51 protein-coding genes, 1 tRNA gene, 1 pseudogene and 1 riboswitch (2 of these 54 cut by a window edge) are annotated in these 56,358 nt (G+C 62.6%); of the genes and pseudogenes, 32 read left to right on the forward strand and 21 right to left on the reverse strand.

The annotated features are described in order from the left end of the window. Window positions 1–200, forward strand: partial view of a lipoprotein-releasing ABC transporter permease subunit gene (locus ACWTU8_RS06040; RefSeq protein WP_455847408.1) — the final stretch only. It extends 1,087 nt beyond the left edge of the window; only the last 200 of its 1,287 coding nucleotides appear in the window; the start codon falls outside the window, past its left edge; it ends in the stop codon at window positions 198–200. Further along, the gene (locus ACWTU8_RS06045) at window positions 197–880 is read left to right on the forward strand and encodes an ABC transporter ATP-binding protein (RefSeq protein ID WP_174654574.1); all 684 of its coding nucleotides are present in this window, start codon (window positions 197–199) and stop codon (window positions 878–880) included. The genes ACWTU8_RS06040 and ACWTU8_RS06045 overlap by 4 nt, the downstream gene beginning before the upstream one ends. 495 nt (window positions 881–1,375) lie before the next feature. Here the strand turns inward: ACWTU8_RS06045 and lipB are convergent, their stop codons facing one another. After that, window positions 1,376–2,119 (reverse strand): lipoyl(octanoyl) transferase LipB, encoded by a 744-nt coding sequence (lipB, locus tag ACWTU8_RS06050; protein WP_455847409.1) that lies wholly within the window; start codon window positions 2,117–2,119, stop codon window positions 1,376–1,378. Window positions 2,120–2,299: 180 nt separating this feature from the next. On the opposite strand from lipB, the gene ACWTU8_RS06055 reads away from it, so the two are divergent. Next, a tRNA-Leu gene (locus tag ACWTU8_RS06055) sits at window positions 2,300–2,384 on the forward strand. A gap of 288 nt (window positions 2,385–2,672) precedes the next feature. Here the strand turns inward: ACWTU8_RS06055 and ACWTU8_RS06060 are convergent. Continuing rightward, window positions 2,673–3,602, reverse strand: a complete 930-nt coding sequence (locus tag ACWTU8_RS06060; RefSeq protein ID WP_455847410.1) for a dihydrodipicolinate synthase family protein — start codon at window positions 3,600–3,602, stop codon at window positions 2,673–2,675. Between the two features lie 217 nt (window positions 3,603–3,819). Here ACWTU8_RS06060 and ACWTU8_RS06065 point away from each other — a divergent pair, with 217 nt between their 5' ends. Both ACWTU8_RS06065 and ACWTU8_RS06070 read left to right on the forward strand, forming a co-directional pair. Next, window positions 3,820–4,788 carry a phosphatase PAP2 family protein gene (locus ACWTU8_RS06065; RefSeq protein ID WP_455847411.1) on the forward strand — a complete coding sequence of 323 codons (969 nt, stop codon included), beginning with the start codon at window positions 3,820–3,822 and terminating at the stop codon, window positions 4,786–4,788. A gap of 250 nt (window positions 4,789–5,038) precedes the next feature. Then, on the forward strand, window positions 5,039–6,760 hold the full coding sequence (locus tag ACWTU8_RS06070; RefSeq protein WP_455847412.1) for a GH32 C-terminal domain-containing protein: 1,722 nt from the start codon (window positions 5,039–5,041) through the stop codon (window positions 6,758–6,760). Between the two features lie 22 nt (window positions 6,761–6,782). Here ACWTU8_RS06070 and ACWTU8_RS06075 read toward each other — a convergent pair whose 3' ends face one another. Both ACWTU8_RS06075 and ACWTU8_RS06080 read right to left on the reverse strand, forming a co-directional pair. Next, a complete protein-coding gene (locus ACWTU8_RS06075; protein WP_095518564.1) occupies window positions 6,783–7,556 on the reverse strand; it encodes an HAD-IIB family hydrolase in 774 nt (257 codons plus the stop codon). After that, window positions 7,553–8,890, reverse strand: a complete 1,338-nt coding sequence (locus tag ACWTU8_RS06080; protein WP_455847413.1) for a glycosyltransferase family 4 protein — start codon at window positions 8,888–8,890, stop codon at window positions 7,553–7,555. Before ACWTU8_RS06080 ends, ACWTU8_RS06075 begins: the two co-directional genes overlap by 4 nt. A 203-nt stretch (window positions 8,891–9,093) precedes the next feature. Between ACWTU8_RS06080 and ACWTU8_RS06085 the strand changes: the two are divergent. From ACWTU8_RS06085 to ACWTU8_RS06095, 3 genes and pseudogenes are all read left to right on the forward strand, one after another. Further along, a pseudogene (locus tag ACWTU8_RS06085) lies at window positions 9,094–9,211 on the forward strand (IS6 family transposase); the annotation flags it as partial. A 232-nt stretch (window positions 9,212–9,443) separates the two neighbouring features. Further along, on the forward strand, window positions 9,444–10,862 hold the full coding sequence (mgtE, locus tag ACWTU8_RS06090) for a magnesium transporter (RefSeq protein WP_029352017.1): 1,419 nt from the start codon (window positions 9,444–9,446) through the stop codon (window positions 10,860–10,862). Window positions 10,863–11,011: 149 nt separating this feature from the next. Further along, the gene (locus ACWTU8_RS06095; RefSeq protein WP_023685221.1) at window positions 11,012–11,398 is read left to right on the forward strand and encodes a MerR family transcriptional regulator; all 387 of its coding nucleotides are present in this window, start codon (window positions 11,012–11,014) and stop codon (window positions 11,396–11,398) included. 46 nt (window positions 11,399–11,444) lie between these two features. On the opposite strand, the gene ACWTU8_RS06100 is transcribed toward ACWTU8_RS06095, so the two are convergent. Together ACWTU8_RS06100 and ACWTU8_RS06105 are read right to left on the reverse strand one after the other, a co-directional pair. Continuing rightward, window positions 11,445–11,936 carry a methyltransferase family protein gene (locus ACWTU8_RS06100; protein ID WP_065012285.1) on the reverse strand — a complete coding sequence of 164 codons (492 nt, stop codon included), beginning with the start codon at window positions 11,934–11,936 and terminating at the stop codon, window positions 11,445–11,447. Next, window positions 11,933–12,937: a heparan-alpha-glucosaminide N-acetyltransferase gene (locus ACWTU8_RS06105; protein WP_455847414.1), complete on the reverse strand. Its 1,005-nt coding sequence runs from the start codon at window positions 12,935–12,937 to the stop codon at window positions 11,933–11,935. The genes ACWTU8_RS06100 and ACWTU8_RS06105 overlap by 4 nt, the downstream gene beginning before the upstream one ends. Before the next feature lie 359 nt (window positions 12,938–13,296). Between ACWTU8_RS06105 and ACWTU8_RS06110 the strand changes: the two genes are divergently transcribed. Next, a complete protein-coding gene (locus ACWTU8_RS06110; RefSeq protein ID WP_455847415.1) occupies window positions 13,297–14,496 on the forward strand; it encodes an MFS transporter in 1,200 nt (399 codons plus the stop codon). A 65-nt stretch (window positions 14,497–14,561) separates the two neighbouring features. On the opposite strand, the gene ACWTU8_RS06115 is transcribed toward ACWTU8_RS06110, so the two are convergent. The 3 genes from ACWTU8_RS06115 to ACWTU8_RS06125 are packed head-to-tail and all read right to left on the reverse strand — an operon-like array spanning window position 14,562 to window position 15,680. After that, on the reverse strand, window positions 14,562–14,927 hold the full coding sequence (locus tag ACWTU8_RS06115; RefSeq protein WP_455848397.1) for an SRPBCC family protein: 366 nt from the start codon (window positions 14,925–14,927) through the stop codon (window positions 14,562–14,564). Then, window positions 14,861–15,310: an SRPBCC family protein gene (locus ACWTU8_RS06120; protein WP_455847416.1), complete on the reverse strand. Its 450-nt coding sequence runs from the start codon at window positions 15,308–15,310 to the stop codon at window positions 14,861–14,863. Before ACWTU8_RS06120 ends, ACWTU8_RS06115 begins: the two co-directional genes overlap by 67 nt. After that, complete coding sequence (locus ACWTU8_RS06125; RefSeq protein ID WP_455847417.1) at window positions 15,288–15,680, reverse strand: Rieske 2Fe-2S domain-containing protein; 393 nt, start codon at window positions 15,678–15,680, stop codon at window positions 15,288–15,290. Before ACWTU8_RS06125 ends, ACWTU8_RS06120 begins: the two co-directional genes overlap by 23 nt. A gap of 230 nt (window positions 15,681–15,910) precedes the next feature. After that, window positions 15,911–16,112, forward strand: a riboswitch (cobalamin riboswitch). A gap of 37 nt (window positions 16,113–16,149) precedes the next feature. On the opposite strand from ACWTU8_RS06125, the gene ACWTU8_RS06130 reads away from it, so the two are divergent. The 4 genes from ACWTU8_RS06130 to cobO are packed head-to-tail and all read left to right on the forward strand — an operon-like array spanning window position 16,150 to window position 18,254. Continuing rightward, entirely contained in the window at window positions 16,150–16,329 is a 180-nt protein-coding gene (locus tag ACWTU8_RS06130) for a CbtB domain-containing protein (RefSeq protein WP_029352005.1), read from the forward strand. A 15-nt stretch (window positions 16,330–16,344) separates the two neighbouring features. Further along, window positions 16,345–17,121, forward strand: a complete 777-nt coding sequence (locus ACWTU8_RS06135; RefSeq protein WP_095518558.1) for a CbtA family protein — start codon at window positions 16,345–16,347, stop codon at window positions 17,119–17,121. Continuing rightward, window positions 17,114–17,635, forward strand: a complete 522-nt coding sequence (gene cobU / locus ACWTU8_RS06140; protein ID WP_127209874.1) for a bifunctional adenosylcobinamide kinase/adenosylcobinamide-phosphate guanylyltransferase — start codon at window positions 17,114–17,116, stop codon at window positions 17,633–17,635. The genes ACWTU8_RS06135 and cobU overlap by 8 nt, the downstream gene beginning before the upstream one ends. Window position 17,636: 1 nt before the next feature. Next, window positions 17,637–18,254, forward strand: coding sequence for a cob(I)yrinic acid a,c-diamide adenosyltransferase (gene cobO / locus ACWTU8_RS06145; RefSeq protein ID WP_455847418.1), 618 nt, complete (start codon window positions 17,637–17,639; stop codon window positions 18,252–18,254). 342 nt (window positions 18,255–18,596) lie between these two features. On the opposite strand, the gene cbiB is transcribed toward cobO, so the two are convergent. After that, on the reverse strand, window positions 18,597–19,565 hold the full coding sequence (cbiB, locus tag ACWTU8_RS06150) for an adenosylcobinamide-phosphate synthase CbiB (protein ID WP_455847419.1): 969 nt from the start codon (window positions 19,563–19,565) through the stop codon (window positions 18,597–18,599). Here cbiB and cobD point away from each other — a divergent pair. Next, on the forward strand, window positions 19,564–20,619 hold the full coding sequence (cobD, locus tag ACWTU8_RS06155) for a threonine-phosphate decarboxylase CobD (RefSeq protein WP_455847420.1): 1,056 nt from the start codon (window positions 19,564–19,566) through the stop codon (window positions 20,617–20,619). The genes cbiB and cobD overlap by 2 nt on opposite strands. After that, complete coding sequence (locus ACWTU8_RS06160) at window positions 20,616–21,125, forward strand: tyrosine phosphatase family protein (protein ID WP_455847421.1); 510 nt, start codon at window positions 20,616–20,618, stop codon at window positions 21,123–21,125. The genes cobD and ACWTU8_RS06160 overlap by 4 nt, the downstream gene beginning before the upstream one ends. Before the next feature lie 181 nt (window positions 21,126–21,306). Here the strand turns inward: ACWTU8_RS06160 and ACWTU8_RS06165 are convergent, their stop codons facing one another. Together ACWTU8_RS06165 and ACWTU8_RS06170 are read right to left on the reverse strand one after the other, a co-directional pair. Beyond that, on the reverse strand, window positions 21,307–22,110 hold the full coding sequence (locus ACWTU8_RS06165) for a creatininase family protein (RefSeq protein ID WP_095518551.1): 804 nt from the start codon (window positions 22,108–22,110) through the stop codon (window positions 21,307–21,309). A gap of 105 nt (window positions 22,111–22,215) precedes the next feature. After that, window positions 22,216–22,599, reverse strand: coding sequence for a RidA family protein (locus ACWTU8_RS06170; protein WP_455847422.1), 384 nt, complete (start codon window positions 22,597–22,599; stop codon window positions 22,216–22,218). A gap of 251 nt (window positions 22,600–22,850) precedes the next feature. On the opposite strand from ACWTU8_RS06170, the gene ACWTU8_RS06175 reads away from it, so the two are divergent. The 7 genes from ACWTU8_RS06175 to ACWTU8_RS06205 are packed head-to-tail and all read left to right on the forward strand — an operon-like array spanning window position 22,851 to window position 29,407. Next, entirely contained in the window at window positions 22,851–23,855 is a 1,005-nt protein-coding gene (locus ACWTU8_RS06175) for an ABC transporter substrate-binding protein (RefSeq protein ID WP_455847423.1), read from the forward strand. 9 nt (window positions 23,856–23,864) lie between these two features. Next, on the forward strand, window positions 23,865–24,695 hold the full coding sequence (locus tag ACWTU8_RS06180; RefSeq protein ID WP_065012275.1) for an ABC transporter ATP-binding protein: 831 nt from the start codon (window positions 23,865–23,867) through the stop codon (window positions 24,693–24,695). Further along, the gene (locus ACWTU8_RS06185) at window positions 24,682–25,533 is read left to right on the forward strand and encodes an ABC transporter permease (RefSeq protein WP_455847424.1); all 852 of its coding nucleotides are present in this window, start codon (window positions 24,682–24,684) and stop codon (window positions 25,531–25,533) included. The genes ACWTU8_RS06180 and ACWTU8_RS06185 overlap by 14 nt, the downstream gene beginning before the upstream one ends. 1 nt (window position 25,534) lies before the next feature. Next, a complete protein-coding gene (locus ACWTU8_RS06190; RefSeq protein ID WP_455847425.1) occupies window positions 25,535–26,842 on the forward strand; it encodes a cytosine deaminase in 1,308 nt (435 codons plus the stop codon). Continuing rightward, window positions 26,839–28,239, forward strand: coding sequence for an FAD-binding oxidoreductase (locus ACWTU8_RS06195; protein ID WP_455847426.1), 1,401 nt, complete (start codon window positions 26,839–26,841; stop codon window positions 28,237–28,239). Before ACWTU8_RS06190 ends, ACWTU8_RS06195 begins: the two co-directional genes overlap by 4 nt. Continuing rightward, a complete protein-coding gene (locus tag ACWTU8_RS06200) occupies window positions 28,239–28,820 on the forward strand; it encodes an NAD(P)H-dependent oxidoreductase (protein ID WP_455847427.1) in 582 nt (193 codons plus the stop codon). The genes ACWTU8_RS06195 and ACWTU8_RS06200 overlap by 1 nt, the downstream gene beginning before the upstream one ends. Beyond that, window positions 28,820–29,407: an NAD(P)H-dependent oxidoreductase gene (locus ACWTU8_RS06205; RefSeq protein ID WP_455847428.1), complete on the forward strand. Its 588-nt coding sequence runs from the start codon at window positions 28,820–28,822 to the stop codon at window positions 29,405–29,407. The genes ACWTU8_RS06200 and ACWTU8_RS06205 overlap by 1 nt, the downstream gene beginning before the upstream one ends. Window position 29,408: 1 nt before the next feature. Here ACWTU8_RS06205 and ACWTU8_RS06210 read toward each other — a convergent pair whose 3' ends face one another. The 5 genes from ACWTU8_RS06210 to ACWTU8_RS06230 all read right to left on the reverse strand — a co-directional run bounded on the left by ACWTU8_RS06210 (window position 29,409) and on the right by ACWTU8_RS06230 (window position 37,102). Beyond that, window positions 29,409–31,883, reverse strand: a complete 2,475-nt coding sequence (locus ACWTU8_RS06210) for a GcvT family protein (protein WP_455847429.1) — start codon at window positions 31,881–31,883, stop codon at window positions 29,409–29,411. Further along, complete coding sequence (locus tag ACWTU8_RS06215) at window positions 31,880–33,061, reverse strand: pyridoxal phosphate-dependent aminotransferase (protein WP_455847430.1); 1,182 nt, start codon at window positions 33,059–33,061, stop codon at window positions 31,880–31,882. Before ACWTU8_RS06215 ends, ACWTU8_RS06210 begins: the two co-directional genes overlap by 4 nt. Beyond that, window positions 33,061–33,960: a homocysteine S-methyltransferase family protein gene (locus ACWTU8_RS06220; protein WP_455847431.1), complete on the reverse strand. Its 900-nt coding sequence runs from the start codon at window positions 33,958–33,960 to the stop codon at window positions 33,061–33,063. Before ACWTU8_RS06220 ends, ACWTU8_RS06215 begins: the two co-directional genes overlap by 1 nt. Continuing rightward, window positions 33,957–36,410 carry a GcvT family protein gene (locus ACWTU8_RS06225; protein WP_455847432.1) on the reverse strand — a complete coding sequence of 818 codons (2,454 nt, stop codon included), beginning with the start codon at window positions 36,408–36,410 and terminating at the stop codon, window positions 33,957–33,959. The genes ACWTU8_RS06220 and ACWTU8_RS06225 overlap by 4 nt, the downstream gene beginning before the upstream one ends. 98 nt (window positions 36,411–36,508) lie before the next feature. After that, on the reverse strand, window positions 36,509–37,102 hold the full coding sequence (locus ACWTU8_RS06230; RefSeq protein WP_287336010.1) for a helix-turn-helix domain-containing protein: 594 nt from the start codon (window positions 37,100–37,102) through the stop codon (window positions 36,509–36,511). A 303-nt stretch (window positions 37,103–37,405) separates the two neighbouring features. Here ACWTU8_RS06230 and ACWTU8_RS06235 point away from each other — a divergent pair, with 303 nt between their 5' ends. Next, window positions 37,406–38,110, forward strand: a complete 705-nt coding sequence (locus ACWTU8_RS06235) for a nitroreductase (RefSeq protein WP_455847433.1) — start codon at window positions 37,406–37,408, stop codon at window positions 38,108–38,110. A gap of 37 nt (window positions 38,111–38,147) precedes the next feature. Here ACWTU8_RS06235 and ACWTU8_RS06240 read toward each other — a convergent pair whose 3' ends face one another. From ACWTU8_RS06240 to ACWTU8_RS06255, 4 genes are read right to left on the reverse strand one after another with little or no spacing between them, the layout of a single operon-like run. After that, window positions 38,148–38,750 (reverse strand): sarcosine oxidase subunit gamma, encoded by a 603-nt coding sequence (locus tag ACWTU8_RS06240; RefSeq protein ID WP_287336011.1) that lies wholly within the window; start codon window positions 38,748–38,750, stop codon window positions 38,148–38,150. Further along, on the reverse strand, window positions 38,743–41,736 hold the full coding sequence (locus tag ACWTU8_RS06245) for a sarcosine oxidase subunit alpha (protein ID WP_455847434.1): 2,994 nt from the start codon (window positions 41,734–41,736) through the stop codon (window positions 38,743–38,745). The genes ACWTU8_RS06240 and ACWTU8_RS06245 overlap by 8 nt, the downstream gene beginning before the upstream one ends. Beyond that, the gene (locus ACWTU8_RS06250; RefSeq protein WP_095518537.1) at window positions 41,733–42,029 is read right to left on the reverse strand and encodes a sarcosine oxidase subunit delta; all 297 of its coding nucleotides are present in this window, start codon (window positions 42,027–42,029) and stop codon (window positions 41,733–41,735) included. Before ACWTU8_RS06250 ends, ACWTU8_RS06245 begins: the two co-directional genes overlap by 4 nt. Before the next feature lie 11 nt (window positions 42,030–42,040). Beyond that, the gene (locus ACWTU8_RS06255; protein WP_455847435.1) at window positions 42,041–43,300 is read right to left on the reverse strand and encodes a sarcosine oxidase subunit beta; all 1,260 of its coding nucleotides are present in this window, start codon (window positions 43,298–43,300) and stop codon (window positions 42,041–42,043) included. A 217-nt stretch (window positions 43,301–43,517) separates the two neighbouring features. On the opposite strand from ACWTU8_RS06255, the gene ACWTU8_RS06260 reads away from it, so the two are divergent. The 9 genes from ACWTU8_RS06260 to ACWTU8_RS06300 all read left to right on the forward strand — a co-directional run. After that, window positions 43,518–46,007: a mechanosensitive ion channel domain-containing protein gene (locus ACWTU8_RS06260; RefSeq protein ID WP_455847436.1), complete on the forward strand. Its 2,490-nt coding sequence runs from the start codon at window positions 43,518–43,520 to the stop codon at window positions 46,005–46,007. Between the two features lie 169 nt (window positions 46,008–46,176). Next, on the forward strand, window positions 46,177–46,440 hold the full coding sequence (locus tag ACWTU8_RS06265) for a hypothetical protein (RefSeq protein WP_029351968.1): 264 nt from the start codon (window positions 46,177–46,179) through the stop codon (window positions 46,438–46,440). Between the two features lie 262 nt (window positions 46,441–46,702). After that, window positions 46,703–48,136 carry a UbiA family prenyltransferase gene (locus ACWTU8_RS06270; protein WP_455847437.1) on the forward strand — a complete coding sequence of 478 codons (1,434 nt, stop codon included), beginning with the start codon at window positions 46,703–46,705 and terminating at the stop codon, window positions 48,134–48,136. A 2-nt stretch (window positions 48,137–48,138) separates the two neighbouring features. Beyond that, complete coding sequence (locus ACWTU8_RS06275) at window positions 48,139–49,491, forward strand: FAD-binding oxidoreductase (protein WP_455847438.1); 1,353 nt, start codon at window positions 48,139–48,141, stop codon at window positions 49,489–49,491. A 120-nt stretch (window positions 49,492–49,611) separates the two neighbouring features. Further along, entirely contained in the window at window positions 49,612–50,061 is a 450-nt protein-coding gene (locus tag ACWTU8_RS06280; protein ID WP_029351963.1) for an EamA family transporter, read from the forward strand. Beyond that, the gene (locus tag ACWTU8_RS06285) at window positions 50,058–51,065 is read left to right on the forward strand and encodes an NAD-dependent epimerase/dehydratase family protein (protein WP_455847439.1); all 1,008 of its coding nucleotides are present in this window, start codon (window positions 50,058–50,060) and stop codon (window positions 51,063–51,065) included. Before ACWTU8_RS06280 ends, ACWTU8_RS06285 begins: the two co-directional genes overlap by 4 nt. Window positions 51,066–51,087: 22 nt before the next feature. After that, window positions 51,088–52,560, forward strand: coding sequence for an aspartate aminotransferase family protein (locus ACWTU8_RS06290; protein ID WP_455847440.1), 1,473 nt, complete (start codon window positions 51,088–51,090; stop codon window positions 52,558–52,560). 21 nt (window positions 52,561–52,581) lie between these two features. Further along, window positions 52,582–53,811, forward strand: coding sequence for a hypothetical protein (locus tag ACWTU8_RS06295; protein WP_455847441.1), 1,230 nt, complete (start codon window positions 52,582–52,584; stop codon window positions 53,809–53,811). 275 nt (window positions 53,812–54,086) lie between these two features. After that, on the forward strand, window positions 54,087–56,358 hold the 5' portion of the coding sequence (locus tag ACWTU8_RS06300) for a GcvT family protein (RefSeq protein WP_455847442.1). 290 nt of this gene lie beyond the right edge of the window; 2,272 of the gene's 2,562 nt are visible here — the first part of the coding sequence; its start codon is at window positions 54,087–54,089; its stop codon lies beyond the right edge, outside the window.

Raw genomic sequence — 56,358 nt, forward strand, 5'->3', positions numbered from 1 at the left:
GCCAGTTCTTCTCCTGGCTGGCCGGCGAGAGGCTGTTCAATCCCGAGCTCTATTTCCTGAGCCAGCTGCCTGCCCGCATGGACGCCAGCGAGACGATCTCGGTGATCCTGATGGCTCTGGTGCTGTCTTTCCTGGCGACGCTGTTTCCGGCATGGCGCGCGGCCAGGCTCGATCCGGTCGAAGCGCTGAGGTACGAATGATGGCCGAGGCCATTATCGAGCTGAAGAGCGTCGAGCGGCACTATGTCCAGGGGCCGCGCAAGCTGACCATCCTCAACGGCGCCGATTTTTCGCTGAAGCGCGGCGAGATCGTGGCGCTGGTGGCGCCGTCGGGAACCGGCAAATCGACGCTGTTGCACACCGCCGGACTGCTGGAGCGGCCCGACGCCGGCGACGTGATTCTGGCAGGCCGCGCCTGCGGGCGGCTTTCCGACGACGAGCGCACGGCGATCCGCCGCAACGATGTCGGCTTCGTCTATCAGTTCCATCACCTGCTGCCGGAGTTCACGGCGCTGGAAAACATCATGATGCCGCAGCTGATAAAAGGGCTGACGCGCAAGGAGGCTGCCGAGCGTTCGGCGCAACTGCTCGACTATATGCAGATCGGCAAGCGGGCGCAGCACCGGCCGTCCGAACTGTCCGGCGGCGAGCAGCAGCGCGTCGCCATCGCGCGCGCCGTCGCCAATGCGCCGCTGGTGCTGCTTGCCGACGAGCCGACCGGCAACCTCGACCCAGTCACCGCCTCCTATGTGTTCGAGGCATTGGGAGCGCTGGTCCGGCAATCGGGGCTGGCGGCGCTGATCGCCACCCACAATCACGAGCTTGCCTCGCGCATGGACCGTCGCGTCACGCTCGCCGACGGCAAGGTTGTTCCGCTTTAGCATATCAATATTCAGTCGGCCTGCGAACGGCTGATACCTGCGCTTCCGGTACTCACATACCCAACAGTACGCTCCGTTCCGGTTCTCGGAACCCACCCAGTCTGGCCGCTTCGCGCCCGTCTTCGACTCCGGCTCGGCCTGACCTGAATCTCGATACACCTAACGGGCTGATCGCCAGCGTGCCGTCTGCCTGCATTTTTCGCCACAGCGAAATCCGTTCTCAACCTTTCCTTAACCCTGCAGAACTGAGCGCCCGAATTTCGCGACACGCTCTGGATCGCGGTCGTTGACATTCGAACAAAATTAGAACAAAATACGAACATACTGAAAACAGGAGAGAGTTATGACCGGTCTTGTTCAGGATGTCGTGTCACTGGTGTGCATGAGCACGTTTCTCATTTCCATGGCGATCTGGATCGGAGCGATGTGAGGCAGCGCGCCTCGTTCTTCACGGGGTGAGGCTGCGTCGGAGCTCGGTGGTTCAGTGCTGCTTTGTCAGCCGGCCTTGCGGGCTGCTTCGACAAGCAAAGGTGCCGCCGGTCCGAAGATGTCCTCGAAGGCGGATTTCAGCGCGAGATCAAGGTCGGCCATCCCCAAGGGAAGGCCGAGGTCGACTAGGCTGGTGACGCCGTGATCCTGCACGCCGCACGGCACGATGCCGCTAAAGTGGCTGAGATCCGGCTCGACATTGATGGCGATGCCGTGAAAGCTCACCCAGCGCCTCAGCCTGATGCCGATGGCGGCGATCTTGTCCTCGGCCGGCGAGCCGTCGGGTCGGACCGGGCGATCCGGCCGCACCACCCAAACGCCGACGCGGTCCTCGCGCCGTTCGCCGCGCACGTTGAAGGTGGCGAGCGTGTGGATGATCCATTGTTCGAGCGCCGCGACGAAGGCGCGGACATCCTCGCGCCGCCGCTTCAGGTCGAGCATCACATAAGCGACGCGCTGGCCTGGCCCATGATAGGTGTATTCGCCGCCGCGCCCGGCCGCGAATACCGGAAAACGGTCCGGCTCCATCAGGTCATCGATGCGGGCGCTGGTGCCAGCGGTGTAGAGCGGCGGGTGCTCGACCAGCCAGACCATCTCCCCGGCGGCGCCGCTTCGGATCGCTTCGGCACGCGCCTCCATGACGGCAAGCGCATCCGGATAGGCGGTGAGGCCGGGTTCGACCCGCCATTCGACCGGTGCCGAACCGGGCAGGGGCAGGAACGACGTGGCGATCTGGCTGCGTTCTGTCATGGCGTGTCTCGTGTCGCCTCACATATGGCGGCAATCGGCTGAAACGTCCAGTTCCGAGCGCGTTCCACCCCTTTGGAGCGTTATGCCGAATCCCGGGCAATTATTGCGCGACGCGCCCTTGTTTCGCCGGAAACGATTTGCTACACGCCGCGAGCCGGTTCGTTTCGGCTCCTACCACGTGCGGTCGTGGCGGAATTGGTAGACGCGCAGCGTTGAGGTCGCTGTGGGGCAACCCGTGGAAGTTCGAGTCTTCTCGACCGCACCAGCTTTATCCAATAAGCTGTTATTTTATTACGCAATTTTCTGTTTCACTACAGCTCTTCCCAAGTCTGTTTGTGCAAGCTGAAACATTGTGCGAACCTGCGGCTGGTTGGGCGCGGAATGCCGCGCGCTAACGGTATGGTTGAGCCGTCATCAGATGCCAGCTGCTTCAAAGACCCGAACCGTGTCGCGAAGCGGGCCATTGGGACTCCCCGGCAAAAAATGCGCTTTTCACGCAAGCTCACGCGGCTATCTATTGATGTGATGCGCGGCAAATAGTCCGCTGGTTGCATTATCTCGGGGCTTGTTTGCGGACGCGACTTTCCAGCCGCATAAGCAAATAGTCGACTTCTTGTCTGGCCGCCGCCGATAACGCACTGCCCGGCTTGCGCTGGGCGTCGGACGCGATGGCACCGCGCTTCATCATCACATATTTGCGTACCGCAAGTCCCACACCGGGTTGCTGCTCATAGCGCAGGTAGGGCAGGTGGGCGTCGAAAAGATCGTGCGCCTTGTCGCGCTCGCCGGCGGCAGACAGTTTCACCACGTCGACCAGCATATCGGGGAAGGCATAGCCGGTCATCGCGCCGTCGGCGCCGCGCTCCATCTCGAAGTCGAGGAAGAAGCCGCCATTGCCGGTGAGGATGGACAGCGGCCGCAGTGAGCCGTCCTTCTGAAAGCCGCGCAGCGCGCTGATCTTCTCCAGGCCCGGCCAGTCCTCGTGCTTGAGCATGAAGCAGGCCGGATTGTCGGTGACGATGCGGCGGATGACGGCCGGGGTCATGACGACCGAGAGGGTCAGCGGATAGTCCTGCAGGACGAAAGGAACATCCTCGCCGACCGCTTCGGATGCGTTGCGGAAATAGGTGACGATCTGGTCATCGGTGCGCAGCGCCGGCGGCGGCGCAATCATCACGCCTTGCGCGCCAACCTCGATCGAGGCGCGCGCAAGGCTGCGCATGGCGGCGAAGCCAGGGGCGGAGACGCCGACGATGACCGGCAGCCTGGTGCGCGCCACGATGCGCTTGACGATCTCGAGCGATTCGCCGGCGTCGAGCTTTGGGGCCTCGCCCATGATGCCGAGGATTGTCATCCCATCGACGCCGCAGCGCTCGTAGAAATCGACCATCGAATCAAGTGATTCCCAGTCGATCTTGCCATCCGCCTCGAACGGCGTCGGGGCAATGGTGTAGACACCTTTGGTGTCAGGACCGATGGCCATGAGATCCTCCTAAATTCAGCTTTCAGTCATAGCGCAGGACCGACGGTCCGATCCAACCCGGCAGTTGGTCCGGACGGGCGGGGCGCGAAGTAACCGTATGGTAAGCTTGCTTCGCTATCACATTGATAATGCCATCGATGGCATATTTGCATCTCGGTAAATTAGTATGTCATTAACTATAGGGGTAAGGGACTACAGTCCATCGACAAGATGGTCGTTGCGCCTTGCCTTGTTTATGGCAACTTACGTGGCAGGCGCGTCTGCACTAAGTCCGCAGTCTTTCTTCCACCTAGTTCTGGTTTATGCTCAGAAATTCACCGTCGGTATTCCGATCTTGTTTGTCAGCGGGGTCTGTTCTGCTGCGCTTATTTACGGCCGAGCAGAGCCAACTCGCTACGTCGTAGATTTGGTTCGAGGGCGCTGGCGTGGCTGTTTGCTGGTTCTGCTGTTCTTCTTCGCGAGCTTGACCGCGTACTCTACCTACAAGATGGCCATCCCGTCCGTTGTTCCATTCTATGCGGACAACTGGTTAGCCGATCTGGATGAATGGCTGCACGGGACTGCGCCGTGGGAACTCACGCACAGGTTCGACAGCAATACGTGGTCGATCGTCGTCTTCAACAGCTATGAGGTGATTTGGTTTTTCCAATGGTTCGGCACCATGCTTTTCGTGTCTCTCTGGTCGGACAAGATTGGCCGCATCCGCTACCTCTGGGCAGCAGCGCTGACGTTATGCATCCTCGGCACCATCTTGGCCTCGGCGCTGGCGTCGGTCGGGCCGATCTACTACCACCAGTTTGTTGGCGAGGACCGCTTCAGCGGACTCAAGGTCGCCATGGACGGTCTCGACTATAGCCACATGGTGCGGGAGCCCGCCGCATATCTTCTGACGGCTTACCAGAGCGGCCGGCCAGACCTTGGCGGCGGCATCTCGGCGATGCCAAGCATGCACGTCGCCTTTGCCACACTGAATGCCTATCTGCTTTCTTCCCTCAATATCTGGCTCGGTATTCTCGGTTGGATGTTCGCAGCCCTGATAATGTACGGTTCGGTATATACCGGATGGCACTATGCTGTTGACGGCTACGTCTCCATCATTGTGGTGTCGGTGATCTGGTGGGTGACCGGACGCCAGCCAGCGCAAATTGAGACACAGTTTGCGATACGCCAACCCATAGAAGGTTAGGTGTGCGACGCCTGACAATGTCAGCCAGGGGCAACAGCGCTGGTTAATTTATTGGCCGCGCCAGCAATTGCAGACGCCCCACAGCGACGGCGAGGTCAAACCCTGGAAAAGAGAAGGTCTTGGCCGATCCCGGGAATGGCTTTGCTAAAGTGAAGATCCAGCTTTAACCTTCTGCAGCGCATTTCCAGGTCGAAAACCGGGTTTGATCCTCTATCTGTCCGGGAACGCCGCACGGAACGGAGCCAGCTTCATGAGTGACAGCCAGGTCAAGGTAAGGATTGCGGGAGGGAACACCATTCGAAGCCTGCATGCCGACCTGCCAGTCAACGCCACGTTCCATATCTGGCTTAAGGCGGCCAAGCCGGACGTTCCGGGCTCGCTGTCTTTTACCAATGTCCGTGGCAAGTTCGGCGAGGTGAGCGTTACGAACGCCGAGGAGTATGAATTCAGAATTTTTCACGTCTTCGGCGGTGGCAGTGTCGAACTCGACTACGACACGGATCAAACCTCGGTGTCGGTTGCCTACTGGTTCGCATTGGCCGACGTGCTGGAGACAGGGATTACAGTTCTCCACACCAATCCAGGAAATGCCCCGCCGAACATACCTGACAGCTATCATTTTCGCCCGCCGTTCGGCTGGATGAACGATCCAAACGGATTCGGCCGATTTGGTGGTCGCCCACATCTCTTCTACCAGCATTATTCCCATGGACTTCGGTGGAATACGATGCATTGGGGGCACGCTGTATCTTCCGACTATTTGCGATGGCGTCACATGCCCATCTTCCTGTTCCCGTCGGAAGATCTTACCGCAAGGCCCGACAAACGGGGCGGTGCGTATTCCGGCTCAGCCATCCCGCTCGCCGATGGCCCGGGTATTCGCGTCTTTTTCACCGAGCAGGTACAGGACCGTATCCCGGAACAGCAGATCCAGCTCACTGCCACTTCCAGCGACCTCATCACGGCGGGAAATGCCGACGTCATCCTGCCCTACCGCCCGCTTGACGAGGGATTGACCACCGATTTTCGCGACCCATACGTCTTCAAGGGACCGGATGGCCGTTGGAAAATGCTGCTGGGCAGCCAGAGCGATGAGGGCGGCGTTGTCCTGCTCTACGAAACCCACGACCATACGGCCGCCACCGGCTGGACATATATCGGCAAGCTTCTGGTCGAGAAACACTATCGGACGACGGCGATCGAATGTCCCTGTCTGCTGCCGCTCGACGGGCCTGCCACCGATCCCGCGACGCGCTGGGTTCTAATTCTCGGCCTGATGAATAGTGAGGACCAGTCCACCCGGCGCAAGAATCTGACAATGGCCATTGTCGGCTGGTTCGATGGTCAGACCTTTTCCAAGGAATTCGAACAGGAACTGGACTTCGGGACGGATAACTACGCCTTCCAGGCCTTCGTCGACGGTGATGCCATTGTTGGTATTGGATGGCTTGCCAACTGGGCCGATACCGGACCGGCGATCGATTTCCCCACAGCCATGACGTTGCCTCGCAACATCCATTTGTCTGCAGGCGAGTTGCATACCCCGCCCATCGGAGCAGCCGAGAGCCTGCGGAGCCATATTCTGGACCGAACGCGCCTTGCAGCCGGAGAGCAGGTAAGCTTTATCAACGGCTCCGTCGAAATCCTGTTCGAGTTGGAAAAGCCGGGTGCCCATTTCCGCCTGAAGCTCCATCATCCAACTGTTCGCCTCGAGGTTGTCGTCGACGACGAGGGACTTGCCATTTGTCATGAAGACGGGGGCGCAGGTCAGTCTCCTCACTATATCGCCAAGGGAGCCCGTCCAAGACGGCTGCGGATATTCCTCGACTACGGATCGATCGAGGTCTTCGCGGATCACGGTCGTTGGGCTGGCACGAAGCGGATCAGCGGTTTTGAGCCGGTACAATCGGCACGTCTCATCGCCGAAACGGGCGCAGTTCTACACGCGACGATATGGGCGCTCAAACCGTGACAAGGAGATCAATATTTCCAGTTTAGGATCGGGCGTCGTCAAACACCGACCAATGAACGAGGCCTTCGACGACGCCAAAGGCAAACTGTTCTTTCGCGCTGTAAATCAGCGGGTTGTCCCGAGCCATGTCAAGCAGTTCGGGTAAGGCATTGGCGACGACAATCCCGCGCGCACCCGGCAGGTCGAACATACTGCGATCGTTGTTGGTGTCGCCGGCGACCACCACCTCATCCAGGCCGATGCTGAGTTCATTGCAGAGCCAGGCCAGCGCCTGGCCCTTGTCTGCCGAACGCGGCAGGATATCGAGATCGCGTCCGCTGGAATAGATCATCGTCACTGACAGGCCGGCCTCGGCCAGAGCGCGCTCGATGCTGGCAAGGGCTTCCGGACTTGCTTCGTGCAGGTACCAACTCGATTTGAAGGCGTGTTGATAGCCGTCGGGTTGGCGAACGGTGTCTTCGAGCGATCCGAGCACCGCATCGACTTTCTCAAGAGACCAGCCTTCCGAAAACCTCTGGGTAAAGTGCCCCAGATCAGTAAAGTGTGCGAGACGCGAGGTGTGCCGCGGACCGGCGAGCATTGTGCCGACACCGCCGATCACGTAGTCCGGCGCTGGCAGGCCGACTTCGTCGACGAAGTTCAAAATATCGTCGGCCAGACGACCGCTGTTGTAGACGAGAACCGGCCGGTGCTCGGGGTCGAGCGCTTCCCATTTGGAACGGAAGCGTGATGTCGCCGGCGCGTCGCCTGCCAGAGTCCCGTCGAGGTCACTCGATAGAAGCGCGATCGGTTTCAATCGCCGTCGTTCCACGGCTCATCCCAATCATGGTCGTCGACCGCCTTCAGCACCGGACGTCCTTCGACAAGGCTGACAAGCTGCTGCGCGATACCTGTCCAGGTGAACAGGCTGCGCGCCTTGTGCGCGCCCATGCGACCCAGTCGGCCGTAGAGGCGCTGGTGCTTCATAGGCTTGACGATCGTGATGCCGAGATCTTCCTTGTCGAACGGATCACCGAACAGCGCGTGCCGGCCATAGCTGATCCCGCGATAGAGGCCGCCATGGATTGTAACCACGGTGGGCGTTCCGCAGGCCATTGCCTCGATCGCGGTCATGCCGAACGGCTCGTAGCGGCTCGACAGGACGAACATGTCCGCCGCCCGATACGTGTCGGCCAGATCCTCGTCGGCAACATATCCAGAGAAGACGACACGATCCTGCAAGCCTAGGTGTTCAACCTGTTCCGTGAGCTGGTTCAGGATCTTCTGTTCCTGCTCGTCCATGTTCTCGCCGCCGACAGCAAGTCTCAGGACCGCATCCGGCACACGCGGCGCCACCACGGAAAACGCATCGATCAGCAGGTCGTAGCCCTTGTTGGTGGCGAGCCGGCCGAGCGCCAGGATCGTTCGCCCTTCGAAGCCGAGCCGATGGCGGATCAGCCGGCGAGACGCCTCGCTGACGGGGAAGAACCGGTTGTCGTCGTAACCGGGCGGGATCATGTGCACGCGGTCGCGCTCGAGACTGTAGTCCTCGACCAGCATATCCAACTGCGGCGGCGTTGTTGCAATCACCATGGCACAGCTTCGATAGATGATGGTCTCGTGCTTTATGCGCTCGGTGAAATTGAACTCGGCCTCGAATGTATCGGCCTTGTCCGGGTAGTCCGTCTTCATCTGGCGCTGCTTCCATATGCCGAGCGAATGCGGCGTATGGATGTGCGGGATATTGAGAGCTTCCGACAGTCGCTGCCCCGCCACGCCCGCATCCCAGTAGTGACTGTTGATGAAGTCGTAGGAGAGGTTTTCCCTGCGAATCAGGCGCAACGCGTTTTCACACCACTCGAGAAGGTGGCGGTGGAGGTATTCCTTCGGAATAAAATCGGGTCCGCCGCAGGCGACACGCAGGACACGAACCCCGTCTGCCACTTCATCGATAGGGGGCTGGTCTTCAAATTGCCGCGTCCAGATATCGACGGCATAGCCCAATTGGGCCAGCTTTTTGGCAAGTTCCAGGACGTAGACCACCTGTCCGCCGGTATCGGCCGCGCCGAGTGGTGGGTTGGCAGCTACGTAGCCGTGGGTTGAAATGAGTGCAATTCGAGGTGTCGCCGCATCCGAGTTGACGTCCGGCATCTGTATCCTTCTCTACGATTCTGCACGCCCGCAGTCGAAAGCGTGCGCCAATTCACAACTATAAGGATTCCACCACCCATCCGCAAATTCCAAGCACGCGCTCAGGTCAACGCAATTGACGTGATGGTAAGGCAAAACGGCTCTGTTGCATGTTTCGGTCACCGAGTGGCCTCAAACAGCGTTAGACGGTTGTTCGAGGATTTATGGTGTCCAAAGGCCGCCATTTCGATCGGTCTGTCATCCTTTGCGCCCGTTGGTCTCTGGCCTCAGGAGCTGAGCCTACGCCTCCTTGAGGAGATGGCCGAGTGCGGCATCAACGTCCGTCCCTCAATCCGGTTGCGCGTGGCTTCGCTCCCCGGTGAGGAAGGGTGGATTTCGTTTGATATTCCCGCGCATTGCGCAATAGAGCTGCGGAGCCTCAGGTCGAATCGTGCCGCCGCTCTATCTTTGTGTTTCAGCATCGGATTTTCCCAAAACCGGGTTTCCACTTCTGGGTCCAATGCTCTAGACCTGACAGGCACCTTTTCCGGAATTCTGATGGCGGGAGGCGCTGGTGGAAGGCCAGGACGAACAGACGACCGGCGCCAGGGCCGCTGAGGACAGCCACGCCGACATTTATGGCGAGGACGGCGCCATTCTGTCTTCGTTCCTTGCCGCGATCGGTGCAGCGATTGCCGATCGCGACACGCTGACGCTGAAGCGTGAAGTCGACGACCTGCACCAATCGGAACTTGGCGATCTGCTCGAGGCGCTTCATCCCGAACAGCGCCGCGCGCTAGTCGACTTGTTGGGCGCCGATTTCGACTTTTCCGCGCTGACCGAGGTCGACGAGGCGATCCGCCGCGACATCGTCGACAGCCTGCCCAACGCGCAGATTGCCCAGGGGGTGCAGGATCTCGATTCCGACGACGCGGTCTACATTCTCGAGGATCTCGAAAAGGAAGACCAGGACGAGATCCTGTCGCAACTGCCGTTCACCGAGCGGATCAGGCTGCGCCGCTCGCTCGACTATCCCGAAGAGACCGCCGGCCGCCGCATGCAGACGGAGTTCGTCGCGGTGCCGCCGTTCTGGACGATCGGCCAGACCATCGACTACATGCGCGAGGACAACAACCTTCCCGACCGCTTCAGCCAGATCTTCGTCATCGATCCGAGCTTCAAGCTGCTCGGCGCCATCGATCTCGACCAGATCCTGCGCACCAAGCGCTCGATCAAGGTCGAAGAGGTCATGCATGAGACCAGGCACGCCATTCCGGCCACGATGGACCAGGAAGAGGCGGCGCGCGAATTCGAACAATACGACCTTCTCTCCGCCGCCGTCGTCGACGAGAACGAGCGGCTGGTCGGCGTGCTGACCATTGACGACGTGGTCGACGTCATCCAGCAGGAAGCCGAGGAGGATCTGCTGCGCATGGGCGGTGTCGGCGACGAAGAACTGTCGGATAGCATTCTTTCGACCTCGCGCTCGCGGGTTCCGTGGCTGCTCGTCAACCTGCTGACGGCGTTCCTGGCGGCCTCGGTAATCGGCCTGTTCGACCGCACGATCGAGCACATCGTGGCGCTGGCCGTGCTGATGCCGATCGTCGCGGGCATGGGCGGCAATGCCGGCTCGCAGACCATGACGGTCACGGTGCGGGCGCTGGCAACCAGGGACCTCGACATCTACAATGCCGGCCGCATCATCCGCCGCGAAATGGGGGTGGGCTTCATCAACGGCATCATCTTCGCCATCCTGATCGGCATCGTCGCGGCCGCCTGGTTCCGCGATCCCAATTTGGGCGGCATCATCGCAGCGGCGATGATCATCAACATGTTCGTCGCTGCACTTGCCGGCATCCTGATCCCGCTGCTGCTCGACCGGTTCAAGATCGACCCGGCCGTGGCCTCGGCGGTTTTCGTCACCACGGTCACCGACGTCGTCGGCTTCTTTGCCTTTCTCGGCCTCGCCACATGGTGGTTCGGCGTGCGCTGAGCGAACGTGCGGTTATGCCTTCAATTGACTTTTACGTAAATGCCATGCGAGATTTTGGAACTGCCTGTCGGCCGATTCTGACGCGCGTCTGGACGATAGCGAGGCCGCATGGTTGGAACTCGCAGCGCGGCTGGGCATTTGGAGTGACGATGCGGGAATATTATTCGATCACCGAACTGACCCGCGAATTCGATGTTTCGACGCGCACGCTGCGCTTCTACGAGGACGAGGGGCTGGTGCAGCCGGTACGTCGCGGCCGTACGCGGCTGTTTCGCCCGTCGGACCGGCACCTCATCCGCCAGATCATGCGCGGCAAGAGGCTCGGCTTTTCGATCAATGAAATCCGCGAAATCATCCAGATGTATAAGGAGCCGCCTGGGGAGGTCGGTCAGCTCAACCTGATGATCAAACGCATTGAGGAAAAGCGCGAGGATCTGCGCCAGAAGCGCCGGGACCTCGAAGAGACCTTGGCCGAACTCGACCAGGCCGAGGAATCCTGCGTCGAGCGATTGGTGGAGCTCGGTGTCAACACCTGACCGGCCCTTTCGATAATTCTACTCTGAAAAGACCTTGCGGCACGCCTCAAATCCAGCGTCGCACCTTTTTCGCGTAGTCCCGGTATTTCTTGCCGAATTTCGTCGTCAGCACTTTTTCCTCGCCCTCAATCGCCATTTTCTGCGTTGCGAAGGCGGCGATGATCGCCAGCGGCAGGAACCATACGATCCCCGAGACAAGGGCCACGCCGATCAGCAGCAGCGTGTTGGCCAGATATATCGGGTTGCGGCTGACAGCAAAGGGGCCTGATGTCACCAGATGGTCCGGCACGGCGTTTGGGTGGAGCGTCGTCTTTGCCCGGATCATGGTGCGGATCGCCGTGAACCAGAGTGCGACGACGCCGAACAATGCCACCCAGCCGGCCGCGAACAGGATGTCGCCGAGCAGGCCGCCGATCCATGGCAGCGGGTAGAGCAAGCCAAGCCCGATGCTGACGGCGATGGCCGCGACATAGATCAGCGGCGGCCACGGTATAAACCCCGGTTTAGGTTGTCCCGGTTTCTGTTGATGGTCGGTCATTGTGCTCCTCCCTCCATCAAAGTGCTGTCGGCTTTGGCAGTGCAGGCGCCGGCGAGCTCGTTAAGATGTGCCTTCCATTCCGCAGCCTGGTCGTTGCGGTAGAGCCGATCAAGCGTGGCCTCGCCCTCGAGTGTATCGAGCATGCACACACAATAGCTGGAGCAGAACTCCGTGTCGCGCGATTGCTCGCACGATGTCTGGCATTCTTTCAGGAAGGTGACCTGCCTGGTCTCGACCGGTGCCGGCACCACTTGCGAAAGCAGCCAGACCGAGCCGATCAGCACCGGCTGGTGGATCAGATAGAAGGCGAGGCTGTGCCGGCCGATAAAGACCAGCGGATTTGTCCAGCGGCCGGGCGTCAGGCCCGCCAGCCGCGTCAGCATGCCGGAAGCGAAGGCGAGTTTTGCCGCCGCGATGCCCACAAGCACGGCGCCGAACCATGGAAACAGCGGCACATAATCGTTCGAGCGAGGATTGGTTGCCGACAGGCCGACCCACCACAGGGCCGGATGGTCGAAGATCTCGGACCTGAGGTAGAGCGGCGCGGTGATGACGAAAGCCGCGACAACAAGCGTCAGCAGCGCCGGCAGCCGCAGAAACGCCAGGCCGAGCAGGCTGGCGAGCGCGATCTCATGCAGGATACCGAAGAAGATGAAACTGTCCGGCGTGGCAAGCCTTGTGGCAGCCGATATGGCGAGCGCCGCACCAGCGACCATGGCGAAGCGTTTCCAGAAACCGTTCCAGCAGATCTGTTTGCCATGGGCGAGGAACAGACTGACGCCGACCAGGAACAGGAAGGTCGAAGCGATGCAGCGCGCGTAGAATTTCCACCAGCCGAAGGCGGTCAGGCCGGGATCGGTGTAGCCGAAGAATTCGAGATCCCAGGTGAAATGGTAACTCGCCATGGCAAGCAAAGCGACGCCGCGGGCGACGTCGATGGCGATGATGCGCTTCGGCTTCGGTCGATCCTGAACGGATACGGTCAGCGTGTCGATGCTCATGGTCTCGCAATTCTGATTCAGCAGAGCAAGACGACTATCACGATTGCCCCGGACAAAAGAAGGCGGCCAACACACGGCCTCGGCTCCGGTTCGCGCCGGCGTCGCATCAAGGCGGGCATTAGAGCGACGTGCGTCCGCTTGGACGCACAAAGTACGCTCTAACACTTTTGAATCTACGCATCGTGCTTTCCGAAAATCGATTCCGATTTCGCGCCGATGCGGTAGGCCAGCGCCGGAAAGCCTTTGGCCGGTTCGCTTTTTGCCGTGAACGGGTCGGTTTCCTGTTACTGACCTAGGGATGGCCACGGCAGATTTGGCGCTCACGTCCTGCTTTGGGCGATTCTGCTTCGGGGACAGCAATGGCTACCCATGTGCGCCATCCAATCGCGCTTCCGGCCTTGCGACCGGCGGATGCGCGCACCTTCGCCTCGCTCTATGCGGTCGAATCCTTCGCGCGCGCCACCGTGTCGAGCGTCATCCCGATCCAGGCCTACGAAATCCTCCGCAACGAGCAGATCGTCTCGATCCTCTACACCGTCGTGGCGCTGCTCGGCCTGTCGGTGACGCTGTTCATGCCGATGCTCATCCGGCGCTTTGCCCGACGCTGGGTCTACACATCAGGTGCCTGCCTGCTTGCCGTCGGCTCGCTGTTCTTCGTCACGCACACGCTCACCGGGCAGCTGGTGGGCATGCTTTGCCGCGTGATGGGCGCCAGCGCGTTGTCCATCACGCTCAGCCTCTACATCATGGACCACATCCGCAAGACCGATTTCATGCAGGCCGAATCGCTGCGCATGGCGTGGTCGATGCTCGCCTGGACAAGCGGGCCGACACTCGGCATCTTCCTCTACACGCGTTTTGGCATCTATGCCGCGCATGGCGCGGTCGCCATCTTCGCCATGGCCCTGCTGGGGCTGTTCTGGACCTACCGGCTCGGCGACAATCAGTCGATCCGCCCTGGCAAGACGCGGCCGGCCAATCCGCTCGCCAATATCGGCCGCTTCGTCGCGCAGCCGCGTCTCAGGCTGGCCTGGCTGATCGCCTTCGGCCGCTCCTGCTTCTGGACGACATTTTTCGTCTACGGGCCTTTGTTCATGGTGATCACAGGCGAGGGCGAGCTCGCTGGCGGCCTGCTGGTCTCAGCGGGCAATGCGCTGTTGTTCACGGCCATCTTCTGGGGCAGAGTGGGACAGCGTTTCGGCGGCCGGCGAACCATGACATCAGCCTATTTCGCCCTGTCGGCCATGCTGCTGGCGGCGGGCGCCGTCGGCGAATTCGTGCCGTTTCTTACCGGCGCCTTGCTGCTGTGCGGCGCGCTCTTCGCCATCGCTCTCGACGCGTTGGGCTCGACCGCCTTCATGCGCTCGGTGCGGTTCTATGAAAGGGCTGAGATGGCGGCGGTCTATCGCACTTATCTCGACTTTTCCGAGCTGACACCGCCGTTGGTCTATTCGGTGGTGCTGGCGTTTTTCGGGCTGGGCTCGGTGTTCGCCACGCTCGGCCTGCTGGCGGCGGGCTGCGGTTTTGTCACCTGGCGGTATCTGCCGAAGTCGCTTTGATCGTCAGAATTTTGGTGAAAGCGTTGTATGCCGCTCGCGCACCCAGTTGTGGAAGCGATGCAATTTCATATTCCTCGGGCATCAGCATGCGGCCTTGTGGCGCATCGAGCGCAGTCTTTCTGGTTGATCTCGCAGATATCAGCGCTCTCCTCCAGCACCTGCCTGCCGAAAGCGACGATGTTGTCGATATCAGCCGTTGGATTGGCGAGCGCTTCGGACGAAAAAAGCCATTCGGCGGTCAGTTCGGTCTGCTCCGAGCCGAGCGGCACCAGCCGCACGGTCCTGACATAGTCGACATGGCCGACGATGAACATCGACGACAGGTTGGTGGCGTAGGTCTGCCCGGCGGAACGCTCGGCTGAAGTCAGGTCGGGAAAGACCGGGCCGTGGACGCGCCCGTCTCGCGACCATGTCTCGGCTCCGGCCCGCAGGCCACCGGAAACTCCGGCGCATCATTGTCGGCGTGACGGGCCCATTCGGGGTCGTCGTCCCGACCCATCAGGCCGCGGCCATAGATCGACACCAGCCGCGACAGGTCCTTGTCGACGCCTGGGCAATGCAGGCACTCGTTGAAATTCTCCCAGAAGATCTTCCAGTTGCAGTTCATGACCTTGCGCAGCATATGGCTTGACACCAGCGTCTCCAGCGGCCAGTTGGCGAGGTCGCCAGAGGCGGGATCGAAGGATGTCTCGGCCGAACCGTCGGCGTCTTCCCTGAGATTGACGAAGACGAAACCGCCCCATGCCGACAGCGCTACGCGGTAAAGTGGATGATCGGCCTTGTCGAAGCCTTCAGGCAGCGATCTCGACGGCACGCGCACGAGATCGCCGCGCAGCGAATAGGACCAGGCGTGGTAGGGGCAAGTGACGAGCCGCGGCCTTCAGCCGACCTTCGCTCCCCCGGCAAAGCTGCGAGCCGCGATGCCGACAGGTGTTGTGGAAGGCGCGCAGCTCGCCGGTCTCGTCGCGCAGCACGACGATCTCCTGAGTGCCGACACGGAACGTCCTGAACGCCAGCGGCTGGGCAAGGTCGGCCTCTCGGCAGACGAGCAGCCAGCTTCGATACCAGATGGCGTCGAGATCGCGCTGATAGGCCTCGATGTCCCAGTAGGCCGATGACGGCAGCGACGGTTCAAGTCGCGTCAAACCGTTATAGGGATCGTGCTCGCTCGGGCTGGGCTGCATGACCGGCTCCTGTGATACGCCAGCCGACACCCGGTCGCGAACATTGTCAATCGCGGCGCCGGGCTGGCTGGCCTGCCGAGAGGCGCATTCGCGCTGGTGGCTGGCGGAATTTGGTTTGCCGGACGCGACGATTCTGCCTATAGTCGCAGCTGTCGTCGGTTCCGTTTGGAGCCGCGCATGATCCCGGAGCCGGAATCGGTTCCGGAAAGGTCATGCGCAGAGTCTAAGTGTTAGAGCGTCCTTGTGCGTCCATTCGGACGCACGGCGCCCTAAAGGGAATGCGGTGAGGGCGAATTGTTGCCCAATGCCGTGGCTGCCCCCGCAACTGTGTGCGGTTAGTCCTCTCCATATGCCACTGAAGAGTTTCTTCGGGAAGGTGGGGAAGGGCGTTGATCCGCGAGCCAGGAGACCTGCCGGCGACAGGAAAACTGACTTCTATGCCCTCGGGTGGAGGGCGAAAGGACAAGACATGAATACCGCTTCCGTCTCGCTCGGCACTTCCGTCTCCTCGCAGTCGCGCTTTGTGCAGCTGGCGCTTGCTGCATTTCTCGGCATTTTCGTGATGGGCTTTGTCGGCTTCTCGCATATCGACGCGGTCCACAATGCCGCTCACGACTATCGCCATTCGATGGCGTTCCCCTGCCACTGACGAGGGGCTGACATCATGACATTGTTTCGCAACGTCGTGTTCATCGCGGCGATCGCAGGGCTTGTGGCAGGCGTCGTTCTCGCCTGCATGCAGGCCTATGCCACGGTGCCGCTCATTCTGAAAGCGGAAGTCTACGAACAGGCCGGCGGTGGTCACACGCATGACCATGCCGCGGCGCCGGCTGCGAACGCCGGGGATACGAATGCCATGACCAGCGCGGCGCCAGCGCCGGCCGAAGCTGCCGCCCCGGAAGAGGAGGGCTGGACGCCGGCCGACGGTTTCGAGCGCTTCGCCTTCAATATCGTTGCCAATGTGGTCACCGGCATCGGCTTTGCGCTGATCTTGGTCGCCGCTTCGGAGTTCGCCGGCGGCATCGGCAATTGGCGTCAGGGCCTGTTCTGGGGCTTTGCCGGCTTTGCCGTATTCACGCTGGCTCCGAACCTTGGCCTGCCGCCCGAATTGCCGGCGATGCCGGCGGCCGATCTCACCCAGCGCCAGATCTGGTGGACGGCGACCGTGATGGCGACCGCGGCGGGTCTCGGCCTGCTTGCCTTCCGCAAGTCCTTGCCACTGGCGCTGATTGCCGTAGCGTTGATCGTGGCGCCGCATATCGTCGGCGCGCCGCAGCCCGACAGTTTCGAATCGCCGATCCCAGAAGGCCTGCATCACCAGTTCGTGGTGGCGGTGACGCTGACCAATCTGGTGTTCTGGCTGGTGCTCGGCGGCATCGTCGGCGTGGTGCGTGGCCGCTTGACCGGCACCGCGACCGGCCTGCGCGACAGCTTTGCCTGATCGCGTTGCCGGGACGCTGACCCTGGTCATCGGCGGTGCACGCTCCGGCAAGAGCGCGCATGCCGAAAAATTGGCGACGGCCTGCCCGGCGCCGTGGGCCTATATCGCCACGGCGCAAGCCTATGACGACGAGATGCGCGAACGGATTGCGCTGCATCGGTCGCGGCGCGGCGAGGGCTGGACGACCATCGACGCGCCGCTCGATCTCGTCGGCGCGATCGAGGCGCTGCCTGACGGCCGGCCCGTCCTGATCGACTGCCTGACTTTGTGGCTGACCAACCATATGCTGGCCGAACATGACGTTGAGGCCGAATGCCGAGGGCTGGCGGATGTGCTGTCACGACCGCGCGGGCCGTGGTTCGTGGTTTCCAACGAGGTCGGCCAGGGCATCGTGCCGGACAATGCGTTGGCTCGCCGGTTTCGCGATGCCGCCGGCCGGCTCAACCAGCAAGTCGCGGCAGTGTCCGATACGGTGCTGCTGATGGTGGTGGGGCTGCCGCTCAAGGTGAAGTGACATGGCTGATACTATCGATCCCAAGGACGAGGAGCGCCATCGCGCCAAGATGGCCAAGCGCAAAGCGGTGCAGGACGCCGAGGTCGCGGCAAAGACGGTCGAGAAGGGGCTGCTGATCGTCAACACCGGGCCCGGCAAGGGCAAGACCACTGCCGCCTTCGGGCTGGCGCTGAGGATGCTCGGCTACGGCAGGCGCGTCGGCGTCGTCCAGTTCATCAAGGGCAAATGGCACACCGGCGAGAAGGACGCCTTTGCCGCCTTCGGCGACCGGGTCGTCTGGCATACAATGGGCGAGGGCTTCACCTGGGAAACGCAGGATCTGAAGCGCGACGTCGCCGCCGCCGAAGCGGCCTGGGCCAAGGCGCTCGAGCTGATGGCCGAGCCATCGATCAGCCTTCTGGTGCTCGACGAACTGAACATCGCGCTGCGCTACGATTATCTCGATCTCGACAAAGTGGTGGCGGCGCTGAAAGGGCGCCGCGAAAACCTGCATGTCGTCGCCACAGGCCGCAACGCCAGACCGGCGCTGGTCGATGCCGCCGATCTTGTCACCGAGATGTGCGTGACCAAGCATCACTTTTCCGCCGGCGTGAAGGCACAGCAAGGCATAGAGTTTTGAGCGTTTTGCCCGCGGTTGGGCAGCACGTAACTCGTACTGGAGACGACCGATTATCGAAAGTCGGCGCCGCCCCTCAACCCCTGCCGGGACCTTCTCCCCGCGAAGGACGGGGAGAAGTGGCTTGGCCGCAACGCTGGCGATCCCCCTCTCCCCGTCCTTTACTCGGAAAGGGAAAGGGAAAGGGTGAGGGTGAGGGTTAGCGCTGACCTGAAGCGTTCGTCCTGGTCGCGAGCTCGCGATTCCTTGCTTTGTGACGGCAGATGGTGCTGATTTGCGCCTATGACCCGCCCCGAGGCGGGTTTTTACTTTTTGCCGATCTCGACCGGCCGCGTTGCACTGCCGTCACGCACCGACGACAATCACCGACACCAAGCCGAACAGCGCGATCAGCAAAAAGTCGGCGACCCGATAGAGTTTCAGCGCCCGCCTGATGTCGGCGCTCTCGGCATCGCGGTGGCCGCCTTCGCCCATGAACGCATCGTCGACCATGACGCCGTCATAGGAACGCGGGCCGGCGAGCGCCAGGCCGAGCGCGCCGGCCATCGCCGCCTCCGGCCAGCCGGCATTGGGCGAGCGGTGCTTTGTCGCGTCGCGCTGCACGGTGCGCCAGGCGTTGCCCGCATCGGCGCCTTTGACGAAGAAAGAGGCACCCACGATGAGCAGTGCGGTCAGCCGCGACGCCGGCAGGTTGATCAGATCGTCGAAGCGCGCTGCCGCCCTGCCGAAGGCCTCGTGGCGCGGGGTGCGGTGGCCGATCATCGAATCGGCCGTGTTGGCGGCCTTGTAGGCGACGCCGCCGGCCAGCCCGCCGACGCCGATCCAGAAGACGGGCGCAACGACGCCGTCGGAAAAATTCTCGGCCAGGCTTTCGATCGCCGCGCGGCAGACGCCGGCTCTATCGAGCTTTTCCGGATCGCGGCCGACGATCCTTGAGACGGCAGCACGGCCGATGTCGAGTCCACCATTGTCCAGTCCGTCGGCCACCGCCTCGACATGCTCGGCCAGGCTCTTCTGCGACAGCAGCGACGTCGCCAGGATTGCCGTGAGGACCAGTCCGGCTGGAATGCCCGAAAGCATGGTTTCCACGGCGAAGGCGATGGCGGCCGGCACCAGCACGATGATCAGCAGCGCATGAACACCGCGCCGGCGACGCAGGGCGTCGGAATCAGTATCGCGGTTGAGCCTGCGGTCGAGAAAGGATATCAGCCTGCCGAACCAGGTGACGGGATGGCCGATGGCGCCGAACAGCCAGGCCGGGTAACCCACGGCGAATTCAACAACCAGTGACAGGAAAGCGGTCAGGATCGACATGAAGTCTCTTGATGGAGCGGCGACAGTGGTGGATCACGGCGGAAGCCTTGGCCGGGCGAGGGCGCTTTTTCCGCATGCGCCGCAGCCCTTCGTCGACCTCTCGACCGGTATCAATCCGCACTCCTATCCGTTTTTCGATCTGCCCGCCACCGCCCTGTCCAGATTGCCGGAAGCAGCGCGGGTCCGCGAGTTGGCCGAAGTTGCGGCAAGCGTTTATGGCGCGCCATCGGCAGCGAATGTGGTGGCGACGCCGGGCACGCAGATCTTGTTGCCCCGCGTCGCCTCGCTGGCGAGCCCCGGCAAGGCGCTGGTGCTCGGGCCGACCTATGCTGAACATCAGCGGGCAGCGGCAATCGCCGGCCATGCTGTGACGGAGGTCGATGATTTCGAGGTCCTGGCAGGAGCCGATCTCGCCATCATCGTCAACCCCAACAATCCGGACGCGCGCATCATCGAACGCAAGAAGCTGCTCGATCTTGCCGGAAGATTGCGCGCCAAAGGCGGGTTGCTGGTCGTCGATGAGGCGTTCATGGATGTTGGCCCGCGTGCGGAAAGCCTGACCGGGGATGTCGAGCAAGGCGGCATTGTCGTGCTGCGTTCCTTCGGCAAGTTCTTTGGCCTCGCCGGCCTGCGGCTCGGCTTTGCACTGGCCGACGCGCTGACGGTCGAACGGCTCGAGGCGCAGTTCGGGCCATGGGCGGTCGCCGGCCCAGCGCTCGAATACGGTATCCGCGCGCTTGCCGACAGCGGCTGGCAGGCCGAGATGCGACGCCGTCTGGCAGAGGATGCAGCACGGCTCGATGCGTTGTTCGACCGCTTCGGCGTCCCAGTCGCCGGCGGCACCACGCTGTTCCGCTATATCAGGCTGGCGGACGCCGCCGGACTGTTTTCGGCGCTTGGCGAGCGCGGCATCCTGCTTCGGCATTTTTCCGGCCGGCCGCATGTGCTGCGCGCCGGGCTCCCGGGTCCTGACGAGGAATGGCAGCGGCTCGAATCGGCTCTTGCCGACTGGGCGCAACAGCGCGACGATAACACCAAGGAGATCAAGCAATGATCCATGTCTGTTCGCTATCGAAGGTCGAGGAAACGGTCGCGAGAACCGGCGCCGAGCGGCTGCTTTCCCTGCTGGCTGCCGGTACCGAGGTGACGCGGCCGGCGTCGATCGCCCGGGAAAACCATCTGCATCTGGTCATGCATGACATTGCGGTGGCGCAAGAGGGCATGACCATGCCGGGCGAAATCCATGTCCGCGATCTGCTCGATTTCGCGCGCCGATGGGATCGTGCAAGGCCGCTGGTCGTGCATTGCTATGCCGGCATCAGCCGTTCGACCGCCTCGGCTTACATCATCGCGGCGGCATTGGCGCCGAAGCGCTGCGAGGTCGAATTGGCTGAGACGCTGCGCGCGTTGTCGCCGACGGCGACACCTAACCCGCGGCTGATCGAGGTCGCCGATACGCTGCTCGATCGCAACGGCCGCATGATCGGCGCGATCCAGGCGATCGGGCGCGGCGCGGACGCCTTCGAAGGCACGCCTTTTGAGTTGAAGATCGACGCCTAATGCATGTCCGCCCAAAGTGCGCAGCGATTTTGGGATAACGACATGTATAAAAACAAGTGCTTAAAGCGCGTCGCATAAATCCGTTCAGACGCGACGCGCTTTAGAGTTTGACCAAGATCTTTTCCGAAACCCGGTTTCCGCTGTTTGCTGCGCTGACCTTCGGTTCGGGACCATGGCCTGACTATGCCAGCCAGTCGGCCAGCTTCGCCTTGCGCACATCCTTCAACAGGCTGATGAAGCCGTCCGCCTGATGGTTGGCGGTAAGCCTGCCCTTTTCGGCCGTTGCAATGCTGGCGTCGCCGACCACGCCGTTCGGGTTGAGATCGGTGGCGATCCAGGCGAAGGCGTGCGTTCCGGTGTGGCGCAGCAGTGAAAATTCCTTTTCGGCGCGGGCGACGTTGGACACGAAATTGTCGGCCTTTGCCATGTCGACCAGATCCGGCCGGAAATGCAGCATCAGCGAGGTCTCGACATCGCCGCCATGGATGCCGTGGCGATCCTCAAGCTCGGTATACATGCCGGCCGGCCGGCCAAAGCGCTGCCAGCTCGTCTTCACCGCCAGCATCTTTGCACGCACGCGCAATTCGCGGGTGATGATGCCCATGATCTCTTCGTTCCCGCCATGCGAGTTGACGACGATCAGTTTCCTTAGCCCGGCCCGCGCGATCGACAGGCCAAGCTCGGTCCACGCCTCGATCAAGATCGGCGCCGGCAGAGTGAGGGTTCCCGGTGCATGCAGGTGCTCGTTCGACTTACCCACCGCCTGGACGGGCAGGATGCGGATGTCGAGATCGGCGGGCAGGCGGGCGATCACCGTGTCGAGCATGCCGGTCATGATCGAGGTGTCGGTCGAAACCGGCAGATGCGGGCCGTGCTGTTCGATCGCCGCCACCGGCAGAACGGCGATCGTCGCCTCCGGATCGATCGTGGCGTATTCGGTGGTCCGGTAGTCGCCCCACCACACGCGTTTGTTTGCAGCGGTCATGTCATGCCTTTTCGATAGACTGGCTTTTTCGATAGACTGGCCTTTTCGATAGACTGGCCTCTTCGATGCACGGCCAGACCTAGCGCGGGAAGGATCGCCTGTCGATCACCCTGCCGCGATGACCTCGATCTCGACCTTGAATTCCGGCCGCGCGAAACCGGACACGATCATCAGCGTCGAAGCCGGCGCCGGGCTGGTGAACAGCCGATCGCGAACGTCCATATAGGGCCGCAGGAAGGCGCGGTCGGTGACATAGGTGTTGATGCGGACGATGTCGGAAAGTCCAAGCCCGGCCTCGCCAAGTATCGCCGCGATGTTCTGAAAACAGAGTTCGGCCTGTGCGCCGGCATCCTCCGGGATCTGATCGTTCGGAGTGATGGCGACCTGGCCCGAACACAGCACCAGCCTCTTGCCGGGAGGCACCTCGATGCCATGACTGTAGCGGGCGAAGGGCGGCTTGATCGACTTCGGCGCCAGGAATTTGAACATGAAAATCTCCAACGATGTCAGCCTAAAGCCGGATTGGCGGCCCATTCAAGATGCAGTGCATACTATCAGGGCGATTGTGGACAGGCGTTCAAAAAATAGGCACGATGCCCCCGGTACAGCATGACCGTCCGGCCTTCGTGCACCACCGTTGCGCAGGCGGGCGGCCTCGGTGATGGCATGTGTCTTGCTTCTTGAGTCGATGGTGTCGAGCCCGGTGCGTGGCGCGCCGGAGCCAACAGAGGGTGGTGTGGATGGACGGAAAACCTAAGATTTCGGTGGGCGCGATCGTGCTGCTTGCCGCAAGCACGCTAAGCGCGGCAGCGAACGAGAAGGTCACCTTCGGCACCAACTGGCTCGCCCAGGCCGAGCACGGTGGCTATTATCAGGCAGCCGCTGATGGCACCTATGCGGCTTGCGGGCTCGACGTGACGATCATGCAAGGTGGCCCGCAGGTCAGCGGTCGGCCGCTGTTGCTCGCCGGCAAGATCGACTTCTACATGGGCGGCAACATGCTGCAGGCCTTCGACGCCGTTCAGCAGGACATTCCGCTGCGCGTGGTCGCCGCCTCATTCCAGAAAGAGCCGCAGGTGATCATGAGCCATCCGGGTCAGGGCCTCGACAAATGGGAGGATTTGAAGAACGCGGACCAGTACATTATTGGCGACGAAGGTGCACAGAGCTACTTCCAATGGATGATCACGGAGTTCGGCTTCGATCCGGCCAAGCGCGTGCCCTATACGTTCAACCCCGCACCTTTCATCGCCAATCCGAAGTCGATCCAGCAGGGTTACGTGACCTCGGAGCCCTTCGCCGTCGCCAAGGAGGGCGGCTTCCAGCCCAATCTGTTCCTGCTCGCCGACTACGGCTTCGACACCTATGCGACGACGATCGAGACCATGCAGGCCACGATCGACAAGCGGCCGGAGGTGGTTCAGTGCTTCGTCGATGGCTCGGCCAAGGGTTGGTACAATTATCTCTACGGCGACAACGCTGCCGCCAACGCGGCGATCAAGAAGGATAACCCCGACATCAGCGACGAGCAGATCGCGTTTTCGATCGAGCAGATGAAGAAATTTGGCATCGTCGATTCCGGCGACACGGAAAAACTCGGCATCGGTGCGATGACTGACGCGCGCATCGAAAGCTTCTACGACAAGATGGTCAAGGCCAAGGTCGTGCCGGCCGGCGTCGACATCAAGAAGTCCTACACGCTGGCCTTCGTTAACAAGGGCGTCGGGATCGACCTGAAGAAATAGCACCCAGGCATGATGCAGGAGAAAGTGCCGCAAGCGCCGGCAAGCGCATCGGGCAAAGGTCCGATGCTGCTGGCGCTGCGTGGCGTCGGCAAGGTCTTTTCCAACGGCGTGACAGCGCTCAGCGATGTCGACCTGACGATCCGGGAAGGCGACTTTCTCAGCCTTCTCGGCCCGTCCGGCTGCGGCAAGTCGACGGCCTTGCGCCTCATTGCGGGTCTTGCGACGCCGACCTCCGGCGTGCTCGACTGGCGCGGCAGCAGCTCTGTCGACCGCTCGAATATCGGCTTCGTCTTCCAGGAGCCGACGCTGCTGCCCTGGGCCGATGTCTTCGACAATGTCTGGCTGCCGCTGCGGCTGAAGGGCGTGTCGCGGGCCAAGGCTGCGCCTGTCGTGATGGAGATGCTGGCGCGGGTCCACCTGACCGGCTTCGAGCATGCCGTGCCGCGCGAGCTGTCCGGCGGCATGAAGATGCGCGTCTCGATCGCCCGCGCCATGGTGACCAAGCCGCGCGTGCTTTTAATGGACGAGCCGTTCGCAGCGCTCGACGAGATTACCCGCTTCAAGCTCAACAACGATCTTCTGGAGCTATGGCAGGACGAGCATTTTACCGTCGTCTTCGTGACCCACAGCGTCTTCGAAAGCGTTTTCCTCTCCAGCCGCGTCGTCGTCATGGCGGCGCGACCGGGCCGGGTGTTCAAAGAACTCGTCATCGATGCGCCGTATCCGCGCAATGAAGCCTTCCGTACTTCGCCCGCCTATGCCGCGCTTTGCCGTCAGGCGTCCGATGTGCTGATCGGCGCCATCAACTCAACTGCCGGACCGCACCATGACGGCCATTGAAGAACACGTGCTGAGGCTCGATCCCGAGGAGGCGCGTCGCGTGCGCCAGGAGCGGCTCGAGCGCATCGGCCGATGGGTGCTGCCGCTGGCGATCATGATTCTGGCCATCTGGCTGTGGGACCGCATCTGCGTCTGGAACGACATCCCGAAATATATCCTGCCGCGCCCCGGTGTGGTGCTGCAAACACTGTTTGACGATGCCGGGCTGCTGTTTTCCTCGCTGCTGGTGACGCTCAAGATCACCTTCCTCAGCCTGCTTCTGGCCATCGTCGGCGGTGTTGGGTTGGCGGTCCTGTTCGCACAATCGAAATGGGTGGAGATGTCGTTCTTCCCGTTTGCCATCGTCCTGCAGGTGACGCCGATCGTTGCGATCTTCCCATTGATCAACATCTACGTCGACAACCAGACGACGAAGCTTCTGCTGTGTGCCTGGATTGTCGCCTTCTTTCCGATCCTGTCCAACACCACGCTCGGCCTCAATTCCGTCGACCGCAATCTGCGCGACATGTTTAGGCTTAACGGCGCGACCCGCTGGCAGCAATTGCGTTATCTCAGGCTGCCGGCAGCGATGCCGTATTTTCTCGGCGGGCTGAAGATCGCCGGCGGCCTGTCGCTGATCGGCGCGGTGGTGGCCGAGTTCGTCGCCGGGGCAACCGGCCAGTCGTCGGGGCTTGCCTCTCGCATAATCGAGGCCGGTTACCGGCTTAATGCCCCGCGGCTGTTTGCGGCCCTGATCCTGATCTCTTTCACCGGCATTCTGATCTTCCTGGTGCTGTCGCTGATCTCGCATCTCATTTTGCGGCGCTGGCATGAAAGCGCGCTGAAGCAGGAGCGATGAAATGTTGGAGATACCGGCCTCTGGTCCTTACCATCTCACCAACGTCCGGCTTCACGCATCACTGACGCCGGGCCTTGCCGCAGCCTTCGATGCCGACGGCTTTGCGCTCGCCGATATCGCCGTCGCCGACGGCAAAATCTCCAGCATCGTTGCGCATCGCCAGTCCAATTCGCCCGCAGCTGCCGCCGACCTCGGCGGCCGCGTCGTCATGCCGTGCTTCGTCGACTGCCACACGCATATCGACAAGGGCCATATCTGGCCTCGAAAACCCAATCCGGACGGCACGTTCATGGGCGCGTTGAACGCCACCGGCGCCGATCGCGCTGCCCGCTGGAGCGCAGACGACGTTGCCCGCCGCATGGATTTTTCGCTGCGCTCAGCCTACGCGCACGGCACCAGGGCTATGCGCACCCATCTCGACAGCGTCGCGCCGCAGGAAGAGATCTCCTGGCCGGTGTTCGAGACGATTCGGGAGAAATGGCGTGGCCGCATCGAGCTGCAGGCGGCCTGCCTGCTTGGCATCGAAGGCGTGCGCGACAGGAAGTGGTTCGAAAGGCTGGCCAAACGAGTCGCCGCAGCCAACGGCGTGCTCGGCGTCGTCACCTATATGCTGCCGGACCTGGAAGAGCTTCTCGACGAGGTGTTCGCTCAGGCGATCAAGCATGGCCTCGACCTCGATTTCCACGCCGACGAGACTGACGATATCTCGGCGATCTCGCTGAAGAAGATCGCCGAGGCGGCCTTGTGGAACGGTTTTGAGGGAAACATCCTCGTCGGCCACTGCTGCTCGCTGGCACGCCAGCCCGATCTCGATGTGCTCGACACGCTGGATAAGGTGGCGAAGGCGAGGCTTGCCGTGGTGTCGCTGCCGATGTGCAATCTCTATCTGCAGGACCGGCGCGGCGACAAGACCACGCCGCGCTGGCGCGGCGTGACGCTGCTGCACGAGATGAAAGCGCGCGGCATTCCTGTCGCCGTCGCCTCCGACAATACCCGAGATCCGTTCTACGCCTATGGCGATCTCGACATGCTGGAGGTCTATCGCATGGCGACGCGCATCCTGCATTTCGATCACCCGGTCGGCGATTGGCCACAGGCGGTGACTTCAACGCCGGCCCAGGTGATGCGGCTCGACGGTTTCGGCACCCTTGCAGCCGGCGGCGCCGCCGATTTCGTCGTCTTCAAGGGGCGGAGCTGGACGGAATTGCTGTCGCGGCCTGAATCGGATCGCATCGTGGTGCGCGACGGCCGCGCCATCGAGCGCCAATTGCCCGATTATGCCGAACTCGATGATCTAATGGTGGGATGATGGACCTGGCTACGCTCAAACGCGATCTCGACGGTCTGAAGATCGACGACCATCCGGCGATCGTCCAGCAAAAGAGCCGTGACTTCTACTGGTACAGCCCGGTGCTGAAGCAACAGCTCGACCATGTGACCGGCGATCTGATCGTGACGCCGAGGACGGAAGACGAGGTGATCCGAGTGCTTGCCGCCTGTCACCGGCATGGCGTGCCGGTGACGCCGCGCGGCAGCGGCACCGGCAACTACGGGCAGGCGATGCCTTTGTCCGGCGGCGTCGTGCTCAATCTCGCCGAAATGAATGCAGTCAAGACGATCGCGCCCGGCCGCGTCGTGACCGGACCCGGTGCCGTCCTCGCCGACATCGACAGGGCTACGCGCGCGCATTCCGGCCAGGAGCTGCGAATGTCGCCATCGACCTATAACACCGCGTCGATCGGCGGTTTCGTCGCCGGCGGATCGGGCGGCGTCGGCTCGATCCGCTGGGGTGGGCTGCGCGACCTCGGCAATGTCATCCGGCTCAGGACCGTGACGATGGAGGCGGAGCCTCGCATCATGGATCTTACCGGCGAGGAGGTGCTGAAGGTGATGCATGCCTACGGCACCAACGGCATCGTCACCGAGGTCGAGATGCCGCTGACCGCATCTTACGACTGGATCGACGTCATCGTCGGCTTCGACGATTTCATGGATGCGGCCGGCTTCGGCAACGATCTCGCCATTCAGGACGGCATTCTAGCGAAGCTGATCACGCCGATCGCCGCGCCCATCCCTTACGATTATTTCAAGCGGCACCAGCGGTTTTTCAGGCGCGAGCAAAGCATCGTCGTCTGCATGATCACGCCGCATGCCATGGACGCCTTTGTCGCTCTTACTGCGCGCAGCAAGGGCGAGATCGTCTTCCGCGCCGACAAGGAGGCCGATCTCAAGGGCCTGCCGCCGGCCTATGAGCTGACCTGGAACCACACGACGCTGCGCGCCATCAGGGTCGACCCGACGATTACCTATCTGCAGACCCGCTATCCTTCGCCGGATCACCTCGCTTACGTCAAGGCGATGATCGACCGCTTCGGCGACGAAGTGCCGACACATCTCGAATTCATCCGCTTCGACGGCGCGATCGGCGTGGCCGGACTGCCGCTGGTCCGCTTCACGACGGCGGAGCGGCTCGACGAGATCATCCGCATCCACGAAGAGAATGGCTGCTGGGTCTTCAACCCGCACCGCTACACGCTGGAAGAGGGCGGCATGAAGCAGACGGACGAGGTGCAGCTCGCCTTCAAGCGCGAGACCGATCCGCAAGGGCTGCTCAATCCAGGCAAGATGATCGCCTGGGAAAACCCGGACTACGATTATCGCTCGGGCAAGTCGTTCCTGTTCAAGGGGTTGCAGAAGGCGGGGTGATGAACATCCTCGTTCTCTACGCCCATCCGGTCGAGACCAGCTTCAATGCCGGTTTGCACAAGGTGATCGTCGAACGGCTGACGGCAGCCGGCCACGCCGTCGACGACTGCGATCTCTATGCCGAGAATTTCGATCCCCGGCTGACGCGGGCCGAGCGGCTCGATTATCACGACGATCGCGGCGCCGGTGATCCGGCAGCGCCCTATGTCGAGCGCCTGCTGCGGGCCGAGGCGCTGGTGCTGTCGTTTCCGGTGTGGAACTTCGGCTATCCGGCGATCCTGAAAGGCTTTTTCGACCGCGTCTTCCTGCCCGGCGTCTCGTTCAAGCTGGTCAATGGCAAGGTGCAGCCGTCGCTGCACAACATCCGCAAGCTGGCGGCGGTCACCACCTATGGCGGCAGCCGGTTGCACGCCATGCTGATGGGCGACCCGCCGCGCAAGCTGGTCAAGCGTGTGTTGCGCGCCTCGGTCAAGCCAGGTGCCTCCGTGTCCTATCTTGCGCATTATTCGATGAACCAGTCGACCGATGAAACGCGGAAGAGATTCACGGCGAAAGTCGCCGCCAGCATGGATGCCTTCTGATGCGGGTCCTGGTGGTTTACTGCCATCCGGTCCCGGAAAGCTTTTGCGCCTCGATCCGGGATGGTGCCATCGAGGTGCTGAAGGCGAGGGGCTGGGAGGTGCGGCTGCTCGACCTCTATGCGGAGAATTTCGATCCGGTCATGCGCTGCGGCGAGCGACGCTCCTACAATGAACACGCCCCGCAGGATCCGGCGCTCAAGCCCCACATCGAAAATCTCAACTGGGCCCAGGCAATCCTCTTTATCTATCCGACATGGTGGTATGGGCTGCCGGCAATGCTGAAGGGCTGGCTCGACCGGGTCTGGGCGACCGACGTCGCCTTCCGACTGCCGGCCGGCAAGCGACGGATTCAGTCGCTGATGAGGCATGTGACGAAGATCGGGGTGATCACGACCTGCGGCGCACCGACCTGGTGGAGCGTCGTCGTCGGCCAGCCGGGACGCAAGACAATCCTGCGCGGCATGCGGGCACTCTGCGCCACCCGCTGCAGGACGTTCTTTCTGGCGCACTACCTGATGGACTCATCGACACCGAAGACGAGGGCGGCGTTCCTGGAGAAAGTGCGAACGAAGCTGGGGCGCTTCTGAGCTACATCCGTACCCGTTCCGACTTCGGATCATACATCGGCTTCAGCGATGCCTCGGCGGCGAAGCGCTCGCCGGCGATTTCGATCGCGTAGGACGACGACAGCACGTCCGCCTCGCTCTCGCCTTTGCAAGGCACGTAGCCGAGGCCGATGGCGCCGCCGAGATGATGGCCGTAATTGCCCGAGGTGATCGGGCCGACGATCTTGCCGTCGCGCAGGATCGCCTCATTGTGAAAGAGCAAGGGTTGCGTGTCTTTCAGGCGGAACTGCAGCAGCCGCCGGTCCAATCCGGTTTCTTTTTTTCTCAGCACGGCGTCGCGGCCAAGGAAATCGCCCTTGGCAGTCTTCACTGCGAAGCCAAGGCCTGCCTCCAGCACATTGTCCTCATCGGTGATGTCGTGGCCGAAGTGCCGGAAGGCCTTTTCGATGCGGCAGGAATCCAGCGTGTGCAGGCCGCAGAGTTTTAGGCTGACATCGTCGCCGGCCTCCTCGATCGCCTCGAACACGTGGGCGGCCTGGTCGGTCGAGACATAAAGCTCCCAGCCCAGTTCGCCGACATAGGTTACACGGTGGGCGCGGGCCAGCCCCATGCCGATTTCAACCTCCTGAAACGTCCCGAACGGGTTGGTCTCGTTGGAGAAATCGTTCGGGCTCAGCTTTTGAATCAGCTTCCTCGCATCCGGACCCATCAGGCAGAGCACGGCTTCGGCAGCGGTGACATCGGTGATGACGACGAATTCATGGGAGAGGTGTTTTTTTAGCCACGCGAGATCGCGCTGCAGCGTCGCGCCAGGCACGACCAGGAAGTAGGCCGTTTCAGATAGCCGTGAGACGGTGAGATCGCTCTCGATACCGCCGCGCTGGTTGAGCATCTGGGTATAGACGATCTTGCCCGGCGCCACGTCCATGTCGTTGGCGCAGAGTTTCTGCAGGAAGGCGCAGGCATCGCGGCCCTCGACACGGATCTTGCCGAACGAGGTCATGTCGAACAGGCCGACGCCGTTTCGGACGGCCAGATGTTCCTCGCGCTGGTTGTCGAACCAGTTCTGCCGCTTCCATGAATAGCGGTATTCGCGCTCCTGGCCGGGCCTGGCGAACCAGTTGGCGCGCTCCCAGCCGGCAACCTCGCCGAACACCGCACCGCGCGCCATCAGATGTTCGTGCAGCGGCGAGCGTCTGACGTTCCGCGAGGTCGCCATCTGGCGGTACGGAAAATGGTCGGCATAGAGCAGGCCCAGCGTCTCGGAGACGCGCTCCCTCAGGTAGCGGCGGTTCTTCTGGAACGGCTGGACGCGGCGGATGTCGACCTCCCACAGATCGAAGGGTGCCTCGCCGTCATTGATCCATTGCGCCAGGGCCATACCGGCGCCGCCGGAGGAAACTATGCCTATCGAATTATAGCCGGTCGCCATCCAGTAGCCGGAAAGCTCCGGCGCCTCGCCGAGATAGTAGCGATCATCAGGCGTAAAACTCTCGGGACCGTTGAAGAAAGTGTGGATGCCGGCGCTGGCCAGCATCGGCATCCGGTTGACGCCCATTTCAAGGATCGGCTCGAAATGCTCGAAATCCTCCGGCAACTGGTCGAAGCAGAAATCTTCGCGGATGCCATCCATGCCCCATGGCTTGGCCACCGGCTCGAAGGCGCCGAGCATCATCTTGCCGGCGTCTTCCTTGTAGTAGGCGCATTCATCCGGCACGCGCAGCACCGGCAGGCGGGTCAGGCCGGGGATCGGTTCGGTGACGAGGTAAAAGTGTTCGCAGGCATGCAGCGGGATGGTGACGCCGTTCTGGCGCCCGAGCTCGCGCGCCCACATGCCCGCGCAATTGACGACGACATCGGCTTCGATCATGCCTTGCTCGTCGCCTTGCGTCCAGGAGACGCCGGTAACGCGGCTATCCCTGGTATGGACCTTGGTTACCTTCACGTTCTCGACGATCGTCGCACCGCGCTGGCGCGCACCCTTGGCCAGCGCCATGGCGATATTGGCCGGGTCGCACTGGCCGTCGAGCGGCAGATGCACGGCGCCGACCACATCGGAAATGTTGAGATGCGGGTACATCTCCTTGACTTCATCAGGCGAAATCTCGCGCACGTCGACATCGAACGCGCGGGCGAGAGACGCCTGCCTATAAATCTCGTGCTTGCGCTCCTCGGTCAGCGCCACGGTGATCGAACCGACCTGCCGCATGCCGGTCCCGACATCGGTCTCGGCTTCGAGCTTGACGTAGAGGTCGGCCGAATATTTCGCCAGCCGCGTCATGTTCTGCGAACCGCGCAGCTGGCCGATCAAGCCGGCGGCGTGCCATGTCGTGCCTGATGTCAGCTGCTTGCGTTCGAGCAGCACGATATCGGTCCAGCCGAGCTTGGCCAGATGGTAGGCGACCGAACAGCCTGAAACACCGCCGCCGATGATGACGGCCCTTGCTTTGGGAGGAATGGCCTTTGTCGGGATGGTATTCTGGGGCAGGGCGCTCATGCCGCCTCACGGCGATAGTTGGAAGCGAAGCGGCGCAGGCGAAGGGCTGCTTCCAAAAGTATCGCCTCGGGCTGGCAGAGGCTGACGCGGATGTGGCCGGCGGCGGCCTCGCCGAAACTCGAGCCCGGCATGACGCCGACTTTTTCCTTGTCGAGGAAAGCCCAGGCGAATTTCTCGTCGTCCGGCTCGATGGCCGAGATGTCGAGCATGACATACATGCCGCCTTCGGAGCCGCGCACGGTGATGTTGTTCATGCCGCGCATGGCGTCGAGGACGACGCTGCGCCTTGCGGCATAGCGTTCGGCGATCTCCTTGACGCCGTAACCGTTTTCTAGCGCCTCGGCGCAAGCGAGGCTGATGAAGGCCGGCAGGCCGTAGGTCGTCACCAGATTGAGGTTGGTCAGCAGCGAGATCATCTCTTCTGGCCCGGTCAGCCAGCCCATGCGCCAGCCGGTCATGCCGTGGCTCTTCGACATGGAATTGATGACCAGCGTGCGTTCCGCCATGCCGGGTAGCGAGCGCGGCGAGATGTGCTCGCCGCCGCCCAGCGTCCAATAGACCTCGTCCGACAGCAGCCAGAGGTCATGTTCCCGGCAGATCTGCGCCAGGTCTTGCAGCCGCTGGCGGGCGTAGACAGCACCCGTCGGGTTGTTGGGCGTATTGATGAGGATGGCGCGCGTGTTCGGCCGAAGCGCGGCACGAATGTCGGCGGCTCGCGGCTGGAAACCATCCTCGGCGGGTGTCTCGACTACGGTGAAATCGGCGCCCGCTGCACTGAACGTGTTAGGGTAGGTTGCGTAATAGGGCGCCACCACGATGGCATGGTCGCCCTGGTCGAGAACGGCTTGTACCGCCGCGTAAAGCGCTGCCTGTCCGCCTGGCGTGGCGATGACCTGGTCGGGGTTGGTCGCAATGCCGGTGCACGCGGTCGATGCCGCCGCCATTGCCTTGCGCAGACGCGGAATGCCGGGAAGCGGGGTGTAGTGGTGGTTGCTGGCGCGAACCGCGGTCACGCAAGCTTCGATCGTTTGCGCCGGCGTGTCGAAATCGTGGTCGCCAACGGACAGCATGATGATGTCCTCGCCGGCCTCCTTGCGTGTCCAGGCAGCGAAATGAACCTCCCAGCCATCCTTGCCGGAAGGCACGATGCCGGAAATGCGCGATGATGGTCTGGGCATTATGCTACTCCCGAAATTTCGTAGCCGGCCTGTTCGAGCCGGTCACGCAGGGCGGCGATGTGAGGCGGTCCGACTTCACAGCAGCCGCCGACGATGCCGGCGCCGGCCTCAACCCAGCCGACTGCCTGGCCTGCATAGGCGTCCGGATCAAGGTCGTGGCGGGCGTGCAGCACTTCCGCGGTGCCGCCATGCTTGAGCGCCTCAATCGAGGTGAAGCCGTTGGCATAGGCGCCGACCGGGCCGCCGAGGCAGATCAGTTCGGGCAACGCTGCAGCAATCGCTTCGGGCCTGCAGCAATTGACCAGTCTAGCTGCGACCGGCAGCCCGTCGAGAGCGCTCGACGCAGCTGCAATGGCTTCGCCGCTGCGCAGTCGTGGTGCGCCGTGATCGGCAAGCGTCCAAGACACCCACACCGGTTTGCCGCTTTCCGACGCCGCGGTGACAGCCGCGCGCGCCTCCTCGGCCGACGCCATGGTCTCGCACAGGAACAGATCGACGCCGTCAGCCTGCTCGGCAACGATGCGGCGGTAGATGTCGAGCGTATCCTGGAAGGATATCGTCAGTGCCGGCGCGTAGCTGCCGAACAGGGGCGACAGGCAGCCGGCGATTGCCGCGTCGCCGGCCTGGTCGCGAGCTTGCCTTGCAAGTTCCATGCCGCGCTTCTGCAGCGGCTCGAACAGCTCTTCCGCGCCCTCCCGCGCCAGCCGTTCGGGCGTTGCCGAATAGGTGTTGATGGTGATGACACGGGCGCCGGCCCGGATGAACTCCGCATGCAGGTCGCGCACCAGGTCCGGTTCGTCGATCAGCACCCTGGCCGACCATAGCGGGGTGGGATCGGACTTGCTGCGGCGTACCAGTTCCTGACCCATGCCGCCGTCAGTGAGGATAACCGTCTTCACGCGCGCAACCTCTCGTTCTTTGGATCCCACAGCGGTTCGTCCTTCTGCACGATCGCTTTGAAGCGCTCGCCGAAGATCTCGACCTCGACCGTGGTTCCCGGCTCAGTGAGATCGGCCCGCAGCATGCCGAGCGCGATCGATTTGTCGATACGATGACCCCAGCCGCCGGACGTCGTCTCGCCGACTATCCGGCCGTCATGCCACAGCGTCGACATGGTGGGCGCATCGCAGTCGCCGGGGTTTTCGACGATCAGCGTGACAAAGCGTTTCTTGACGCCCTGCTGCTTCTCGTTCTGTAGCGCTGCCTTGCCGCGGAAGTCGGGCTTGTCCCATCTGACGAAACGCTCCAACCCACCCTGCAGGATCGAATAGTCGGTCGACAGGTCGCCTTTCCAGGCGCGATAGCCTTTTTCGACCCGCAGCGAATCCAGCGCGTACATGCCGAACGGCTTCAGGCCGTGCTTCTGGCCGGCCGCCCAGACAGCGTCGAAGACGGCGGCGGTGTCGTCGACCTTGGTGTGGATTTCCCAGCCGAGTTCGCCGGCGAAGGACACGCGCACCAGCCTTGCCCAACGGCCGGCGACCGTCGTCTCCTGGTGCGTCAGCCAGGGCAGAGCAAGGTCGGCGGCGCAGACATCGGCGAGGATTTTTCGCGAATTGGGCCCGGCGAGGATCTGCGTGGAGTATTCCTCGGTCCGGTCGACCAGCTTGAATGAAGCGTGCTTCGGCATGCGCCATTTCAGCCACTCGAAATCGTGCCACTGCGCCACCGCGGCGGTGATCAGCGTCATCAAATTCTCATCGTGGCGCACCACCGACATTTCGGTGACGATGCGGCCCTTGTCGTCGGCAAAATAGACGAGGCCGATGCGGCCGGGTTTCGGCACCAGCCCCGTAACCTGCTGGCTCAGCCATTCCGCAGCGCCAGGGCCGTCGAGGTTGAAGCGGGAAAAGCCGGGCAGGTCCAAAATGCCGGCGGCGTCGCGCACGGCGAGGCATTCTTCGCGGACGCGATGCTGCCATGGCCCGTCGCGACGGAAGGTCAGCGTCGCGGCTTCCGAAACATCGTCGCCGGCTTGCGCGTACCAGGTGGCGCGCTCCCAGCCATTATAGGCGTCGAACTGGGCGCCGAGCGCCTTGATGCGATCATGGATCGGCGACAGTTTGCGGTCGCGCCCAGCTGGCCAGGCATGGCGCGGAAACTGAATGGCGTATTCGTTGCCGTAGATTTCCATGCCCTTGGCGACGCAGTAATCCGGGGCCGAGGCATAGCTGGTGAAGCGGCGCGGATCGCAGGACCACATGTCCCACTCGGTCTGGCCCTCAGTCACCCATTCGGCCAGCACCTTGCCGGCGCCGCCGCCCTGGGCGATGCCGAAGGTGAAGACGCAGGCCTCGAAGGCGTTGGGCACGCCGGGCATCGGCCCGATCAGCGGATTGCCGTCCGGTGCGTAGGGGATCGGGCCGTTGATGACCTTGGACAGGCCGGCGGTGCCCAGGATCGGCACGCGGGCGACGGCATCGGCCAGATAGTCCTCCAGCCGGTCGAGATCGTCGGGGAACAGCTGGAAAGAAAAATCGTCTGGCATCGGGTCGTTGTGACCGACCCAATGCGCACGGCAATTGCGCTCATAGGGGCCGAGATTCATGCCGTTCTTTTCCTGGCGCAGGTAATAGGAGGTGTCGACGTCGCGCAGCAGCGGCAGTTTCTTGCCTTGCTCCTTCGACCATGCGGCCAGTTCGGGGATTTCCTCGAACAGGATATATTGATGGCTCATCACCATCATAGGCACGTCGCGGCCGAACATCTTTCCGACTTCGGCGGCACGGTAACCGGCGGCGTTGAGGACCACCTCGCAGCGGATTTCGCCCTGCGCGGTCTCGACCACCCACTCGTCGTTCTCGCGGCGCACGCCGGTGACCGGACAGAAGCGAATGATCTTCGCACCTAGGTCGCGGGCGCCCTTGGCCAGCGCCTGGGTCAGCTGCGCCGGGTCGATGTCGCCATCGTTCGGATCGTAGAGCGCGCCCTTCAGCTCATGCGTTTCGATGAACGGGTAGCGGCGCTTGATCTCGTCGAGCCCGATCACGTCGATGTCCATGCCCTGATAGCGGCCCATTGCCTTGGCGCGCTGGAACTCCTGCATGCGCTCGGCTGTATGGGCCAGCCTGAGCGAGCCGGTGACGTGGTAGTTCATGGGATAGCCGACCGCGTCGGCCAGCCCGCGATAGAGCTCCGTCGAATAGCGCTGCATGTTCATCAGCGACCATGACGAGGAGAAGGTCGGCACGTTGCCGGCCGCATGCCAGGTCGAGCCGGAGGTGAGCTCATTCTTTTCCAGGAGCACGCAGTCGGTCCAGCCCGCCTTGGCGAGATGGTAGAGCGAGGAGGAGCCAACGACACCGCCTCCGATGATCACCACACGTGCCGTGATCGGCAAACCGGCCATGTTTTTCTCCAAACCTAAAGCGCGGTCCAGCGCGCTTGATTCTGTTTTGATGCATGTCGTTATCCCAAAACCGCTGCACACTGTTGGGGGACATGCATTCAGTAAACAGGTGGCGAAACCACCCAGATGACTACCGCCGGCTCCGCTCCAGGATTGCGCCAGCGGAACGGCTTGCCGTCGAAGCGAAAAGAGTCGCCTTCGCCAAGCCGGTGCCAGACGCCTGATATCTCGATGTCGAAGCTGCCGGAAGCAACATACCCGGCTTCCTCCGTCGGCCGGCGCGCTTCGGTCTTCAGTTCAGCACCCGGCGCGAAGACCGAACGCAGCATTTCGAAGCTACCGCCGAGATCGGGCGACAGAAGCTCCTCCACCAATCCGGAATCGCTTGTACCAAGCGTGCGGCGGCTGCCGGCGCGCACGACCACGCCGCGCTCGTTCTCCACAGGCACGTCGTGGCTGAAGAACAGGCTGACCGGCACGCCGAACAATTCCGCAAAGGCTTTGAGATCGCTCAGCGATGGTATCGACAGGCCGCGCTCGACCTGACTGACCCAGCCGACGGAGCGGCCGAGCTTCAGGCCGATCTCGGCAAGGGTCAGACCGCGCGCTCTGCGCAGCGCCCTGATATCGCCGGCCAGCAGCCGTTCGCGGTTTTCCTGCTCCGATCTGACAGCGGTTGAGGGCAAAGCCATTTCTCTTGATGAAATTTCTTGGTGAGAAATCCCCTTCGTGAAAAAGTCGGGGCAAATTTCATGAGACGTCAGGTTCGTGAAAAAATCAAGAGGATTTTCATAGTGCCACAAGAATTGCTTGCGCCATTTTGGCAGTTCAGGCAAAGGCTCGGCCACGAACGGCGAGTGAGGGCGTCCGGTCGAGGCTTACGATGGAGCGCCACGCGTCAAATTGGACCCGCAATGGTGCTCTTTCATTTTCTGGACGGCGCATGATCCTTTCCGGATCGATTCCGGGTTCCGGGTCAGGCGCAAAGGACGCCCATGCTGGAAAACAGGACTAAGATTACAGATGATGCGGCGATCGTCGACGAGGCGATCACGTCGCGCCGCTCGGTCCGGGCCTTTCTGCCCGACATGGTCGACGACGAGACGATCCGCGCCATTCTCACCGTTGCCTCGCGCGCCCCTTCGGGCACCAACATGCAGCCCTGGCGGGTCTACGTGACCAAGGGCGAGGTCAAGCAGCGGATCACCGATGCCATCCTCAACTCCGGCATCCGTGCCGAAAAGGCCGAGTGGGACGAGTATCGCTACTATCCCGACCAGTTCTTCGAACCCTATCTCACCCGGCGGCGAGCCAATGGCTTCGGCCTCTACAGCGTTCTCGGCATCGGCCGGCGTGAGGTGGACAGGATGCGCGCGCAGCACGACCGCAACTTCGTCTTCTTCGACGCGCCGGTCGGCATGATCTTCACCGTCGACCGGCGGCTGAACAAGGGGTCTTGGATCGATTACGGCATGTTCCTGCAGAATATCATGGTGGCGGCACGGGGAAGGGGCCTGCACACTTGCCCGCAGGCCGCCTTTGCACCTTACCACAAGCAGATCAGGCCGGTGCTCAACATTCCAGACGAGGAGATCGTCGTCTGCGGCATGGCGCTCGGCCATGAAGACACGTCCAAGCCCGAAAACGAGTTCCGCACCGACCGCGCGCCGCTGGAAGAGTGGGTGACGTTCGCCAAATGAGATGGCGCCAAGTGAGGCGACGACGCGCCGTCTCGGTCTACTGCACTTCGTAACCGACTTCCTCGCTGGCGTGACAGAGCGCCTTCCAGAACGAGCGCGCAAACGACCGGAATACATAGATGTCGAACTGGTCGGCGCCGGTGCGCTGGATCTGGGCGAAGACGTCATGATGCATGGTCGAACGGCCGGCACCGACCGGAAAGGCCGGCAGCGCGAAGTCGATGGCGAAGAATTTCGCCAGCACCCATTCGGCCTTCGGTCCGGCGATGCGGATCGCGGTGCGGCCATGCGACAGGTCGGTCACCGTGCCGATCGCCGGCGTCACGACACCGGCAAAGCCCGACACCAGGCCCTCGGCCTCGTCGACCACCGTGAATTTTCCTGGCGCGAAACCGAACACCGATCTCACGCCGTCGGTGCTGCCGGCGCCGGCGCCATCGGGCAGAGCAAGGCCGGTCACGGTGCGGATACCGGCGATCAACTCCTTCTCCTGGCCCGGCCAGGCAGCGAGCTGCAGGATCGACCCCGGTCTGGTTTCGGAGAGGATGACATCGATGCCGTGTTCGAAATCGCCGTGCGAGCCGGTGCGCAGTTCCGGCTCAAGCGGTGCCGGCTCAAGCGGTGATTGGCGCTCAACCATGCATGCGGCTCCCGTCCGGATCAAAGAAGTGGTTGGAGACGATCTCGACCGGGCCGAACCGGTTGCGCAGGGGATCGGAGATATGGGCGCGCGTGCCGCGCCGTGCCTTGCCGTCCTTGACCAAAGCGAGCGCGATGTACTTGCCGAGCGCCGGCGAATAGCAGCAAGCGGTGATGTGGCCGATGGAATCGTGCGGATTGGCTTCGTCAAGCGCCTCGACTATGTGCGCGCCGCCGTTGAGCGGCTGGTTGTCCAGCGAAATCAGCCCGACGAGTTCCAGACGGCCGGGTGCGATCAGGCCCTCGCGATCCATCATAGCCGAGCCGATGAAGGGCTTCTTCTTGGACAGCATCCAGTCGAGATGCAGGTCGCGCGCCGTGGTGCGGCCGTCGATCTCGGCGCCGGTGACGTGGCCTTTCTCGATGCGCATTGTGCCCAGCGCCTCAAGCCCGTAAGTCACCACTCCGAACGGCTTGCCGGCTTCGATCAACGCTTCCCAGACATGGGTGCCGTAGCCTGCGCCGGAGTAAACTTCGAAGGCCATTTCGCCGGAGAAGGAAAGCCGGCAGATCATCACCGGCACGCCTGATACCTTCCCATGCACGATGCCCATGAAGGGCAGTGTGGCGTTGTCGACGGCAGTGCCGGTGACGCAAGCGGCAAGAATGGCTCGCGCCTTTGGCCCGCCGATCGCCGCACCCGCCCATTGGTCGGTCACCGAGGTGACGTGGACCTTCAGCTCCGGCCAGATGACGTCGAGGAAATATTCCAGGTGCTGCATCACCTTGCCGGCATTGGCGGTGGTGGTGGTCATCAAGAAGTCCTGTTCGCCGAGCCGCCATGTCGTGCCGTCGTCGAAGGCGAGGCCGTCCTCGCGCAGCATCAGCCCGTAGCGGGCCTTGCCGACGGCCAGCGTCGAGAACACGTTGGTGTAGACCCGGTCGAGGAATTCCGCCGCGTCCGGACCCTGCACGGCGATCTTGCCCAGCGTCGAGACGTCGACGATGCCGGCGCTCTCGCGCGTCGCCTTAGCTTCGCGTACATAGGCCTGCTCGATCGTTTCGCCGGCGTGGCCGTAGATCATCGGGCGAAACCAGAGGCCGGCCGAATACATGGTCGCGCCGTTGGCGACGTGCCAGTCATGCATCGGCGTCAGCCGCTCGGGCCTCAGATCACCGAACCGTTCGGCGGCGAGTGAGCCGATCGACACCGCCGAAAAGGGTGGGCGAAAACGTGTCGTGCCGACTTCGGGGATCGGCTTGCCCAATGCTTCGGCCATGATGGCGAGGCCCGGTATGTTGGAGCTCTTGCCCTGGTCGGTCGCCATGCCGAGCGTGGTGTAGCGCTTCAGGTGCTCGACCGAGATGAAGCCCTCGCGATGCGCCAGCCGCACATCCTCCGCGGTCACGTCGTGCTGGAAATCGACGAAGCTTTTTCCATCAGCCTTGATTTCGAACACCGGCGCCGGATCGGGATCGCCGGGTGCGGCTTCGACGACCGGCAAGGCCGCTGGCGTGCCCGTTCCACCCGCCGCGGAAAGGCCGGCGGCGCGGCCTTCGGCGATTGCCTCGGCGGTGGAAAAGCTGCCGGTGAAGGCGCCGGCGCCAATCCATCGCTGCGTCGCGTTCGGTGGTAGGAAGGCTTGTCTGGCGGCATTCCATTCCGCCTTGGCGCCGGCCTGGCTGGCCAGATGGATGGTCGGCGACCAGCCTCCCGACATCAGCAGGCAGTCGGCTTGAATGCTGCGCCGATCGCCGGCAAGCGCGCCGTTGACCATGTCGAAGCGCTGCACCTTGATGCCGGACAACGCCTTGCCGCCTTCGGTGGCGACCACGGCGTGAGCGGAAAGGTTCTTGGCCTCCACTTCGTCGGCGAGCTCGCGCATCTCGCTCGAAAGCTCCGGCCGCACGTCGACGATGGCGACGATCGCCGCACCGGCCTTCTTCAGCGCAAGCGCGGAGCGATAGGCGCTGTCATTGTTGGTGAAGAGCGCGATCCTGTTGCCCGGCAGCACGCCGTACTCGTTGGCGTAGCGCTCGGCGGCATGCGCCAGCATCACACCCGGCCGGTCGTTACCCGGAAACACCAGCGGCCGCTCGAAGGAGCCGGTGGCCAGCACCACCGATTTGGCGCGGATGGTCCAGTAGCGATGGCGCGGTTCGCCCTTGCCGGGCCTCTCCTTATGATCGGTGACCCGTTCGAGCGCGGCGAGCGTGTTGCCATCGTAGTAGCCCCAGACCGTGGTGCGCGGCAGCAGGCAGACATTGTCATAGCCTTCGAGCTGGCCGGCGGCTCGCGCTGCCCAGTCGGCGGCCGGCATGCCGTCGATCGTCTCGCCCGACCAGTTGGCCGAGCCGCCGAAATGCGGTTCGAGCTCGCTGAGGATGACACGCGCGCCCTGATCGGCGGCGGCCCTGGCAGCCATCAGCCCGGCCGGACCGGAGCCGACCACCAGCACATCGCAGAAAGCGTTCATGCGCTCATAGCGCGCCGTGTCGGCAGCGATCCCAGCACGGCCGAGACCGGCGGCGCGGCGGATGAAATGCTCGCAGAACATCCAGAAACGCGTGCCTTTCAGCGGGCCGATCGCAGGTCCCATGAAGGTCTTATAATAGAAGCCGGCAGACAGAAGCTTGCCGCCGAGCTGGTTGGCGGCGCTGAGATCCCAGGACAGCGATGGAAAGCGGTTCTGGCTGACGGCGGTCAGCCCGTCATAGATCTCGACCATGGTCGCGGCAATGTTGGGCTCGCGAACCTCGCCCCGCAGCACCGTCACCAGGGCGTTCGGCTCTTCGACGCCTGATGTCAGCACGCCGCGCAGGCGGTGATATTTGAACGAGCGCCCGAACAGGGTGACACCGTTGGCCAGCAGCGCCGAGGCAAGCGTGTCGCCGGCATGACCGGTGTAGGGCGCGCCGTCGAAGGTGAACCGGATGGTTCGCAGCCGGTCGATCCGGCCGCCGGCATCGGTGCGGCGCGGGCTCATGGCTTGCCCTCCGCCTTGTGGCGCGCGGCGGATTTGTGGTCGCCGCGCGCGAAGGCGACGCTGGAGACCTCGTGTGTCAGCGTGTTGCGCACGACCCTGAGGTGGGCGCGGCAGCCGCCGGAATGCTGCCAGATCTCGTTGTGGTCGCCCGCCGGGTTCAACCTGTTGTAGACATAGGCGTTCCAGGCATCGAGGTTTTGGGAGGCAGGCTGAGGGCGCTCGCGGTTGCCATCGCCCTGATAGGTGAACTCGATGACGTCGCGCGGGCCGCAATAGGGGCAGGTGATGAGCATCGATGTCCTACCTAATGCAGCCTAGGCGTTGCGCCCTGGCCCTTGTCGTCGATCACAAGGCCGCGATGGAAACGGTCGAGCGTGAAGGGGGCGTTAAAGTCGTGCGGCTCGTCCTTGGCGATTGTCCAGGCAAAGCACCAGCCGGAGGCCGGCGTCGCCTTGAAACCGCCGTAGCACCAGCCGCAGTTGAGATACATGCCCGGCAGCGGACCGGTGGTGATGATCGGCGAACCATCCATCGACATGTCGCAGACGCCGCCCCATGAGCGCAGCATGCGGACGCGGGCGAGACCCGGAAACAGTGCCAGCATCTCGCTCATCACCTCGTCGACAACAGGCAAACTGCCGCGCTGGGCGTAGCTGTTATAGCCGTCGAGGTCGCCGCCATAGACAAGCCCGCCCTTGTCCGACTGCGACATGTAGAAATGGCCCATGCCGAAAGTCAGAACCGTGTTGATGAACGGCTTCAGCGATTCCGTCACGAAGGCCTGCAGCACATGGCTCTCGATCGGCATGGTATCGATGCCGGCGAGCCGCATGACTTGCCCGGTGCTGCCGGCCACCGCGACCGCCACTTTCTTGGCGCGGATCTCTCCGCGCGACGTCGAGACGCCTGATATTCGGTCGCCGTCGCGCACGAAGCCGGTTACCTCGCAATTCTCGATGATGTCGACGCCGCGACGGTCGGCGCCGCGCGCATAGCCCCAGGCGACGGCATCGTGGCGGGCGGTGCCGGCGCGCCGCTGCATCAGGCCGCCGACGATTGGGAAGCGCGCCGTGGCGGAGACGTCCAGCGCCGGCACCAGGCGTGCGATCTCGGCCGTGGTCATCAGTTCGGCGTCGACGCCGAGATGGCGCATGGCGTTGCCGCGGCGGGCAAAATCGTCGAGCTGGGCGGGTGTATGCGCGAGGTTGAGGCAGCCGCGCTGCGAGAACATGACGTTGTAGTTGAGGTCGTGCGAGAGGTTCTCCCACAGCTTCATCGAATGTTCGTAGAAGCGCGTGTTGGCCGGTAGCAGATAGTTGGAGCGCACGGCCGTCGTGTTGCGGCCGACATTGCCGGATCCGAGCCAGCCCTTCTCCAGCACGGCGACATTGGTGATGCCGTGCTCCTTGGCGAGATAATAGGCGGTCGACAGGCCATGGCCGCCGCCGCCGATGACAATCACGTCATAGGACGCCTTAGGGTCCGGTTTGCGCCAGGCCGGCTTCCAGTCCTTGTTGCCGGTCAGCGCGTTTTTGAGAAGCGAAAAGGCCGAATATTCCGCCATTCTTTTTGTTATCCGTTCTGGCTTTTTGTCATCCGTTTTGGGCGATGGGGCACACTATAGAGCAGGCCGCTGCCGCAAAGCCAATATTGCGCCATCGCTTTTCGACTGGCCGACGCCGAGACCGCCGGACAGAGCGGACGGCTTGCTCCCCGGTATGAGCGTCTTTATCAAGGACGAGCTTTAGAACGCCTTACCGCCTTTGAGTCGCCAAACGATCATGCTTTTCCGACTGCTCCGCTTCATTCTGGTCCTGGCGATCGTTGCCTCGGCGCCGCTTTCGCTTGATGCGGCGGCGCAGGGGCTTGACCATGCTGCGTCCGGGGTGGTCGCCGACCAGCAGAAAATCCTGCAGGATCTGACGACGAGGACCGACAATCTCGAAAAGAAAATCCAGGAGGACGGTGACGACGACGCCAGCCTTGTCGATATCCGCCTACAGCTCGAGGAAATGTCGCGAGGTGCGCTGAACAGCGCGCTTGCCTTCCGCCCGCGACTTTCGGAGATCAACGCAAGGCTCGATCAGCTCGGGGCGCCGCCGGCCGCGGGCCAGCCGCCCGAACCCGACATCGTGACCAGCGAGCGCCAGGCGCTGGCGTCCCAAAAGGCCGAGATCAATGCTGTCATCGCCGCGGCGCAAAACCTGTCGATCCGCATCAGCGGCCTCATCGACAAGATCGCCAATATGCGCAGCGAGCTGTTTCGCAATCTGCTCACTAAGCGCTACGTGCTGTCCGACGCTCTGAGCCCTGAGGTCATTTCCGATGCCAACGGTGAATTTACCGGCTTCTACAAGGCGGTGTCGTCCTGGCTGACCTTCGCCTTCAAGTTCAAGTTCCAGGCCGTGCTGGCCGCGACCTTGACGGCGCTCTCCCTGGCGGCGGTGCTTTTTGTCGGTGGGCGGCGTCTGTTCGGACGTGTCTTCGAAGCAGACCCTTCCGTCGAGGATCCGTCTTATCTCAGCCGGCTGTCGGTGGCGTTCTGGTCGACATTGCTGCCGACGCTGGCGGTCGGCGTCTTTCTCGTCTCGACCGTGTTCTTTTTCAACTACTATAACGTGTTGCGCGGCGACATTGGCGTTTTCCTGAATGCGCTGGTCGCCGTCATCGCGGTGGTGTTCTGCGTCAACCGGCTGACCAATGCGGCGCTGGAGCCGCGGCTGCCGAACTGGCGGCTCATACCCGTTGAAACGGGTCCGGCACGTTGGCTGGTGCGGCTGACGACCGCCATGGCGGTGGTGATCGGCGTCAACAATTTCCTGTCGGTCGTCAACGACAAGATGGGCTCGCCGCTGTCGCTGACCATCGCCAGAAGTTTTGTCGCCACCATCATCGTCGGTGTCATCCTGATCCTGATGGGGCTGCTGAAACCGTTCAAGGCCCCCGACGGAAGCTGGCGCCCCTGGCCGGTGTGGCTGCGCTACACGGCTGTCGCGCTCGGCGTTTTCACCATCGCCACGGCGCTGCTCGGCTATATCGGCCTCGCCCTCTTCGTCTCGCTGCAAGTCGTGGTCACCGGAACCATTCTGGTCACCGCCTATATCGGCTTCCTGTCGGCGCGGGCGATCAGCGAGGAAGGCGGCTTTGCCAACACGTCGATCGGGCGCTGGCTATCGACCAATTCCAGCTATGAGGAGTCCGCGCTCGACCAGCTCGGCCTGGTCGTCAGCGTCGCCATAAACCTGATGATCGTGCTGGTGTTCCTGCCGCTGATCCTGTTGATGTGGGGCTTCCAGCCCGGCGACATCCAGGCCTGGGGCTATAAGCTGGCGACGGGCCTCACCATCGGCTCGGTGACGATCTCGGTGACCGGCATCCTGACCGGCATCATTGTCTTCATTATCGGCTATTTCCTGACGCGCTGGTTCCAGGGCTGGCTCGACGGCTCGGTGATGGCGCGCGGCAAAGTCGACACCGGCGTGCGAAACTCAATCCGGCTGGCGGTCGGCTATGCCGGCGTGGCGCTCGCAGCACTCGTCGGCGTCTCGGCGGCGGGCATCGATCTCTCCAATCTGGCGCTTGTCGCCGGCGCCCTGTCCCTCGGTATCGGCTTTGGCCTGCAGAATGTTGTCTCCAACTTCGTCTCCGGTCTGATCCTTTTGGCCGAGCGGCCGTTCAAGGTCGGCGACTGGATCGTCGCCGGTGACATCAGCGGCACGGTCAAGAAGATCAGTGTGCGCGCTACCGAGATCGAGACGTTCCAGCGGCAGTCGGTGATCCTGCCCAATTCAAACCTGATCAACAATGCCGTCGGCAACTGGACGCACCGCAACAAGCTCGGTCGCGTCGACATCAGGGTCGGCGTCGCCTACGGCAGCGACGTCAAGCAGGTCCATGCTGTCCTTTTGGAGATTGCGCGCGGCCATCCGCTGGTGCTGAAGAATCCCGAACCCTTCGTGCTGTTCACCAATTTCGGGCCGGCCGCTCTCGAATTCGAAATCCGTGTGTTCCTGGCCGACGTCATGAATGGCAACATCGTACAGAACGACATCCGGTTTGCCGTCCTCGATGAGTTCGCGGATCAGCATATCGAAATTCCGTCGGCGCCGCGCGCCGTCGTCGAGACCAAAAAGCATGACGCATGGCCGATCGACGATGACCAGATCGAGGCTGAATTCGCCGAGAAGGAGCGCGCGGCGGCCGAAGCCGCGGCCGAGACGAAACGCCTGGCTAGATCCGGGCGCAAGACCCGCAAGCCGGATCCCGATTAGGGTAATATTGATATTCAGGTATCACCGGCTTTCGACACAGCGAAAGCAATTGCGGCATGAATGCGGCATTCAGTTGCCGTTCAGCTTGCATCTCATATAAGCTCACATGCAAAGGGCGAGAATGCCTTGCGAAATGCAAACAGAGGCGGTGGAAACACCGATATTGCAAATGTGGAAGTCTCTCGTCGCCGCCATCGCTTTTCTTGCCGTGGGCGGTTCAGCCTTCGGCGCCAGCGCGACCAACAAGGACGCCGAGACCCGCACACTCGTCGTGACCGAAGGCGGTGGCAAGACGGAGCTGGCGCTGGCCGCCGGCGAAACCGCGGAATTCTGCCCGACCGGCTGTTTCGTTACCATGCCGAATGGCGACCTCGAGGCGCTGACCGGTTCGGAAACGATCGAAATCTCGGGCGGCGTCGCCCGTATCAAGTAGCCGCGTCAAAAAACGTTGACGATTTTTCGAAGGCCGGGCAATTCCCGGCCTTTTATCGTTTCGGGTCGGCGAAACTTAACGATGAAGGGGGAAATACCGTCACGCAAGCCAGGCCAGGCTGGGTGTTTTAACATTCGCTGCGCTGTTCCCCGTTATATCGGGCCGAAGACGCCGAAGCACGGCGCGCATTTTGGAATGGTGCATGATCCTTTCCGAGAAATCGGTTTTCGGGATCATGGGCTTTTAGGCAGGGCAACGGAAAATGGACGCGCGGTCGGACAGGAACGCAATTCCGCTTGCCGTCGATCTCGACGGCACGCTGATCGCGACGGACCTGTTGTGGGAAGGGCTGTTCATCCTTCTCAAGAAGAATCCGCTCTATCTTTTCCTCGTGCCGTTCTGGCTCGCCGGCGGGCCGGCGCGGTTGAAGCAGGCCATCGCTCAACGCATCGACATCGATCCTGCGTCGCTGCCTTACCGCGAGGCGCTGCTTCAGCGCCTTCGCGTTGAACATGGCGAGGGCCGCCAGATCGTGCTGGCGACCGGTACGCCGCGCAAATTGGCCGAGGCGATCGCCGCACATCTCGGGATATTCGATCGCGTCCTGGCGACCGACGGCCCCCACAACATGACCTCAAGCAGAAAGCGCGCCTCGCTTGTCGCCGCCTATGGCGATGGCGGCTTCGACTATGCCGGCAATAGCCGGCACGACCTTAGGGTATTCGACGCCGCGCGCGCGGCAATCGTCGTCGCGCCCGACCGCCATGCTGCGCGATGGCAGGCCGCCCACGGTGCCGAAATGATGCCGGCGCCGAAGCCGACGTTCAGAACCATCGTCAAGATGCTGCGCGTTCATCAGTGGCTGAAGAACTCGCTGATCGCGGTGCCGATGGTACTGTCGCACGAATACTTCAACGCCGACATGGTCTGGGAATGCCTGCTGGCCTTCGTATCGTTCAGCGCAGTCGCTTCCGCCATCTACATCCTCAACGATTTCTTTGATCTCGCGCTCGATCGCAAACACCTGACCAAGCGCAACCGGCCATTCGCCAGCGGCGCGCTGTCGATCCCGTTCGGCCTCGGTTCGATGATGGTGCTGCTTGCAATGGGTGTTGGTGCAGGGCTTCTGCTGCCTATCGAATTCCTCGGCGTGCTCGGCGGCTACATAGTCATCACCACCGCCTATTCGCTGTCGTTCAAGCGCATGCTCCTGATCGACGTGCTGACGTTGGCCGGACTCTACACGATCCGCGTTCTGGCGGGCGCCGCGGCGACCGGCGTCGACGTCTCGTTCTGGCTGCTGGCCTTCTCGATCTTCTTTTTCCTGTCGCTGGCGCTGGTGAAGCGTTTTGTCGAGCTGCGCACGACCGCCATTCCGGCCGGCGAACGCATTGCCGGCCGCGGCTACCGCACCGAAGACCAGGAGATCGTCGCCCAGGCGGGCATGGCCTCGGCCTTTTCCTCGGCGCTGGTGCTGGCACTCTATATGGACAGTGTTGCGGTGCGCGAACTCTATCCTCACCCGTGGCTGGTCTGGCCCCTGGCGCCGATCGTCCTGTACCTGACCATCCGCGTCTGGATTCTCGCCCGCCGCGACGAGATGCATGACGATCCGGTCGTCTTCATCATCCGCGACTGGCGCAGCCAGATCGTCGTGCTCATCGGCGCCGTGTTTCTGGTCGCCGGAGGCTGGTAGGCGTGGCGAAGCAGCGGTTCCAGAGCTTCGGTCTTGCCACGCCGCCGGCACTCGATGTGATCCCGGCGGACGACGCTGTTGCGCTGCTGAAGAGCGGCAAGGCGGCAAGAAATGCCTTGCTCGCCTACGGCAACGGCCGCTCCTACGGCGATTCCTGCCAGAACCAGGCCGGCATGGTCGTCGACATGCGGCCGCTGAACAGGATCCGCGCCTTCAATGCCGAGACAGGCGTGATAGAGGCCGAGGCCGGCGTGCTTCTGTCCGACATCATCGCCCATGCAGCGCCATACGGCTTCTTTCCGGCCGTCGTTCCAGGCACGCAGGTCGTCACGCTCGGCGGCGCCATCGCCAATGACGTTCACGGCAAGAACCATCACCGGCGCGGCACCTTCGGCTGCCACGTCGAATCGTTCACGCTGCTAAAATCGGATGGACGGCCCCATTACTGCTCGGCGACCGACAATGCACGGCTGTTTGCGGCGACGATCGGCGGCATGGGGCTGACCGGACTGATCCTGTCCGCATCGATCCGGCTGATGCGGGTGCCATCCCTCGACATCGTCGAGACGGCGACGCCGTTCCGCGACCTCGGCGAATTCTTCGAGCTTGCCGACGCGGCCGACCAAGCCAACGAATACGTCGTCGCATGGATCGACCAGCTTGCCGGCGGCCACGGCCGTGGGCGCGGGCTGCTGTTTAGCGGCAATCACGCCGAGCATGGCTCCCATGTGGCCTCTCGTGCCGGCGGCAACTTTTCGGTGCCGTTCCAGCCGCCGTTCAACGTGCTCAACCGGCCGTTCCTGACTGCCTTCAATGCCGCCTACCGGTGGAAGAAAGGCAGGTCTACCGCGCCGCGCCAGGTCGGCTGCCAGGATTTTTTCTTTCCGCTCGACGGCGTTGGCAACTGGAACCGGCTCTACGGACCGAACGGGCTTTTCCAGCACCAGAGCGTGGTGCCGGAAGACGTCGCGCGCCGAGCGGTGCCGGCGCTGCTTGCGGCGGCAAAACAGGCGGGGCAGGGCTCGTTTCTGACGGTCCTGAAGCGCTTCGGCGGGGCCCGCTCGCCGGCACTGCTGTCGTTCCCGCGACCGGGTTTCACGCTGACGCTGGATTTTTCCAACCGTGGCCGGGGGACGCTGGCGCTGCTGAAGGAGCTCGACCACATCACGGTCGAGGCCGGTGGCGCGGTCAATCCCTACAAGGACGCCCGCATGGGCGCCGACATTTTCGCCGCATCCTTTCCGGAATGGCAACGCCTCGAAGCGATCCGCGATCCCGCCTTCATGTCGAGTTTCTGGGCGCGAACGGCGAAAAAACTCGAGGCTCGGCGCGAAACCGCTGAAGCCGCAGAATAGATAAAATTAGAACAGTTCGTGATTAACGGGTCTAAGACCAAGATTTGCTTAAAACGTTTTGTGCTTCACGAAGCGTTTGCAGGTTTGTAATAGAACGGTTGAAGGGCTGGCGGAAGAAACATGAAATACATCGTCTTCATTCTGTTCACGGTCATGACCAACGCCGCTGCGCAGCTCATGCTGAAGCAGGGCATGATGTCACTCGGTACGATCTCCTTCGAGGGCACCAATCCGTTGCTGAAGCTGTTGCAGATTGTCTTCAGCCCGTGGGTTTTCTTCGGCCTGTGCACCTTCGTCATCTCGATGGCTTCGCACCTCTATGTGCTGTCCAAGGTCGAGCTCAGCTTCGCCTATCCGTTCCTCAGCCTCGCCTATGTCGCCGTTGCTATCTTCGCCTATTTCATCTTCCGCGAAGACCTCAATGCTTGGCGCATCGCCGGCATCGCCTTCATCTGCGTCGGCACGGTGCTGATCGCCCAAAGTGGCCGGGACTTGGGCGATCGAGAGCACGAGGACGAGACGGCTGGCCTTTCCCCCGACAAGATTCACACCAGCGGGATTGTTCGATGAGACACGTGATCTTTGGCGGCGACGGTTTCGTCGGCCGCCACCTTGCCCCGAAACTTCTGGCCGACGGCGAGGAGGTGGTAGTCGCCGACATCGCCAAGAGCGACCTGCCGCATTACCGTTCGGTCCGATATGTCAGGTGCGACGTCACTGATCCGGCCTCGGTCGCTTCGGTCGGGCTGAAGGCCGACGACATGGTCTATAATCTTTCGGCGAAAATGCTGTCGCCGATCCAGGTGCGCGCCAAGCGCCACCAGTTCTTCTTCCCGGTGAACTTCCACGGCACCGAGCACATTATAAAGGCGATGGACAGAGCCGGCGCGCCCAAGCTCGTCCATTACACGACCGACATGATCTACGGCCATACGATCACGCAGCCGATGACCGAGGAACATCCGGTCGCGCCGCTCGGCGAATATGGCTGGTCGAAGCAGAAGACCGAGGAGCTGGCCGCCGAATGGCGCAAGCGCGGCATGTCGATCTCGCTGTTTCGGCCGCGCCTGATCATCGGCCCGGGCCGCCTCGGCATCCTCGAAAAACTGTTCAAGCTGATCGACTGGAATCTTCCGGTGCCTATGATCGGCTCGGGCAAGAACCCATATCAGTTCATCTCGGTGTTCGACTGCGCCGAGGCAGCGCGCGCCGCCTGGAGAGCCGGCGTGCCTAATGAAGCCTATAATCTCGGTTCGCTCAACCCGCCGCCGGTCAGGAAACTGCTCGGCGATCTGATCAGGCATGCCGGGTCGAAGTCGATCCTGATCCCGACACCGGGCTGGGCAGTCAAGCGCACGCTCGACCTGCTCGATCTCTTGAACATGCCGATCATGGATCCGGAGCAGTATCTGATCGCCGACGAGGACTGCGTGCTCGACGTGTCCAAGGCCGAACGCCAGCTCGGCTGGGTGCCGCAATATCGTGACGAGGGCATGCTGATCGCCGCCTACAGCGAATATCGCGCCAAGAAAGACGGCCATGCCGTCGCCGCCAAACGTGTGCCCGCCGAGTGAAGGGCAGCAGGAGACCCTTGAGATGACCGTCATGACGAAGCCAGACCACACGACTGCGCGCGCCACAGTCAGCGCGCCGGCGCTTTTGCCCGCCATCACCGCCAAGCCCGATTTGATCAGCGTCGAGCAGGCCAAGGCGATGGACGTCGCGCGCATGACCGACCTGTTCAAGGCGCATCTCAATCCCGGCCAGCTGCATTTCATGAAGCTGCTCGGCTTCCACAAGATCAAAATCGAGCGCGCCGAAGGCATGTTCTACATCGATCAGAACGGCCGCAGGATCCTGGATTTCTTCGGCGGCTTCGGTTCGCTGGCCTTCGGCCACAACCATCCGCGCCTTCTCGAAGCGCGCAAGAAATTCCAGGAGGAGAAGCGGCAAGAGATCGCCATCGCCTTCATGTCGCAATATGCGGCCGCCCTGGCGCACAATCTCGCCAAATGCTCGCCCGGCGATCTCGACATGGTGTTTTTGGGCTCGTCCGGCTCGGAAGCCATGGAGGCGGCCGTGAAGCTCGCCGAACGCGCCGCGGGCCCGAAGCGGCCGAGGATCGTCTATGCCGAGAATTCCTTCCACGGCAAGACCAAAGGCGTGCTGGCGATCACCGACGGCTCGCTTTACCGCGCCGACTTTAAGGTGGCCGACAATGTCGTGCGCATCCCTTTCGCCGACATCGAAGCGGTCGAGCGCACCTTCCGTTCGGACCCCGAGATCGGCGTCATCGTGCTGGAAACCATCCAGGGTGGTGGCGGCATCCTCCAGGCGCCTGCCGAATACTGGCAGAAGCTGCGTGCGCTATGCGACCAGTACGGTGTGCTGTGGGTCGCCGATGAAGTGCAGTGCGGCTATGGCCGCTCCGGCCGTTTCTATGCCTTCGAGCATTACGGCGTCGTTCCTGATGTGACGGCGCTGGCAAAATCGCTCGGCGGCGGCAAGGCGGCGGTCGGCGCGATGATTGCCAGGCGCGAGGTCTACATGAAGGCCTATGGCACGCCGAAGACGGCGATGATCCACGCCATGGCTACCTTCGGCGGCATGGGTGAGGCCTGCGTCACCTCGATCGAGGCGCTCAACGTGCTTTACGACGAGGGGCTCATCGACAACGCCGCTGTGACCGGCGACTACCTGCTGCAACGCCTTCAGGCGTTGAGGGAAAAATACCCGAAGATCATCAAGGAGGTCCGCGGCAAGGGCCTGATGGTCGGGTTGGAATTCCACGATTTTTCGCAGACCCTGCCGATGGTGCTGCGGCCGGTGGTCAGCGTGCTCGACGAGAAGCTGAAGGGATCCTTGTCCGGCTTCGTCGGAGCGCTGTTGCTGCGCGACTACGACGTGCTCGTCGCCTTCACCGAATACAACCGCAATGTCATCCGTCTCGAACCGCCGTTGATCTGCCAGTGCGAACATGTCGACCGCTTTGTCGAGGCGCTCGACAGCCTGTTGTCGCGCGGCATCGTGTCGATCGTGAAGGATTTCGTCAAAAGCCAGGTCCGCTAGCCAGGTCCGCCGAGCGAAACCATGCTGACCAAATCTCCCGTTTCGACACACCTGCTCGACCGGGTCACCGAGGCCGGTCTGGCATGGGGCGAGGGCACCTATGCGCGTCTTGCCGCACCGGTCGGGGCGGCGGCCTTCGCGCTTTACATCGCGTTGATCGCCGTGACGACATGGTTCATCCCCGACGCCAATTGGGACATGCTGCCCTACCTCGCGATCGCCGAGGAGGGCAGCTATCCCGATGTGCAGGCGCTGCACGACTATGCCTATGGCACGGTCAAGGCCGGTGTGTCGGCTGGCGAGTACAAGGCACTGACCGATGATGGCGGCGGTTTCCGCAGTCATATGGCCGGGAACGCCACCGATTTCCATTCGCTGCTCGGCATGTACCGGATCAAGTTCCTCTACGCCGAGATCCTTTCGACGATGAGTTCTGTGATGTCGCCGGTCGAGGCGATGCGTGTGATCTCAGTATCGTCGGTGCTGCTGTTCGGTGCGATCGCGCTGCTCTGGCTGCGGTCCGAAGGCGCGCTGGCGCTGGCGCCGGTCGCCGGCGCGGTGCTGATGATGGCCGAATTCGGCGACGCGGCGCGGGCAAATACACCTGATCTGCTATGCTCCGCCCTGTTCCTCGGCGGGCTTTTTGCGTATGTGCGCGGTCGCGAAGTGGCCACCGCGATCCTGGTTTTCCTCGCCTTCATGGCGCGGCCCGACAACATCGTCTTTCTTGCCATCTTCGCCGCATTGCTGGTCGCCTTCCGGCAGAAGGGGTGGGGCGCTCTGACCGGATTTGCCGCCTCCCTGGTCGCCTATTTCGCCATCTCGCATTGGGCACAGCATCCCGGCTGGTGGCCGCATCTGTGGTTCTCCAGCGTCGAGCAGCACTACAACATGGACGGTTTCGATCCACCCTTCTCGGCTGTCGTCTATCTCCGGGCTCTTGCCGCCTCCCTGGTCCGCGCCGTCAGCCTGAACAGCTGGGTCGGCGTCTCGGTGCTGGCGCTGGCGGGGTGGTATGCGACCAGCCGCGCCGGCTTCAAGCTCGACCGCCGCGCCGGTATCCTGTTTGCGGCGCTGGTGCTCGGCGCGCTGGCCAAGTTCACCGTCTTCCCCATCCACGACACCCGCATCTACTTTCCCTATCTGATCCCGCCGTTCCTGCTGCTCGCCGGCCCCTTCATGGCGCTGTGGGCGAGCATCGAAGGGCGTCGCGCCCCAGTGTTGCACGTCGTTTCGGGAGATGAACCATGAGGTCCGTCTCCAGCCTGGCGCGCATCATTTTCCCTCGAAGCAGCTGATCTCAACTGCAGTGCCTCGCGTCTTTTTGGGCGCGCAAAGGACGCTGTGGAATTTTTCCGCGCATGATCCAGGCGAAAATCGATTCCGATTTTTCGGGGGCATGCGCCGGGGTCGCGCCGCACCTGTGGCGTGTCGCAAACAGGCGGTAGCGCGATGGCCGTCGTCTGCATATTGTGCGCCGGTCAGCGGGCGCCGGCGCCCGCAACATCACTTTTGGAGTCGCGGGCATGGCAGGGTTTCCGGAAAAGGCGAAGGTCGTCATCGTCGGGCTGGGCGGCATTGTCGGCGCATCGGTCGCCCATCACCTGATCGAGCGCGGATGGGAGGACATCGTCGGCATCGACAAATCAGGCATCCCGACCGACATCGGCTCGACGGCGCACGCCTCCGACTTCTGCTACACGACCAGCCATGACTTCCTGTCCTGCTGGACGACGCTCTATTCCATCGATTTCTACGAGAAGATGGGCCATTACGCCCGCATCGGCGGCCTTGAGGTCGCTCGCGTCGGCGACGACGATCGCATGGAGGAGATCAAGCGCAAGATCGCCTCGGCAAAGGCCTTCGGCACGCGTGCCCGCCTGATCGATCCGGCCGAGATCAAGCAGAAATTCCCGCTGATCGAGGAAGAGAAGGTGCAGGGCGGCCTGTGGGATCCCGATGCCGGTCTCGTCATCCCGCGCTCGCAAACGGTCGCCGGCAAGCTGGTCGATCAGGCGGAAGCCTCCGGCAAGCTCAAATCCTTCGCTAACACGCCGGCCAAGTCGCTCGTCGTCGAGAACGGGCGTATCAAGGGCGTGGTGACCGACCGTGGCACAATCGAGGCCGACTACGTGATTGTGTGCGCGGGTATTTGGGGCCGGTTGATCGCGGAAATGGTGGGCGAGGACCTGCCGGTGATGCCGATCGACCATCCGCTTACCTTCTTCGGGCCCTACACCGAATTCGCCGGCACCGGCAAGGAGATCGGCTGGCCGCTGCTGCGCGACCAGGGCAACTCGGCCTATATGCGCGACACCGGCGACCCCAAGACCGCCGAAGGTGGGCAGATCGAATGGGGCTATTACGAGGAGACCAATCCGCGCCTTTGCCATCCGCGCGACCTTCTGGAGAAACACCAGGCCCGTCTTTCGCCCTCGCAACGCGACCTCGACATGGAACAGATCCTGGCACCGCTCGAGCGCGCCATGGAACTGACGCCGATCCTGGGCGAACTGGGTTATAATGAGAGCCATTCCTTCAACGGGCTTCTGCAGGTGACGTCAGACGGCGGCCCCTCTATGGGCGAGAGCCAGAAGGTGCGGGGCCTCTGGTATGCCGTCGCAATATGGGTCAAGGACGGCCCCGGCATGGGCAAGCTTATCGCCGACTGGATGACGGACGGCCGGACGTCGATCGACCACCACGCCATCGACTATTCGCGCTTCTATCCGCACCAGACGCAAGAGCAGTTCATCTGGGACCGCTGCACCGAAACGGCGATGAAGGTCTACAATCCCGCCGTCCATCCGCGCGAGCCCTTCTCCAAGGCTCGCAACGTGCGCCGCTCGCCCTTCTGGGAGCGCGAGAAGGAACTCGGCGGCTATTTCATGGAGCTCGGCGGCTGGGAGCGCGCCCATGGCTATGCCGCCAACGAGCACCTGCTCGAGAAATACGGCAACCGGGTGCCGGTGCGCGAAAACGAGTGGGACAACCGCCATTTCTGGCGCGTCTCCAATGCCGAGCATCTCGCCATGAGCGAGGATTGCGGCATCGTAAATCTATCGCATTTCGCGATGTACGACGTGGAAGGGCCGGATCATGTCGCGCTGATGGAATGGCTGTGCGCGGCCAAGATCGGCGGCGACGGCAATATCGGCAAAGGCATCTACACGCATTTCCTTGACGATGAAGGCATGGTGCGCGCCGACCTGACCGTCATCCGCATGGCCGACCGGTGCCGCGTCATCGACGGTGCCGATGCCGGCCCGCGGGACTTCCACTACATGCGGCGGACGGCAGAAGACAAAGGGTTCGACGTCACCATCACCGATGTGACCGAGAACTACGTGACCGTCGGCATATGGGGTCCGAACGCGCGCTCGACCTTGCAGAAGGTCGTCGAGGACCCGGACGGGCTGACACCGGAGAACTTTGCCTTTGCGGCGATCAAGCCTGTCAGGATCGCCGGCCAGGACGTGACCGCTTTCCGCATCTCCTATGTCGGCGAGCAGGGCTGGGAACTGCACATGCGATATGAAGACGGGCTGGCTGTATGGGACGCGTTGCGTTCGACCGGCGTGATGGCTTTTGGCGTCGAGACCTATGCCAACAGCCGCCGCATGGAGAAGAGCCTGCGCCTGCAGAACGCGGATCTTTTGACCGAGTACAATCTGCTGGAGGCCGATCTTGCCCGTCCGAAAGTCAAGGAGGCTGATTTCAGTGGCAAGGCAAAGCATCTGGAGTATCGCGCCCGCGCGCATCAGCCGGCCATGCTTTGCACGCTGGTCATGACGGACA

Source organism: Mesorhizobium sp. BHbdii (assembly GCF_053848045.1).

What these genes read in the sequence shown, in the direction of transcription:
- ACWTU8_RS06260 (WP_455847436.1), top strand. Translation starts at nt 43,518, where the DNA reads ATGCTTTTCCGACTGCTCCGCTTCATTCTGGTCCTGGCGATCGTTGCC.
- ACWTU8_RS06160 (WP_455847421.1), top strand. Translation starts at nt 20,616, where the DNA reads ATGATCCATGTCTGTTCGCTATCGAAGGTCGAGGAAACGGTCGCGAGA.
- ACWTU8_RS06280 (WP_029351963.1), top strand. Translation starts at nt 49,612, where the DNA reads ATGAAATACATCGTCTTCATTCTGTTCACGGTCATGACCAACGCCGCT.
- ACWTU8_RS06125 (WP_455847417.1), bottom strand. Translation starts at nt 15,680, where the DNA reads ATGCAGCCCAGCCCGAGCGAGCACGATCCCTATAACGGTTTGACGCGA.
- ACWTU8_RS06245 (WP_455847434.1), bottom strand. Translation starts at nt 41,736, where the DNA reads ATGAGCCCGCGCCGCACCGATGCCGGCGGCCGGATCGACCGGCTGCGA.
- ACWTU8_RS06130 (WP_029352005.1), top strand. Translation starts at nt 16,150, where the DNA reads ATGAATACCGCTTCCGTCTCGCTCGGCACTTCCGTCTCCTCGCAGTCG.
- ACWTU8_RS06235 (WP_455847433.1), top strand. Translation starts at nt 37,406, where the DNA reads ATGCTGGAAAACAGGACTAAGATTACAGATGATGCGGCGATCGTCGAC.
- ACWTU8_RS06165 (WP_095518551.1), bottom strand. Translation starts at nt 22,110, where the DNA reads ATGACCGCTGCAAACAAACGCGTGTGGTGGGGCGACTACCGGACCACC.
- ACWTU8_RS06290 (WP_455847440.1), top strand. Translation starts at nt 51,088, where the DNA reads ATGACCGTCATGACGAAGCCAGACCACACGACTGCGCGCGCCACAGTC.
- ACWTU8_RS06230 (WP_287336010.1), bottom strand. Translation starts at nt 37,102, where the DNA reads ATGGCTTTGCCCTCAACCGCTGTCAGATCGGAGCAGGAAAACCGCGAA.
- ACWTU8_RS06210 (WP_455847429.1), bottom strand. Translation starts at nt 31,883, where the DNA reads ATGAGCGCCCTGCCCCAGAATACCATCCCGACAAAGGCCATTCCTCCC.
- ACWTU8_RS06295 (WP_455847441.1), top strand. Translation starts at nt 52,582, where the DNA reads ATGCTGACCAAATCTCCCGTTTCGACACACCTGCTCGACCGGGTCACC.
- ACWTU8_RS06070 (WP_455847412.1), top strand. Translation starts at nt 5,039, where the DNA reads ATGAGTGACAGCCAGGTCAAGGTAAGGATTGCGGGAGGGAACACCATT.
- ACWTU8_RS06175 (WP_455847423.1), top strand. Translation starts at nt 22,851, where the DNA reads ATGGACGGAAAACCTAAGATTTCGGTGGGCGCGATCGTGCTGCTTGCC.
- ACWTU8_RS06250 (WP_095518537.1), bottom strand. Translation starts at nt 42,029, where the DNA reads ATGCTCATCACCTGCCCCTATTGCGGCCCGCGCGACGTCATCGAGTTC.
- ACWTU8_RS06215 (WP_455847430.1), bottom strand. Translation starts at nt 33,061, where the DNA reads ATGCCCAGACCATCATCGCGCATTTCCGGCATCGTGCCTTCCGGCAAG.
- ACWTU8_RS06240 (WP_287336011.1), bottom strand. Translation starts at nt 38,750, where the DNA reads ATGGTTGAGCGCCAATCACCGCTTGAGCCGGCACCGCTTGAGCCGGAA.
- ACWTU8_RS06100 (WP_065012285.1), bottom strand. Translation starts at nt 11,936, where the DNA reads ATGACCGACCATCAACAGAAACCGGGACAACCTAAACCGGGGTTTATA.
- ACWTU8_RS06225 (WP_455847432.1), bottom strand. Translation starts at nt 36,410, where the DNA reads ATGGCCGGTTTGCCGATCACGGCACGTGTGGTGATCATCGGAGGCGGT.
- ACWTU8_RS06180 (WP_065012275.1), top strand. Translation starts at nt 23,865, where the DNA reads ATGATGCAGGAGAAAGTGCCGCAAGCGCCGGCAAGCGCATCGGGCAAA.
- ACWTU8_RS06095 (WP_023685221.1), top strand. Translation starts at nt 11,012, where the DNA reads ATGCGGGAATATTATTCGATCACCGAACTGACCCGCGAATTCGATGTT.
- ACWTU8_RS06265 (WP_029351968.1), top strand. Translation starts at nt 46,177, where the DNA reads ATGTGGAAGTCTCTCGTCGCCGCCATCGCTTTTCTTGCCGTGGGCGGT.
- cobD (WP_455847420.1), top strand. Translation starts at nt 19,564, where the DNA reads ATGAAGTCTCTTGATGGAGCGGCGACAGTGGTGGATCACGGCGGAAGC.
- ACWTU8_RS06285 (WP_455847439.1), top strand. Translation starts at nt 50,058, where the DNA reads ATGAGACACGTGATCTTTGGCGGCGACGGTTTCGTCGGCCGCCACCTT.
- ACWTU8_RS06110 (WP_455847415.1), top strand. Translation starts at nt 13,297, where the DNA reads ATGGCTACCCATGTGCGCCATCCAATCGCGCTTCCGGCCTTGCGACCG.
- ACWTU8_RS06170 (WP_455847422.1), bottom strand. Translation starts at nt 22,599, where the DNA reads ATGTTCAAATTCCTGGCGCCGAAGTCGATCAAGCCGCCCTTCGCCCGC.
- ACWTU8_RS06045 (WP_174654574.1), top strand. Translation starts at nt 197, where the DNA reads ATGATGGCCGAGGCCATTATCGAGCTGAAGAGCGTCGAGCGGCACTAT.
- ACWTU8_RS06105 (WP_455847414.1), bottom strand. Translation starts at nt 12,937, where the DNA reads ATGAGCATCGACACGCTGACCGTATCCGTTCAGGATCGACCGAAGCCG.
- ACWTU8_RS06200 (WP_455847427.1), top strand. Translation starts at nt 28,239, where the DNA reads ATGAACATCCTCGTTCTCTACGCCCATCCGGTCGAGACCAGCTTCAAT.
- ACWTU8_RS06060 (WP_455847410.1), bottom strand. Translation starts at nt 3,602, where the DNA reads ATGGCCATCGGTCCTGACACCAAAGGTGTCTACACCATTGCCCCGACG.
- ACWTU8_RS06185 (WP_455847424.1), top strand. Translation starts at nt 24,682, where the DNA reads ATGACGGCCATTGAAGAACACGTGCTGAGGCTCGATCCCGAGGAGGCG.
- ACWTU8_RS06135 (WP_095518558.1), top strand. Translation starts at nt 16,345, where the DNA reads ATGACATTGTTTCGCAACGTCGTGTTCATCGCGGCGATCGCAGGGCTT.
- ACWTU8_RS06255 (WP_455847435.1), bottom strand. Translation starts at nt 43,300, where the DNA reads ATGGCGGAATATTCGGCCTTTTCGCTTCTCAAAAACGCGCTGACCGGC.
- ACWTU8_RS06270 (WP_455847437.1), top strand. Translation starts at nt 46,703, where the DNA reads ATGGACGCGCGGTCGGACAGGAACGCAATTCCGCTTGCCGTCGATCTC.
- cobO (WP_455847418.1), top strand. Translation starts at nt 17,637, where the DNA reads ATGGCTGATACTATCGATCCCAAGGACGAGGAGCGCCATCGCGCCAAG.
- ACWTU8_RS06205 (WP_455847428.1), top strand. Translation starts at nt 28,820, where the DNA reads ATGCGGGTCCTGGTGGTTTACTGCCATCCGGTCCCGGAAAGCTTTTGC.
- lipB (WP_455847409.1), bottom strand. Translation starts at nt 2,119, where the DNA reads ATGACAGAACGCAGCCAGATCGCCACGTCGTTCCTGCCCCTGCCCGGT.
- ACWTU8_RS06190 (WP_455847425.1), top strand. Translation starts at nt 25,535, where the DNA reads ATGTTGGAGATACCGGCCTCTGGTCCTTACCATCTCACCAACGTCCGG.
- cbiB (WP_455847419.1), bottom strand. Translation starts at nt 19,565, where the DNA reads ATGTCGATCCTGACCGCTTTCCTGTCACTGGTTGTTGAATTCGCCGTG.
- ACWTU8_RS06080 (WP_455847413.1), bottom strand. Translation starts at nt 8,890, where the DNA reads ATGCCGGACGTCAACTCGGATGCGGCGACACCTCGAATTGCACTCATT.
- ACWTU8_RS06195 (WP_455847426.1), top strand. Translation starts at nt 26,839, where the DNA reads ATGATGGACCTGGCTACGCTCAAACGCGATCTCGACGGTCTGAAGATC.